The 57,671-nt window shown below is 48.9% G+C and carries 59 protein-coding genes (1 of these 59 running past the window's edge); 12 read left to right on the forward strand and 47 right to left on the reverse strand.

The genetic code is table 11. The features are described 5' to 3' along the window. Window positions 1-181: 181 nt before the first annotated feature. The 5 genes from F4X88_09420 to F4X88_09440 all read left to right on the forward strand — a co-directional run bounded on the left by F4X88_09420 (window position 182) and on the right by F4X88_09440 (window position 4,283). On the forward strand, window positions 182-871 hold the full coding sequence (locus F4X88_09420) for a Uma2 family endonuclease (GenBank protein MYA56501.1): 690 nt from the start codon (window positions 182-184) through the stop codon (window positions 869-871). A gap of 39 nt (window positions 872-910) precedes the next feature. Further along, window positions 911-1,879, forward strand: a complete 969-nt coding sequence (locus tag F4X88_09425) for an amidohydrolase family protein (protein ID MYA56502.1) — start codon at window positions 911-913, stop codon at window positions 1,877-1,879. A gap of 71 nt (window positions 1,880-1,950) precedes the next feature. Continuing rightward, on the forward strand, window positions 1,951-2,754 hold the full coding sequence (locus F4X88_09430) for a phytanoyl-CoA dioxygenase family protein (protein ID MYA56503.1): 804 nt from the start codon (window positions 1,951-1,953) through the stop codon (window positions 2,752-2,754). Window positions 2,755-2,843: 89 nt separating this feature from the next. Next, window positions 2,844-3,722: a phytanoyl-CoA dioxygenase family protein gene (locus F4X88_09435; GenBank protein MYA56504.1), complete on the forward strand. Its 879-nt coding sequence runs from the start codon at window positions 2,844-2,846 to the stop codon at window positions 3,720-3,722. A gap of 147 nt (window positions 3,723-3,869) precedes the next feature. Then, window positions 3,870-4,283 carry a DUF420 domain-containing protein gene (locus F4X88_09440; GenBank protein ID MYA56505.1) on the forward strand — a complete coding sequence of 138 codons (414 nt, stop codon included), beginning with the start codon at window positions 3,870-3,872 and terminating at the stop codon, window positions 4,281-4,283. 110 nt (window positions 4,284-4,393) lie between these two features. On the opposite strand, the gene F4X88_09445 is transcribed toward F4X88_09440, so the two are convergent. From F4X88_09445 to F4X88_09490, 10 genes are all read right to left on the reverse strand, one after another. Further along, a complete protein-coding gene (locus F4X88_09445; protein ID MYA56506.1) occupies window positions 4,394-5,290 on the reverse strand; it encodes a phytanoyl-CoA dioxygenase family protein in 897 nt (298 codons plus the stop codon). A gap of 11 nt (window positions 5,291-5,301) precedes the next feature. Then, window positions 5,302-5,751 (reverse strand): PIN domain-containing protein, encoded by a 450-nt coding sequence (locus F4X88_09450; protein ID MYA56507.1) that lies wholly within the window; start codon window positions 5,749-5,751, stop codon window positions 5,302-5,304. Window positions 5,752-5,753: 2 nt separating this feature from the next. Then, window positions 5,754-5,981 (reverse strand): hypothetical protein, encoded by a 228-nt coding sequence (locus tag F4X88_09455; GenBank protein MYA56508.1) that lies wholly within the window; start codon window positions 5,979-5,981, stop codon window positions 5,754-5,756. A gap of 15 nt (window positions 5,982-5,996) precedes the next feature. Further along, complete coding sequence (locus F4X88_09460) at window positions 5,997-6,758, reverse strand: hypothetical protein (GenBank protein MYA56509.1); 762 nt, start codon at window positions 6,756-6,758, stop codon at window positions 5,997-5,999. Beyond that, entirely contained in the window at window positions 6,758-7,108 is a 351-nt protein-coding gene (locus F4X88_09465) for a hypothetical protein (GenBank protein MYA56510.1), read from the reverse strand. The genes F4X88_09460 and F4X88_09465 overlap by 1 nt, the downstream gene beginning before the upstream one ends. Window positions 7,109-7,113: 5 nt before the next feature. Then, window positions 7,114-8,220 (reverse strand): XdhC family protein, encoded by a 1,107-nt coding sequence (locus F4X88_09470; GenBank protein ID MYA56511.1) that lies wholly within the window; start codon window positions 8,218-8,220, stop codon window positions 7,114-7,116. Between the two features lie 128 nt (window positions 8,221-8,348). Further along, window positions 8,349-9,260, reverse strand: coding sequence for a hypothetical protein (locus F4X88_09475; protein ID MYA56512.1), 912 nt, complete (start codon window positions 9,258-9,260; stop codon window positions 8,349-8,351). Between the two features lie 24 nt (window positions 9,261-9,284). Continuing rightward, complete coding sequence (locus tag F4X88_09480; GenBank protein ID MYA56513.1) at window positions 9,285-12,092, reverse strand: hypothetical protein; 2,808 nt, start codon at window positions 12,090-12,092, stop codon at window positions 9,285-9,287. A gap of 244 nt (window positions 12,093-12,336) precedes the next feature. Continuing rightward, window positions 12,337-12,888, reverse strand: a complete 552-nt coding sequence (locus F4X88_09485) for a transcriptional regulator (GenBank protein ID MYA56514.1) — start codon at window positions 12,886-12,888, stop codon at window positions 12,337-12,339. A gap of 21 nt (window positions 12,889-12,909) precedes the next feature. After that, a complete protein-coding gene (locus F4X88_09490; protein MYA56515.1) occupies window positions 12,910-13,458 on the reverse strand; it encodes an NADH-quinone oxidoreductase subunit I in 549 nt (182 codons plus the stop codon). A 467-nt stretch (window positions 13,459-13,925) separates the two neighbouring features. Here F4X88_09490 and F4X88_09495 point away from each other — a divergent pair, with 467 nt between their 5' ends. Then, window positions 13,926-14,969 (forward strand): Gfo/Idh/MocA family oxidoreductase, encoded by a 1,044-nt coding sequence (locus tag F4X88_09495; GenBank protein MYA56516.1) that lies wholly within the window; start codon window positions 13,926-13,928, stop codon window positions 14,967-14,969. Here F4X88_09495 and F4X88_09500 read toward each other — a convergent pair whose 3' ends face one another. Both F4X88_09500 and F4X88_09505 read right to left on the reverse strand, forming a co-directional pair. Further along, window positions 14,970-15,554 (reverse strand): hypothetical protein, encoded by a 585-nt coding sequence (locus tag F4X88_09500; protein MYA56517.1) that lies wholly within the window; start codon window positions 15,552-15,554, stop codon window positions 14,970-14,972. Then, window positions 15,536-16,180: a threonylcarbamoyl-AMP synthase gene (locus F4X88_09505; protein MYA56518.1), complete on the reverse strand. Its 645-nt coding sequence runs from the start codon at window positions 16,178-16,180 to the stop codon at window positions 15,536-15,538. The genes F4X88_09500 and F4X88_09505 overlap by 19 nt, the downstream gene beginning before the upstream one ends. On the opposite strand from F4X88_09505, the gene F4X88_09510 reads away from it, so the two are divergent. After that, window positions 16,169-16,348 (forward strand): hypothetical protein, encoded by a 180-nt coding sequence (locus F4X88_09510; GenBank protein ID MYA56519.1) that lies wholly within the window; start codon window positions 16,169-16,171, stop codon window positions 16,346-16,348. The two genes, F4X88_09505 and F4X88_09510, sit on opposite strands and share 12 nt — an antisense overlap. 128 nt (window positions 16,349-16,476) lie before the next feature. Here the strand turns inward: F4X88_09510 and tsaD are convergent, their stop codons facing one another. The 20 genes from tsaD to F4X88_09610 all read right to left on the reverse strand — a co-directional run bounded on the left by tsaD (window position 16,477) and on the right by F4X88_09610 (window position 37,052). Further along, window positions 16,477-17,565: a tRNA (adenosine(37)-N6)-threonylcarbamoyltransferase complex transferase subunit TsaD gene (gene tsaD / locus F4X88_09515; protein ID MYA56520.1), complete on the reverse strand. Its 1,089-nt coding sequence runs from the start codon at window positions 17,563-17,565 to the stop codon at window positions 16,477-16,479. A gap of 153 nt (window positions 17,566-17,718) precedes the next feature. After that, window positions 17,719-18,921, reverse strand: a complete 1,203-nt coding sequence (dprA, locus tag F4X88_09520; GenBank protein ID MYA56521.1) for a DNA-protecting protein DprA — start codon at window positions 18,919-18,921, stop codon at window positions 17,719-17,721. Between the two features lie 103 nt (window positions 18,922-19,024). Further along, window positions 19,025-19,615 (reverse strand): hypothetical protein, encoded by a 591-nt coding sequence (locus tag F4X88_09525; protein MYA56522.1) that lies wholly within the window; start codon window positions 19,613-19,615, stop codon window positions 19,025-19,027. 104 nt (window positions 19,616-19,719) lie between these two features. Further along, entirely contained in the window at window positions 19,720-20,358 is a 639-nt protein-coding gene (locus F4X88_09530) for a hypothetical protein (protein ID MYA56523.1), read from the reverse strand. Window positions 20,359-20,369: 11 nt separating this feature from the next. Continuing rightward, entirely contained in the window at window positions 20,370-21,800 is a 1,431-nt protein-coding gene (locus F4X88_09535; GenBank protein MYA56524.1) for a cysteine--tRNA ligase, read from the reverse strand. 33 nt (window positions 21,801-21,833) lie between these two features. Beyond that, window positions 21,834-22,307 carry a 2-C-methyl-D-erythritol 2,4-cyclodiphosphate synthase gene (locus F4X88_09540; GenBank protein ID MYA56525.1) on the reverse strand — a complete coding sequence of 158 codons (474 nt, stop codon included), beginning with the start codon at window positions 22,305-22,307 and terminating at the stop codon, window positions 21,834-21,836. A 133-nt stretch (window positions 22,308-22,440) separates the two neighbouring features. Beyond that, window positions 22,441-23,142, reverse strand: a complete 702-nt coding sequence (gene ispD, locus F4X88_09545) for a 2-C-methyl-D-erythritol 4-phosphate cytidylyltransferase (protein ID MYA56526.1) — start codon at window positions 23,140-23,142, stop codon at window positions 22,441-22,443. Further along, entirely contained in the window at window positions 23,102-24,130 is a 1,029-nt protein-coding gene (locus F4X88_09550; GenBank protein ID MYA56527.1) for a TRAM domain-containing protein, read from the reverse strand. Before F4X88_09550 ends, ispD begins: the two co-directional genes overlap by 41 nt. A 199-nt stretch (window positions 24,131-24,329) precedes the next feature. Beyond that, window positions 24,330-25,691, reverse strand: a complete 1,362-nt coding sequence (radA, locus tag F4X88_09555; GenBank protein MYA56528.1) for a DNA repair protein RadA — start codon at window positions 25,689-25,691, stop codon at window positions 24,330-24,332. Window positions 25,692-25,768: 77 nt separating this feature from the next. Next, a complete protein-coding gene (locus F4X88_09560) occupies window positions 25,769-27,325 on the reverse strand; it encodes an MCE family protein (protein ID MYA56529.1) in 1,557 nt (518 codons plus the stop codon). Window position 27,326: 1 nt separating this feature from the next. Further along, on the reverse strand, window positions 27,327-28,106 hold the full coding sequence (locus F4X88_09565) for an ABC transporter ATP-binding protein (GenBank protein MYA56530.1): 780 nt from the start codon (window positions 28,104-28,106) through the stop codon (window positions 27,327-27,329). A gap of 150 nt (window positions 28,107-28,256) precedes the next feature. Next, the gene (locus F4X88_09570) at window positions 28,257-29,081 is read right to left on the reverse strand and encodes an ABC transporter permease (protein MYA56531.1); all 825 of its coding nucleotides are present in this window, start codon (window positions 29,079-29,081) and stop codon (window positions 28,257-28,259) included. A gap of 7 nt (window positions 29,082-29,088) precedes the next feature. Then, window positions 29,089-30,420 carry a replicative DNA helicase gene (dnaB, locus tag F4X88_09575; protein ID MYA56532.1) on the reverse strand — a complete coding sequence of 444 codons (1,332 nt, stop codon included), beginning with the start codon at window positions 30,418-30,420 and terminating at the stop codon, window positions 29,089-29,091. Window positions 30,421-30,422: 2 nt separating this feature from the next. Continuing rightward, complete coding sequence (locus F4X88_09580) at window positions 30,423-30,869, reverse strand: 50S ribosomal protein L9 (GenBank protein ID MYA56533.1); 447 nt, start codon at window positions 30,867-30,869, stop codon at window positions 30,423-30,425. Between the two features lie 25 nt (window positions 30,870-30,894). Next, a complete protein-coding gene (gene rpsR, locus F4X88_09585; protein MYA56534.1) occupies window positions 30,895-31,095 on the reverse strand; it encodes a 30S ribosomal protein S18 in 201 nt (66 codons plus the stop codon). A 96-nt stretch (window positions 31,096-31,191) separates the two neighbouring features. After that, a complete protein-coding gene (locus F4X88_09590) occupies window positions 31,192-31,665 on the reverse strand; it encodes a single-stranded DNA-binding protein (protein MYA56535.1) in 474 nt (157 codons plus the stop codon). A gap of 84 nt (window positions 31,666-31,749) precedes the next feature. After that, window positions 31,750-32,247 (reverse strand): 30S ribosomal protein S6, encoded by a 498-nt coding sequence (gene rpsF, locus F4X88_09595; GenBank protein ID MYA56536.1) that lies wholly within the window; start codon window positions 32,245-32,247, stop codon window positions 31,750-31,752. Window positions 32,248-32,398: 151 nt separating this feature from the next. Beyond that, complete coding sequence (locus F4X88_09600) at window positions 32,399-33,259, reverse strand: methyltransferase domain-containing protein (protein MYA56537.1); 861 nt, start codon at window positions 33,257-33,259, stop codon at window positions 32,399-32,401. A gap of 12 nt (window positions 33,260-33,271) precedes the next feature. Then, on the reverse strand, window positions 33,272-34,108 hold the full coding sequence (locus F4X88_09605; protein MYA56538.1) for a class I SAM-dependent methyltransferase: 837 nt from the start codon (window positions 34,106-34,108) through the stop codon (window positions 33,272-33,274). Between the two features lie 241 nt (window positions 34,109-34,349). Further along, a complete protein-coding gene (locus tag F4X88_09610; GenBank protein ID MYA56539.1) occupies window positions 34,350-37,052 on the reverse strand; it encodes a TonB-dependent receptor in 2,703 nt (900 codons plus the stop codon). A gap of 445 nt (window positions 37,053-37,497) precedes the next feature. Here F4X88_09610 and F4X88_09615 point away from each other — a divergent pair, with 445 nt between their 5' ends. Then, complete coding sequence (locus tag F4X88_09615) at window positions 37,498-38,736, forward strand: hypothetical protein (protein ID MYA56540.1); 1,239 nt, start codon at window positions 37,498-37,500, stop codon at window positions 38,734-38,736. Window positions 38,737-38,898: 162 nt separating this feature from the next. Here the strand turns inward: F4X88_09615 and F4X88_09620 are convergent, their stop codons facing one another. Then, window positions 38,899-39,669, reverse strand: a complete 771-nt coding sequence (locus F4X88_09620) for a nitroreductase family protein (protein ID MYA56541.1) — start codon at window positions 39,667-39,669, stop codon at window positions 38,899-38,901. Further along, window positions 39,666-40,721, reverse strand: coding sequence for a carbohydrate kinase (locus F4X88_09625; protein ID MYA56542.1), 1,056 nt, complete (start codon window positions 40,719-40,721; stop codon window positions 39,666-39,668). The genes F4X88_09620 and F4X88_09625 overlap by 4 nt, the downstream gene beginning before the upstream one ends. Window positions 40,722-40,991: 270 nt before the next feature. Here F4X88_09625 and F4X88_09630 point away from each other — a divergent pair, with 270 nt between their 5' ends. Together F4X88_09630 and F4X88_09635 are read left to right on the forward strand one after the other, a co-directional pair. Further along, on the forward strand, window positions 40,992-42,137 hold the full coding sequence (locus F4X88_09630; protein MYA56543.1) for an ABC transporter substrate-binding protein: 1,146 nt from the start codon (window positions 40,992-40,994) through the stop codon (window positions 42,135-42,137). A gap of 189 nt (window positions 42,138-42,326) precedes the next feature. Further along, entirely contained in the window at window positions 42,327-43,379 is a 1,053-nt protein-coding gene (locus tag F4X88_09635) for a 3-isopropylmalate dehydrogenase (protein ID MYA56544.1), read from the forward strand. 134 nt (window positions 43,380-43,513) lie between these two features. Here F4X88_09635 and F4X88_09640 read toward each other — a convergent pair whose 3' ends face one another. Continuing rightward, window positions 43,514-44,272 carry a class I SAM-dependent methyltransferase gene (locus tag F4X88_09640; protein ID MYA56545.1) on the reverse strand — a complete coding sequence of 253 codons (759 nt, stop codon included), beginning with the start codon at window positions 44,270-44,272 and terminating at the stop codon, window positions 43,514-43,516. A gap of 34 nt (window positions 44,273-44,306) precedes the next feature. Beyond that, window positions 44,307-44,696, reverse strand: a complete 390-nt coding sequence (locus tag F4X88_09645) for a hypothetical protein (protein ID MYA56546.1) — start codon at window positions 44,694-44,696, stop codon at window positions 44,307-44,309. A 367-nt stretch (window positions 44,697-45,063) separates the two neighbouring features. On the opposite strand from F4X88_09645, the gene ychF reads away from it, so the two are divergent. Further along, window positions 45,064-46,158: a redox-regulated ATPase YchF gene (gene ychF, locus F4X88_09650; GenBank protein MYA56547.1), complete on the forward strand. Its 1,095-nt coding sequence runs from the start codon at window positions 45,064-45,066 to the stop codon at window positions 46,156-46,158. Here the strand turns inward: ychF and F4X88_09655 are convergent. From F4X88_09655 to F4X88_09670, 4 genes are all read right to left on the reverse strand, one after another. Next, a complete protein-coding gene (locus F4X88_09655; protein MYA56548.1) occupies window positions 46,129-46,800 on the reverse strand; it encodes a 1-acyl-sn-glycerol-3-phosphate acyltransferase in 672 nt (223 codons plus the stop codon). The genes ychF and F4X88_09655 overlap by 30 nt on opposite strands. A gap of 27 nt (window positions 46,801-46,827) precedes the next feature. After that, complete coding sequence (locus F4X88_09660; GenBank protein ID MYA56549.1) at window positions 46,828-47,487, reverse strand: (d)CMP kinase; 660 nt, start codon at window positions 47,485-47,487, stop codon at window positions 46,828-46,830. Between the two features lie 17 nt (window positions 47,488-47,504). Then, window positions 47,505-48,410 (reverse strand): prephenate dehydrogenase/arogenate dehydrogenase family protein, encoded by a 906-nt coding sequence (locus tag F4X88_09665; protein ID MYA56550.1) that lies wholly within the window; start codon window positions 48,408-48,410, stop codon window positions 47,505-47,507. A gap of 123 nt (window positions 48,411-48,533) precedes the next feature. Then, window positions 48,534-50,441 (reverse strand): hypothetical protein, encoded by a 1,908-nt coding sequence (locus tag F4X88_09670; protein ID MYA56551.1) that lies wholly within the window; start codon window positions 50,439-50,441, stop codon window positions 48,534-48,536. 169 nt (window positions 50,442-50,610) lie between these two features. Here F4X88_09670 and F4X88_09675 point away from each other — a divergent pair, with 169 nt between their 5' ends. Beyond that, window positions 50,611-51,345, forward strand: a complete 735-nt coding sequence (locus F4X88_09675; protein ID MYA56552.1) for a tetratricopeptide repeat protein — start codon at window positions 50,611-50,613, stop codon at window positions 51,343-51,345. 114 nt (window positions 51,346-51,459) lie between these two features. On the opposite strand, the gene F4X88_09680 is transcribed toward F4X88_09675, so the two are convergent. The 7 genes from F4X88_09680 to F4X88_09710 form a co-directional block, all read right to left on the reverse strand. After that, window positions 51,460-51,873 carry a type II toxin-antitoxin system VapC family toxin gene (locus F4X88_09680; protein ID MYA56553.1) on the reverse strand — a complete coding sequence of 138 codons (414 nt, stop codon included), beginning with the start codon at window positions 51,871-51,873 and terminating at the stop codon, window positions 51,460-51,462. Continuing rightward, complete coding sequence (locus F4X88_09685) at window positions 51,866-52,144, reverse strand: hypothetical protein (GenBank protein MYA56554.1); 279 nt, start codon at window positions 52,142-52,144, stop codon at window positions 51,866-51,868. The genes F4X88_09680 and F4X88_09685 overlap by 8 nt, the downstream gene beginning before the upstream one ends. A gap of 113 nt (window positions 52,145-52,257) precedes the next feature. Further along, window positions 52,258-53,034 carry a ferredoxin--NADP reductase gene (locus F4X88_09690; GenBank protein ID MYA56555.1) on the reverse strand — a complete coding sequence of 259 codons (777 nt, stop codon included), beginning with the start codon at window positions 53,032-53,034 and terminating at the stop codon, window positions 52,258-52,260. A gap of 199 nt (window positions 53,035-53,233) precedes the next feature. Beyond that, a complete protein-coding gene (locus F4X88_09695; GenBank protein ID MYA56556.1) occupies window positions 53,234-54,670 on the reverse strand; it encodes a sulfatase-like hydrolase/transferase in 1,437 nt (478 codons plus the stop codon). Window positions 54,671-54,674: 4 nt separating this feature from the next. Continuing rightward, complete coding sequence (gene pyrF / locus F4X88_09700) at window positions 54,675-55,397, reverse strand: orotidine-5'-phosphate decarboxylase (protein ID MYA56557.1); 723 nt, start codon at window positions 55,395-55,397, stop codon at window positions 54,675-54,677. A 68-nt stretch (window positions 55,398-55,465) separates the two neighbouring features. Beyond that, a complete protein-coding gene (gene argH, locus F4X88_09705; protein MYA56558.1) occupies window positions 55,466-56,992 on the reverse strand; it encodes an argininosuccinate lyase in 1,527 nt (508 codons plus the stop codon). Then, on the reverse strand, window positions 56,962-57,671 hold the 3' portion of the coding sequence (locus F4X88_09710) for a phytanoyl-CoA dioxygenase family protein (protein MYA56559.1). It continues 145 nt past the right edge of the window; 710 of the gene's 855 nt are visible here — the last part of the coding sequence; its start codon lies off the right edge, out of view; its stop codon occupies window positions 56,962-56,964. The genes argH and F4X88_09710 overlap by 31 nt, the downstream gene beginning before the upstream one ends.

Below are 57,671 nucleotides of genomic sequence, written 5' to 3' on the forward strand. Positions count from 1 at the left end.
AACATATTACCCCTTCTATGAGGTTATGTCAAACATTATTGCGTAAGTCCTAATGTTTAAAGATAGCACAAGGTATCGTGAATTGCCACGATTTAAATATCTTGGCTTGACCGCTGGTAGAAAATCGGTTATACTATAAACATCTGTTTTTCATGCATCTCATGGAAAAGGAGGAACATCGATGGTAACCTATACGAAAGGTGCAACCATCCCCCATGCACCGACAGATGATACAGACCTATATCCTGATACGGATGGTAAACCTATGGCAGTAAGCGATCACCACAGATATTGGCTTACGCGGATATTACAAACACTTGAAATTCATTTTGCGTCGGAGCCAGGGGTGTATGTCTCTGGCGATATAATGATGTATTACGAGGAGGGGGTCCCGCAGAAATCGGTTTCACCGGATGTCCTCGTCACCTTCGGAATCGGTCAGAAGTTTCGGCGGACGTATCAGGTATGGAATGAGGGGAAAGTGCCTGAGTTTGTTATGGAGTTTTCGAGTAAAGGCACTTATCGAAATGACTTAGGTCGGAAGCGAGCACTTTATGCAGAATTAGGGATGCAGAACTACTTTTTATGTGATATCGAGGGTCTGTATCTTCCTACCCCATTGATGGGTTTTGAATTAGTGGCGGGTGAATATGTTGCGATTCGACCAAATGCCGACGGAGGTGTGATGTCGCCGGTTTTAGGGCTAACGTTTCAGATGATGGATGAAGGTTTAGGTATCTATGACTCAGTAGGCGAGACGTGGCTTCAAACACCCGCGGAACAGGAAGCCGCACGCGCGGAACAAGCAGAAGCAGAAGTCGCCCAGCTCCGAGAACAACTTGCACGTTTACAATCACGCGACTCACGTTGACAAGACGGACGCAAAATCAGAGAATACTGACTGAAAAAAATGCGTATCGACTGCCAGAGCCATATATTTCCAGACACCTATATTGAAATCCTTGCCCAGAACCCACACCCGCCGCAAGTCATCCGCCGCGGGAACGAGGCTGTCGTTACATACGGCGATGTCCAAACATTTCGCCTCCAAGATGAAGCCTACGATTCGAAGCGAAAACTCAAGGATATGGATGCGGCAGGGGTCGATATGGCACTGCTCAGTACCAATATACCCCCACCCTGTATGCTCGCACCTGAATTAGGAAACAAGGGCGCGCAAGCGATCAACGATGCCATCGCTGAACTCGTGGATGCCCATCCAAACCGATTCGCAGGACTGGCATGCCTGCCGTGGCAAAATCCAGATGAAGCCATCATAGAAATGGACAGAGTGAAGGGACTCGGTTTTCGCGGGATCATGCTCTATTCACATATCGGAGGGAAACCGGTTGACGCGCCGCAATTTGAACAGGTTTATACGCATGCCGAAACACTTCGGATGCCCATTGTGATGCATCCGACGGTCCCAACGTGGGGTGAAGCCATCAAGGACCACTGGATGATCGGTATGATGGGGTTACAGGTGGACAACAGTTTCGCCTTGTTGCGACTGATTCTAAGCGGGATTCTCGAACGACACCCACACCTCCAAATCGTGATGCCCCACGTTGGGGGTATCCTGCCCTATATGAGCGGTAGGATTGACCATCAGACGGAAGTATTAGGGAGAGCCAGAGAGCACATAACACAATCGCCGAGTGTGTATCTGCAACGTATCTATTTGGACACTGTGTCGCCATCGGTACAAGCACTACAATATGCTTACGAGTATTCCGGTGCAGATCGTCTACTGTTCGGAACAGACCATCCATGGGTGGATATGCCTCGATTTGTCCGTTTAATTGAGGAGATGCCGATCCCTGAAACAGATAAAGCGCGAATTTTCAGTGAAAACGCCATAAAATTGTTCGATTTGTAGTAAAATACGAGAAACTGAAAAGCGAACTTTTGAAAATAGCGAAAGAGACGAAAGAGAAGAGGGTTTACGACATGTCATACGAACTGACTGATGCTGAAAAGTTTTTCTTTGAAAATAACGGTTATCTCGTCTTGGACAACTTCCTGGCACCCTTCCACGTTGAAACACTCAGGAGTGCCCTCGCTGAAGTCATTGAAAAGCGACGGGAATGCGAGGAGAAAGGGTTAACCGAAACCGGAATGACACACATCCATGGCGAGAAAAGTACCCGCATCTTCTACATCCTCGGAGACCATCCGGCGTTTTTGGAACTCCTGGATTGGCAACCGATTCTGCCGTATGTCATAGGGTTGCTGAATAAAATGCCGCACCATCACGCTTCGGATGCCATTGTTGAGCACGCTTCCGATTTAATGGAACGTTCGATGGGGTGGCATATCGATGGACACGATGAAGGCTACCGTAACTTACGTCCAATTCCGTTTTTGCAACTCAAAATCGGCTATTATCTGACCGATATGACAGAAGGCGGTCAAGGCAATCTGTGGCTCATACCGGGGAGCCACACGGCACTGTATGATCCAAGCCATGAAGACCTGCGGCATCCTTATGAATATCCGGGTGCTTTGGAGGTATGCGCCCCACCGGGGAGTGCGATTCTCTTCCATAACGCCATCTGGCATTCCGCCGGTATCTTCACAAAATCGGAGGGTTCTCGTGAAATGCTCTATTACGCCTATGAGCACCCGTGGATGATTGCCTCTGAGGAACATTGGGGGTATCCCAAAGACTTTTACAACACGCAACTCTCACCCGAACAGCGGAAATTCTTTCATGGATTTGTCTTCGATCCACCCGAACAGCGATGGGGATAGTGCAATAGGGGTTTGCAAGCCACACCCTACAACACAATTCGGAGGTCACGCGATGACTATGCGTGCCTCCGTGCAAGGAGGACGCACTCATGCGTTTGACTGAATCTCAAGTTTCCTTCTTTCACGACAACGGATATCTACTGCTTGAAGACGCACTTGATGAAAACGACCTGGGTCCTGTGATTGACGAATATAAGGGAATTATCGCGGAACGTGCCGAGAAATTGCACTCGGAAGGGAAGGTTACAGAGACGCACGCCGATAAACCTTTCACAGAACGGTTGCTCCATCTCTCACAGGAGGCACCCGAGATAACGGCGAATCTGGACATCATGCAAGCGCGCGGTGAAGCGACGTTCAACTTCCTCAAGAACCCGAAAATCCTCGACATCGCCGAGTCTTTCGTGGGTTCCGAAATCATTTGCAATCCGATCCAACATATCCGTGCCGTCCTGCCGAAAAAGAGCTCACAACGGGCACCTACGCCTTGGCATCAGGACGCAGGGGTGTGCTGGCCCGACACTGATCCCTACTTCATGCTAACTGTTTGGATTCCGATTGTGGATGCGACGTTGGAAAACGGGTGCTTACAGGTTATGCCGGGTAGCCATAAGAGAGGACTTTACAAGCACGATTGGTCGTCGGCTGGACTGGCGGTTCCACCGGAATATCAACCCGATAACCTCACACCACAACCGTTGCCGATCCCGGCTGGCGGTGTCATTCTGTTCCATAACTATACGCTTCATAGTGCGAAACCGAACGAATCGGAGAGCATCCGATGGAGTTTCGATCTGCGGTATCACGATGTCTACCAACCGACAGGAAGACCCTTCTATCCGGCATTCCTGATGCGGAGCCGTTTGCGACCAGAAGCGGGTAATACGCAATACGAAACGTGGTGTCAACGGTGGGAATTTGCGTTAGAGAATTCTAAGGGAGCGCAAGCCTATCGGTGGCCCCGGTAGAAGGTAAAAAAGAGTTTTCAGTTTTCAGTTAAGAGGTTTTTGCTAACTCCAAACCCGTAGCCTGCAACAACGGCGCAGGCGAGTATACGGAAAGGAACGTTATTTATCCAACCTCTCTGACCGAACCGCAAGGAATAATTAAAAATGATTGAGATCTCAGATTTGCCGACGGTCAATGCCACACTGAACACAATCAGTGGCATTCTGCTGACGATTGGGTATGTGCAAATCCGACAACGAAAAATTACGGCACATAAGAACTGCATGCTCGCAGCTTTTGGTGTGTCTGTGCTTTTTCTGGTTTGCTACGTTATCTACCACTACCACGCCGGGTCAAAGCCGTTTACAAAGCAGGGGTGGATTCGTCCGGTCTACTTCACTATCCTCATTTCGCACATTATCTTGGCGTTCGTGATAGTGCCGTTGGCGTTGCGGACCCTTTACTTGGCGTGGCGTGAGCAGTTTGAGAAGCACCGTCGTATCGCAAAGATTACTTTTCCGATCTGGTTATACGTCTCAGTAACAGGCGTGATTATCTATCTCATGCTGTATCAGTTATAGAGACAGATGGTATGATCCTTATTCCACTACAAGCACTCAGGTTCGTCGTAAAGTAATTTATCGCCTGTCACGCGCCATAAATTGCGTTCCTACACACTTACAGATTGTCTCTATGAATCAAAAGGACGGAACCCGCGCAACATTAGACCTCGATCACTATTAGATTTCTTCGCTTCCTCAGCGGCGGCGGCTCGTTTCTCTGCCTCTGCCCGGTTTGCTGTCGTTGTGCCACCAATGATGACATAATCATCTGTTCGGCGGTAGCGGTTGATGAAAATCGGACGCGGCTTATCCGACATATTCTGTTTGGAGCCGTGCACTGTCTTGACATTGAAGAAGATTGAATCCCCGGCTTTGCCAGAGACTGGAAGTGCGCTCTCCCAGGGCCACTCATCCTCTGCGAGACCGAGGTGTGAGAACGTATCAATATGCTTGAGTTGTCCGAGTTTATGTGAACCCGGCACGACGTGTAACGCCCCATTTACCAAGTCCGTATCCACGACGTAATTCAGAATTCCGACGGGTCCCTGATAGCGGTGTTCAAAATAGGCAGAATCTTGATGTAGATGTTTCGGGTGTCCGCCAACCGGCTCCTTATAGAGGCACTGTCCGTTCCCAAAGATCTCCACATTCGGTCCCAAGATCGCCTCCACAAGATTGACTGTCGTTTCATCGAGCGCGGATTGGAAGAACGCAGCACTCGTCTGATAACCTATCGCCAAAACCATAATCTGTTTATCGCGTTCGTAGCCTTCTGGTGCTGGTAGGAAGAGCGTGCCGTTGGGGGTGCGCCATCCTTCGACAATCTGTTCTGCTTTGTCAAGCAAAGATATGGATTCCACCGCGGCGGCTTCAATGTCCGCATGGATCGCCTGAATATAAGGTGCCATCAACCCGCGCACGACGAGACACCCGTGTTCCTCAAAGATGTCTGCGGCTTTCTGGACATCTAACGCCTCCACAGACATCTCAATATCTTCAACTGTTACTTTAGGTTCCTGGTTCATGAAACACCTCTTTAATTTATTTCTTCAGATGGATCAATAGCGATAATTCCTTCAGGCGCGTAGCGAATAAAGTCTTGTGTGTTGAAAGTCAGGATGTGTGTTACGTCATGGACAAGCATTGTGGCAACCAAACGTGCATCATGAACCTGAACACCTGACACATCATACTTCACGACAAGCTGCCTCCATATAGAATATGCATCAGGGAAATCCAACAGCAAAGGGAAAGTCTCTTCTAAGTCTTGTAAGAGCCCGTTTGTTTCATAAGGCGTGAGTCCAAATCCGTTTCGACTGGTGGGTCGGGTTGATACGTTCCAAAATTCCGCGACATTTTGCGACGTGGTCTGTAACTGGTGTCCATTTGCTTGCAATTTACGCACAGCCATTTGAATAATTGGATAACTTGCGTCGGTATGACGCGCAAACCTCAACAAAACATTGGTATCCGTTAAATAAATCATGACTATGGATGATCTTCGTATATGCCCTCTCGACTCACTGCATAGTCCGATAACGGTGGCACATCAGGACCGACAAGCTCCGTAAATTTGGCTGTGAACGCATCCAGTCTCGCAGCAAACTCTTTAGGTGATAACTGTTGATTGCTATCCATTACTGGCTCCGTCCCATCATCAGGAATCTCCAAGAGCCTCCCCTTATTATTAGGGTATGTATAAATTGTAATCGTCATCTGTTTCATCCCCTTTCATGAGGAATTTTGGTCAGTTGGTTGCTCCTCATCTTGCTCTTTTTCATGAATTTCCTGTTCTCGCTTGCTAATCACAGTTTCGATTTCCTTTAAAATTTCTTGTTGAATTTCGTTAGGAAATCTAACCATTCGCCTCATCAGAGGTGTAGCATATCCCACCAGACGATGATCAGATAAAGGCTTCGTGAGAATTATGGGTTTATGCATACCAGTGGTTAGATAGTGTAAATCTTTCTGAATGTCTTTGGTAGCCTCGGCTATTTCAAAGAGGGGTGATTTGCCGATTCGTGAGTAGCCCTCGTACTCGCCAAAATCAAGATGAAAGGCGCATTGATATGCACTTTTCACCGAATCCGTGTAGGTAACGCCGATCTCAAGCGGTGTTTTTTTTAGCTCATCCAATTTGCCTAGTACACTTACCAGAAAATGTTCAATTTTTTGCCCTGGGCCAAGGTAATCGATTCCATCTCTAAGGAATCCAACTTCCTCAAGGGCTATTTCACCATCCGCTGAAAAAGAAAGGTCTGTTTGGAATTCGAGTTTACGAGCTGCGCCTGTTCCTATATTTTCTATGCACAGCATAACACAAGGGAGGTATGCTTCGTGAGGACGGAGTGAAATAGCAATTTCAGGTGTATTATTCGTTTTTAGCATCCGCCACGTCAGATAGGCGTAATAACCGGTTATACCCACAAGCACAACAGTGGCAATTCCTATTATAGCACCATCATTTGCATTTAGCCAACTTATGATTTCCATTACTCTTTTTCACCCCATGATGGCTTCCTGCCGGTCAATTCTTCAAGATACTTTGCCGTTCGGTTTACCTCTGACTTGAGTTTCCTATCCGATTTCTGCTTCCCAACATCTTCAGTCGCATAAGTTACTCGGTAAGTGTCTTTTTCGGTCTGGAGGAGGATAAATTCACCGGGGACATTCCTGTTCACATACTGGAGCATATCAAAAAGTAACCAATAGACATCGATGGACGAAAATCGCAGTGGGTCCCGAGTAGACTTTTCACCAACGCGGTCTAACGTCTGTTTTACAAAGTCTATCACTTCGGGAAGCGTATAGACTTTGCCCTCTGTTATCTGAATCTTCTTCATTTTTTTCACCCCGCTATTTTAACGGTCGGCATTCGCGCGGGTTGTGCGTCAAAAGTGCCAACAGTGTCAGCGGCGTTGCGGATCTGAATGAGCTGCGATGCGATGCTGACTGCGATCTCCGGCACTGTTTTCGAGTTAATATCCAACCCGATGGGTGCGTATACCCGTTGAAGTCTTTCCTTGGAAATCCCTGCCTCCAGCAAATCGTCAAATATCAGTTTAATTTTGCGACGGCTGCCAATTAAACCGATGTACCCGGCATCCGATTCAACAACACTGTGGAGTGCGGATTCATCGTGTTGATGACCACGGGTGACAATCACGACATACGTCAGTGGCGTGATCGGATATTTTTGGAGTTCTGTTGCGATATCTCCGATGATAACTTCGTCCGCCTCCGGCAAGCGTTCAGCAGAGGCAAAGTCGGCGCGATCGTCAACAATCGCAATATCGAAATCCAACCAGTTCCCAAGATGACAGAGTGCCTGCCCGACATGTCCTGCCCCTGCAATGAGCAAGGTCGGTCTCGGTTGTAGCGGCTCCAAGAAGACCGAAGCCGTCTCATTCTCCTGAAACAAGCCTGCACTGTTCCGTGCAAGTACCTTCGCTGTCTCTGCCTCCACTGCCGCTTCCAAAGCCGGATCGCCTAACGTGCCGATATGCTCTCCCGTGTCCGCAAAGATCATCTTCATGCCAACATCAATGCCCTGCTTTTCACTCGCCACGATCGTTGCACAGACGAGTGGAATTTTTTCGGCATTCAACGTTTGAAGTCTCTCAAACATGTCGGCTTCGGCGGATGTCTTCGGCAAATCGATAAAGATTTTCATATTTCCGCCGCAGATAAGCCCATCATCCCAACCGTAATCGCTATCCAATTGAAACTCAAGGAGCCGCGGCACACCGTCTTGCATGAGTCCGATCGCCTGTCGCCGCGCTTCGGCTTCAACACAGCCGCCGCCGAGCGTCCCAATATTCCGCAGATCTGGGAGAATCAAAAGCTTCGAGCCGGGCTTTTGCGGGGTTGACCCTTTCGTCTCTACAACAGTGCAATACGCTCCGACTTGGGAGGTCTCTATTAGTTCTGGAATTTTTTGGTATATTTCTCTCATCGTTTCGTAGTTATCAGTTATTAGTTGTCAGAAGAAGAGCCGTTAGCAGCCAGCACACCGAATTTAAATACTTAAACTTCACACAACTCGCACAACAAACGGGGAACACACCTTATACCATGACCCTTTTATAGAATTTGGTCTTCCGCACTCTGCCCGACTAATTTTTTAAACTGTTCGCGTTGCTGATCGGTCAACTCAAGTGGGACAATAGTGGCAACACCGTCGTATCCGACCTGTGCGGGAACATTCAGGTAAACAGATGTTGTCCCCGCTGAGACACGTGTTCCGACACTCATGACGCGTCTTTTATCAAGCGCAATCGCCGAAACAATTTGCAAAATATGACTTACCAATGTCCATTCGCCGCTCACGGCATACGGGGAACGCTGCGCAACGACTGCACAGAGACTTTCAATGTCAGTTTCCGAGATGAGTTGTGCGAGCGGAATGCCGTTCACCCGACAGTATTGTGGGAGTGGGTACGTCTCTTGATCACTCCCAATCACCAGAGCCATCACGTCTTTCACGGACACATCAACACGTTTCGCAATTTCAGAGGCTAAGTGCGCTGTAGCAGCCCCATTTCCGAGTCCAATAATCTGCCCGTCGCCGAGTGTCTGATGTATCCACGCAGCGATGTAATTCGTAGGTGATATTGCTACCAGAATTTTGGCATCCGCGGCATACTGCTGGATTCCGGTTACAAGCCGCCGAACGAGGGCGATACCTGTCGTCTTTGAGGCTTGGGGAGACCGAAAACCCGATTGACCGACTGGTGGCAACAGCACAACTACCTCTGCATTCGCCATCCCCTCTAATGAATTGAAAACGGAAATCGCGGTGTCACTTGCACTCAAAGCATTCGCTTCCACAAGATCCTGGAGGTATGCCGGTGTGCCCTCTTTTGGATGAACAAATCTATTCTTGCTCGACGTTGCATCCGACACAAAGGCGACTTCACGTGCCGTCTCTGATTGACACAAGCCCCAGGCAGTCGAGACGGCTAACTGACTGTTGCCCAATAAAGCGACTTTCATCTATCACCTTACAATAGTTATAAATTACACTAAAAGGGTTTCAACGATTGCTTGAAATTGTTCCTCAATATATTGACGATGGTTGTCCATTTCTGAACCTGCTGATAGTTTTGTAGATACCAGTTCATCGTAACGCTCAACGTATTCGAGTAAACTATCGACCTCTTTTTCATAACAGATCGCCGATGCGATCACCTTTTCTTTCAGCAAAAGTGGAAGTTCGGCTTCCGTAATCTGTGTCAACTCCCATCGCCACACCTTCTCGGAAATATAGGCGACAAACTGATTGAGCAGATCGCCCTTAAAATCATTGCCTTGGAGTGCCTTTACCTCTTGGATGAGCCCTAAGACATGATTGAAAAGTTCATCCGGAAATTGCTGTCGCAATTCCATAAGCAACCTGCCAGTTGTCGATATCGGGAGTTGATTTTGCAGGAGGAACACTCGCAAATTTGGATAATCTCCGACGCTCTTGCTATCACCGAGCCATGTTTCACCTATAGCGGGTAAATCACTGACATCGAAACTGAGGACCTGCTGCTTCCGAATCTCCTCAAGGTTAATGGCGCGGGGATCAATACCGGCTGTCGCTAAAGTGATGATAACTTCTTCTTGGCGGTAGGGTCTGAGGAAAGCCATGAGTTCCTCAACTTTTTGCTGTTCCGCCTCAATCGCCTCAGCATTCGCGGCACCGTTCTCTCGCGATTGCCCACGCTTCCGTTTCTTCCCTTTTTGAGGGGGATGCGTGAGTCTATCTGCCCGCTTTGCCAAAGTGTCATGATACCCCAGCAATTCCTCGTAAAGTATTGCAAGCAGGGCATCTCCATGTATAGCCAGCATTGCCGCTGTTGTGACATTCGCCAATTCGTGTCCAGTCTTTGAGATAACCGCCCGGTTCAGGTTACGCTCTATTGACTTGCGGTCTTTCTCGGCTTGAATAATAAGCGCGCTGCCGAGCATAAGATTGATTAACCTTTTGGTCTGGTCGGGTACACTCAGATTAATATCACAGGTCGGTTGAATATTCGCCAAAAGCTGCTCACGGAGCCGTCCATCAAGCACCAACGCCCACAAAGTCGCGTAATGCTGTTGCTCATCAACGGCTGAAGGCATATTCTGCAACCACTGTTTTATCGTTGGTAAATGCAGTTTAACATGATCAAGGATTTGCTCGACAATTTTATCAGGAATCTCAAAACCAGCAAAATTGGTAGCCCTCCCTCGCTGCTGTGCCTGCTGACTTCGGCGCTGCGTTGATTTCTCTGCTTTCGTGGCTAATAGGAGATTGACTAACGGTTGAATAACGACTTCAAAATCCTGCCTGTTCTGACTTGCGAAGTTCGCGAGTTCCAGCAATTCCAACCAGATGTTCGTCAACCGTTCAACCTGCGTTGCATGTAAAGTTGAGCGAAGCGTAATACCTGCCATCTTCTCACGGACGGTTCCACGCGTCCATTGTGGCAAGTAAATTTCGTTTAAGAGCTCGTTATTCTCGAAAACTGAGAGATCCACCTGCCTGACAAGCCCGGTTTCAATGAAGTCCTCTTCAAACACCAGATCATGAAACAATCCAGCAGCTCGATCGAGTACCTGATTCGCCAGTTTGTAGGAGGATTGAATAAGGTGATTCAGGGTTAACTGCTGATTATCCTGTAACTGCCAAAATTCTATCATGGGATCAATATTCTCTTTGAGCTCTTCGATTTTCGGCGCTGCGATTGATGCCTCAAAATGCTCGGTGAGATATTCCTCATAGAATTCGACGAAAGTGAGCATAGTGTTCCGTAATTCACGGATCACCAGATCGTCCCATACCTTATTATGGACGCGTTGCCCAGGGCCAAGGACAAGCGCTCTCAAACGGGTTTCCACACCCTGTTGGAATTGCGCCATGAGTTGATAGGCATTCTGGTTGGCTTTCACCGTGTAGGTTTCGATTTTCTTTGAACTGTCGCGAATTTCGGTTTCAATTTCGTCAGCAGGTGCGCTGAACGCAACAGGCACTAATCGCAACGTCTCGGGTTCAAGAGGATCGTAAACCGCCCCTGTGGCAAGCACTTGAATGGGATCCGTCGCTTCCTTAGTTGCCTCCGAGGTCTCTGCGTCTGGCTCCTCGAATACATTAGACAGTCGCGTATGAAGTGTTAAACTGTATCCCAAATCAATGAGATCGGGATACTGCTTAATATGAGTTCTAATGACCACAAGAAGCAGCCTGTAGTCCTGGGCGAGTATTTGGTCAAAAAGCGCGTCTTCATTGAGATGAACGCGATGAATGTGGGTTTGCTCTGGAACGATAACAGTCGCCGGGGGCAGGATCTCAGTATCAGCCTCCCCTATATTTGCGAGTACATAGCCCCCCGTTTTGACGGTACTGGGTATCGTCAAACGTGTTTTTAAAACATCCTGAGCGAGTTCGGAAAGCGTTAGGGATTTTCCCAAGTTTTGAATCGTAATATCTGAGACACTGCCATCGGCGAAATCTGTGATTTGGCGCGCGTTCCGCTCCAATTCTTGTATACTTCTATGGACCCGGTCATAGTCGTCCTGTGTCTCGGCTGTGATCTTCGCCTCGTCAATCCAGGAAACCCATGCGCCTGGACGCGGCCGCATCTTTACTGTAAGCTTACTATCTTCTGAGTCAAAACCGGGTAGAATGTCGCCCTCTGAGCTCTCTTTTGGTGTCCAAACGATCAGATGCTTATCTGACTTCACACCAAGCCCTAAACCAAAGGTATCTCCCCAACTCATCCGCCCCTCAATACTGGATTTGATTTTATCAGTTAGCGCTAAAAGCGTTTCCGAACGAAAATTAAGTGATAATCCTTGCATTGGGTCGATTCGATTGTACGCCTTTCAAATAAATGATTGGTTGTCAGTGCGGGTTGCTACGCAACCCTTTCAGTTGTCAGCGAAGAGGTTTTCGTTTAACAGGGAACCCCCTAAGCAAAAACACTCTCTTGTAACTGATAACTATTTGTGCTTATGTCAACCGAAGTAATAAAAAAATAAATATTTCTGCTCCCGCTTTATCAGCTTAGCTAATGTGCGAAAGGGACAACAGGCTTTGACAAGATTAGTGAATTTCGAGTCCCCATGCATCCCAGCCTTGATACTGTTTTCGTGCGAATAGTTCAATCTTACACTGGTGGGGAAACATTTTCTCAATCCGTTTACGCACTGCCTCAGGTTTTTCAGAGTGGCGTGTTCGTTTAGCCTGCACGAGTTGCCTCATATTCCTCGCGCCTCGCGGTTGTGGAATGTTCCCACGTCTGAAAACAAGGCATAACTCACATTGACTCATCGTGTAGAAACCAGGGTTCAAGCGTTGCTTATCCCAGACAAAAGCGACTGTTGCCCACTGAAATCCCCACGCCGTGCCGAGCTGAATCGCCTGGTCGAGATGCGGAGAAGAGCTCCACATAAAAAGCAGACAATTCTCTTCGCTAATTGAGGCAATATCCCATGTCTTCATTTCTGACACGGGAATAGTGGGATAGTGTCGAATCGCACCGCCACTCTCCCTACCTCCACTTCCTGTGTGCTGGAGTTGTCCTTTGTAATCCCACGGCGGATCGGCGTATATGATGCTGTACTTCTTATGGGGGAAGGGAGCGTATGATGCCATCGATTGTCTGGATCGGTTCACCTACTTCGCCTCAACACTCAGCCCTTGCTGCGGGATGTCGTTGTTCGCGACGAGCATGTCCCGATCAAAGATGAAGTCACTGCGGGCACTTCCAAGACTCTCCCCCTCTTTTTGACGCTCACGGAAGTATTGAGGGAGCGTTAATCCTGTCATCCGGATAGCATCTTCAGGGCAAGCCTCAATGCAATACCCACAAAATATGCAACGGAGCATATTGATTTCAAAGACATCCGGGTATTTCTCGCGCGGATAGCCTTCCTTGGTTTGCCAACCTTCCGGGGCTGGTGCCGCCTGAATTGTGATGCAATCCGCAGGACAGGCAGTTGCGCACAAGAAACACGCTACGCATTTGATTTCGTCTTTTTCTGTCACCGTCAGTTTGTGAATACCGCGGTACCTATCGTTGCGTTCATCCACACTCCGAGGATCTTCTGGATACTGATAGGTCAACTTTTTCTTCGGGATATGTTTCAGGGTCGTAAACATCCCCTTAATCAACGCAGGGATATAGAGTCTATCCCAAAAAGACATTTCTTCGTTAACTTTCATTCTGCTACTGATTCCCTCCTATGATTATCGGTTTCAGACCTTATACTTGACTCTAACATTTATTTTTATACCTGTCGCACCGCTGGGGCTGTGCTTTGATACATCAACGTTTGTTTTTCTGTGAGTTGGGTTTGCATGAGTAACCTTTAGAAAAATCAGAAATGTTTTGAAAACGGATCATAAACCCCGTAGAAATTATCCAAACTACAGTAATTATATAAGAAACCCAAAATTATATCAACTCATTTTTTTCATCCATTTAGCCTCAGTTTCTGTTACTTGTATTGAAGGGTCCGCGATATGGAGATTGTCCGTATAGAAGAACTGAATGAATCTGCAATTTTTCACTTTAAAAATCTCCATTCGTGATATAATATTCTCAATTACCCGTGAGCGTTTGGATTCTATCCATATATGCTTGAGAAGTTACACTCGACATCGCCTGCGGGACGCAAAGGAGCCGTAAAATGGATAATTTAAACGTTGGAATTGTTGGGCTCGGTTGGGTAGCCGGTGCCCATATCGAAGCCTTCAAAGCCGTTACAGGTTCGGATGTTACCGCCATCTGTTCACGTCGAGAACACGATGAATCTGCATTGGCAGAAACTTATGGAACACCTCTTAAAGCCTATACCGATTTTGAAAAAATGCTCGCGGATCCGGATGTCCACATCATCGATATTTGCACGCCACATCCGTTTCATGCCGAACAAGCCATCGCTGCTGCCGAAGCGGGAAAACATCTCATCATAGAAAAACCGATCTGCCTTACACACGCAGATGCGAAAGCTATCCGTGATGCTGTTAAAAGCACAGGCGTCAACGTCTGTGTCTGCTTCGAGTGTCGATACAGTGCACATTTTACAATGATTCGCTCCGTCATCGACAACGGATTGCTCGGGGAACTCCACTATGCCGAAGTCGATTATTACCACGGCATTGGACCCTGGTACGGACAATACGAATGGAACATCAAAAAAGACTTTGGCGGTAGCACCCTGCTCACCGCTGGATGTCATGCGCTTGATGCTCTTCTCTTTTTCATGGATGGAAACGTCGAAGAAGTAACGAGCTACCACACGCAATCCACCGGCGCGGATTTTCAACCCTACGAATATAAAACGACGAGCGTCAGCCTCCTTAAGTTTGAAGGTGGCGGAAAAATCGGGAAAGTCACCTCCTGTGTTGATTGCTTACAACCTTACTACTTCCATATCCACCTCGTTGGAAGTGAGGGGAGTCTTCTCGACAACCGTATCTATTCCGCGAAACTTCACGGTATGGATAAGAGTAGATGGAGTACGCTTCAGACCTCGCTCATTGATTCTGGCGATGTCAGCGATCATCCATACGAACCGCAATTCCAAGCGTTCATAGATAGCATCAGACGCAATGAACCGATGCCATTGACCGATTTTGACACGGCTTATGAAACACACCGCGTTGTCTTCGCCTCCGACATGTCGGCAGAAGCAGGCGGCAGAACCGTTAAACTGTCCGAACTCGATTAATTACCATCGCATTGCTGCCTCGCGATAGAGTTGAATCTGCTCCATATTGCGAGGCACAGCTATTTGGATAGACTTGCGTTTCCGATTTACGTCTCTGAGTACAATCGGGGCGCGAAGCATATTTGTCATTGTAACAATACCGGAGTGATAAAAAACCCACATACGTTGCTCGGTGTAAGGGTTCAGAACGTACTCTGAAGTATGTTCGGATGGATGCCCCCCAACATCAACAAAGAGGTCGTGCTTTGGGTACGCCAACGCAACACTCGTATCATGCCCCTGTAAGAACAACTTTTCAGGCGGAGGTTTCGGTGAATATCCACTCAGTTTACATCCCCGAATCCGGATAGGCGCGCTTGATTTGTTAATCAGGTGCAAAGAAACAACGATGGCGAGGCGATGATTGTCGTCACGGTTGATAAACCACGTATCCTCCGGGATCACCGCTACCGTCAACCCCGGAATCTGTTTTTTTCTGTTATAGACGATTGCTAACGCTATAAAACTGACGCAGCCGAGGAGCACCCACTGTCCTGTGGGGGTGGCTAAGAATTGCAGCAGTTGCTTTAACGCTTGTTGTAGCACGCGAACTCCTTGGCGAGTGTTTCCTCTGAAATTACGCCGGGTCGTCGAACGAGTGGCGGCGAGACGGAAATGTCGTAAACTGTAGAAGGGATGGGACCCGGGGTCTTCCCGCCATCGACAATCATATCAATTCGTGAGCCGAGTTCTTTACCAATTTCTTCGACAGCGGTGGCTGGCGGTTCTCCAGAGAGATTCGCGCTCGTTATTGCCATCGGTCCGCCAAACGCTTGGAGGATTTCCAAAAGCAGCGGATTGTTCGGGATTCGGACCCCAACAGTATTCCCGCCAGCCGTTAACACGGGCAGCAGCCCTTTGCTTTCAATCACGATCGTCAAACCACCGGGCCAAAACCGATCTGTGAGGTGGAAGAAGAAATCCGGTAGGTTTCGAGAGAAGCGATGGATATCCGAAACGGAACTGAGAACAAGCGGAATCGGATTCCCATCCGGTCGCCCTTTGACTGTATAGAGTTTCTGGACGGCACTCGGATTAAATGGGTCGGTACCTAACCCATAGACGGTGTCGGTCGGGATAGCGACAATACCCCCTGCCTTTAGGCATTGGACAGCTATTTTAATTTTTCCTTGCGGTTCGGTCAGGTGATTCGTAAGTTGATGGCTTTTCACGTAGAACCGCCCTCCATTACATTACGGGCTACGGTTTTGGCTGATGTGCTAAAGAAACAGATTCTTAATTTTTCCTTGCGGTTCGGTCAGGTGATTCGTAAGTTGATGGCTTTTCATGTAGAACTGAAGAAACACCCCGCTGAATGCCATACGCGCATTCAGCGTTGATTCGTAAAAACCCCTCCAAATGTAAATGCAGAAAACTGAAGCCATCCCATAGCGAATAGCGTATGGGGGACAAATTATGCCATTTAAGGAGAACCTAATTTCATTACGGATTTACGTCTTGTGGCGGATCAGACAAGAGATCCGTTCGGAGTCGCATTCAGAGAGAGCTCATCTCGGAGTCCCTGCTGATATTTCTGGTAAGCGATTCCCGCGATCATTGCGCCGTTATCCGTACACAGACGCATCGGCGGATAGTAGACCTCTGCCCCAATCTCCGTAGCGGCGACCTTGAGTGAAGCACGCAGCTGGCTATTTGCGGCAACGCCACCTGTCAAGGTTATCGCCTTGGCACCAGTGGCTTTCGCGGCGCGAATCGACTTGTAAACAAGCACATCCACGACAGCGGCTTGAAAACTGGCAGCAATATCTTCAATAGTTATCATATCACGGTTCATCGGTGTTACATCCGCTCGTCCATTCTCCACAAGTAGACCTGCGCGTCGTGCCTTCTCCACAAAATAGCGCACCGAGGTCTTGATACCGCTAAAACTGAATTGATAATCGTCCGTATTCCGCATTGGTCTCGGAAATTTTATCGCTGCAGGGTCCCCTTTCTGTGCGAGGTCATCAATTACTTTTCCGCCGGGGAAACCCAGCCCGAGATACTTCGCGACTTTATCGTAGACTTCACCGGCGGCATCGTCTTGCGTCCCCCCCAACACCTTATACTGCCACCCTTCGTGAACCTCAACGAGCAATGTGTGCCCACCAGAAACCGTGAGGCAGATATGCGGGAATGTCAGGGCGTCATGTACCATACTTTTCGATAGCAAGTTTTGGCTTGCAAGCTGCGCCAAAAAGGGCGCATAGATATGCCCTTCAATGTGGTTAATGCCGAGGAGTGGCAGATTGTGGCAATAGGCAAGACTTTTTGCCGCGGCAACTCCAACGAGCAATGCTCCGATTAAGCCGGGACGATTCGTTACGGCTATCGCTTCCAAGTCCTTGAATGTGACATCCGCCTCTGCCAACGACCGACTCACGATGTAGTTTATCGCCTCAATATGTTTACGCGATGCGAGTTCCGGGACAACGCCCCCGTATTCTTGGTGGACTTCAATCTGTGAAGCAACGACGTTGGAAAGTACATCTCTACCATCAGCAACAACTGCAGCGGCGGTTTCATCACATGAGGTATCTATACCGAGTATCTTCATCTTTTTAATTATGGGCCCCTGGACCGTTCTCCATTCCCTTACGAACGGGTTTTTGGTTAATTCCAACTGCCCATGGTTATGAAAGGTGTTTTTCTTTAAGATTCCTGGTTTAACTGCAAACGGGCAGAAAGTTGATTTCCATCGTGAAATAAGTTATTGATTAGTCTTAGTGAATTGCTTCCCTGGCAACTGTTGGACAATACCTTTAAGCTCCAACATTAGAAGCACACTTGACACCTGACTAATCGGGAGTTGTGTCGTCCGAACAAGGGTATCAATATGTGATGACGGCACTCCAATCGCCTCAAAAATCGTTTTCTCATCAGGTGTTAAATCGGGTGGAGGTGGCGGTGCTTCAGGAATAGATTCCGGGGGGGCTGGGCCCGTATTATGCTGCGCAGTAGGGGATGGTTGTGTAGGCACTGCCTCCATATTTGGCACCGGCGATGGTGATGCCTGGGGCTGAATTTGGCTTAATACATAAGGGGGCAACTCGTTGAGCAGATCGTCTACAGTGTTAATGAGTTTCGCACCCTCATTAATTAACTTGTGGGTACCCGCTGAGAGTTGAGAAAAAATCTCACCCGGGACGGCGAACACCTCTCTGTTTTGCTCAGCGGCGAGACGGGCGGTAATCAACGCGCCACTACGGTTTGATGCCTCTACCACAACAGTTCCAAGCGTCAATCCACTAATGATACGGTTCCGACGCGGGAAGTTTCTCGGCTTCGGTCTGGCTGCCATCGGGAATTCTGAAACTAACGCCCCAGATGTTTCAATTTTCTCAGCGAGGTCCCTGTTCGCTGCAGGATAGATAAGACTTAATCCATTTCCCATCACCGCGATTGTCCTACCGCCAGTTTCAAGTGCGCCGCGATGGGCTGCGGTATCAATACCCTTCGCGAAACCGCTCACCACCGTTAAACCGCGCTGCGCGATCTGGTAACTCAAGCGGTAACTCACCTTTCGCCCGTAATCCTTCGCGTTTCGGGAACCGACGACAGAGACGCTTATGGCGTCTGCTGGGACCAGTTCCCCCCTTATATACAACACAAATGGGGGTGTGTCAATCTCTTTTAAGTGGGGTGGATATGCGGGATCATAGAGTGTTACAACCTGACAACCGTATGTCTGTATCAATTCAAGCTCACGTTCTATTGGATACAAAACAGGCTTGTGAATTAAGAGGTCACGGACTGCTGGCGAAAGCTGATCTATTTTTCTGATTTCGCCCGGTGCTGCCCGAAGGGCTCGCTCTGTGCTACCAAAAACGTCACGTAAGCGTTGAACGGTTTTGAGACCTACACCTTGAATTAGATTTAAATGAATTAGACTGATTGTCTCGTTAGACAGCATTTTTAATAGTTGTCAGTCCTCAGTTGTCAGCTATCAGTTAAGAGAGGGGCGGATTGAACCCAACCCACTTTAACTGATAACCGATAACCTCTGAAAAGGGGTATTACTGTTCTGCTGTGCCAGCTTCCATCGGATCCGGTGGGAGCACGTAATAGATTTCAATTTCCTGAATCTTTTTATATTCTTGCGCAGTGGGGGCTCCAGTTTCGCCACGGGTTGAGCGTTTCGCCCCACCGACGCGACGCGAGTCCCAACGGCGCGGCACTTTGAGACGAAACTTCGTCGTCACAATCGGATCCTTCAAAGTGAATCTATACACCGGACGCATGTTGTCGCGAACCTCTTTCATCGTAATCCATTCTTCCTCATCATTCATGTACTGAACGGCGAAGAATTCCAGTTGCCCCGGCTCGGCTTTCACCACGACCTGTTGAATCGTCTGGGGTTGCCGCCATCTCAAAACAGCCTCCGTGTATTTATCCGACTCCATTTGGGATGCCTCATCCTTGCCATCTTCGAGAATAGGACCCGTCTCTCCTATCGAATAGATATTGTCGTCATGGTACTTTACATCCTCGCTTGTCGCATCAAGTGCGATGTTCTTGCTCAAGTTAAGAGCTGGATTCGATGCGAGGATACAGCCCGACATCCCAATTACTACGCAGAGGGTCAGTATCAATAATCCGAAACGCATGTATTGCCTCCTTGTTGCAGAGAACGGCACAGATGCCGTTTCCTATAGTATGAAATTGAGGCGGTATTGTAGAAACAACCACCTTGATGTTCTATCTTATGTTACTACAAATCGAGCAATTCATCAAGTTCTTTTTCACGCTTATCGGTAGCCTGTTCCTCTTCGACCTGTTCAGCGGTTTTATAACCGTAAAGTTCAATTTCTCGAATTTTTCCGACGGCGCGCCGACTCCCGATATTCCAGCCTCTGCCCCCAGAGCGTGCCCGTTCCTGTCGGCTCAAGAGCGCGTCATCTTTCGTGCCTAAAACGCGTAACCGAATACGATCTGTCGGGAACGGAATCAGCAGCGCAATCTTAATCGGATTCTGTTTGACGCTCCGGACATCCTTAATTAACTGCCAATCCGCATCAACGGCGATGCTGCCTTTATCGGCGTAAATATCAAACTCACTTAAATTGTCCGAATGCACGACAATCCGACGGATAGTCTTTTTTTCCGGCAAGGTAATTATGACCTGTGAAGCAGGATTTGCACCAATGAATCCCTGCGATCCTGCGGGGAAGGTGGTTTCCCCAATCGTGTTCAATTTGCCATCAATCATCTGTGGACTTGTCGCCGATACCCCTTCCATGAGGGCATAATTTTCGCTCCACTCCTGTTCTGAGAAGAGCGCGGCGCACCCTATGAAAATAACGGAAACCAAGCAGAACACTGAAAATAACGCAATGGGTCGATAAATCATCTTCTTACTCCTTATGATACAATTTTCCAAGTAGCCCCCTCACGGGTGTCCTGGATTTCAATGTTGAGTTCTTTAAGCCTGTCCCGAATTTTATCGGATGTATCCCAATCTTTGCGGCTTCGAGCCTCCTGTCGGACGTCCAATAGTAGGGCAATGAGTTCGTCGCGTTGTTCCACGTTGTTGTCATCTTCGGCATCCATATCGTAAATTCCGAGCACCCCACAGATTTCAGTCAACGCCTGATAGGCTTGCGCGAAAACAGGGGCAGCTGCGCCATCAGAAGTGGCAAGCGATCTGTTGACTTCGCCAACAAGCGTGAAAATAGCCCCAAGTGCTTGTGCGGTGTTGAAGTCTGTATCCATCGCCTCAACAAACCGCGATTTCATCGTTTGGACTGCCTCCTGTAGGGGCAGGGTTTCCCTGTCCAGATTGGAAGAGGGGACCTCGTCCTTACTCCCTTCATATTTTTTCAACGTGTCCAAACAGTTGTTCAAACGCCTGAGCGCCCCTTCCGATTTCGCCAAACTCTCCGGATTGTAGTCAAGTGGGTGCCGGTAATGTGCGGAAAGCAGGAAATGACGAATCACTTCGGTGGGATAATGGTCGAGAGCGTCTCGTAGCAGGATAAAATTGTGTTCCGATTTGCCCATTCGCCTGCCATCAATCTTCAAAAAAGCGATGTGCATCCAGTATCGTGCGAAGGTGCGCCCCGTCGCCAATTCGCTCTGTGCTATCTCATTTTCGTGGTGTGGAAACAGTAAATCTTCGCCCCCTGCGTGAATATCAATTGTCTCACCGAGATGTTTCATCGCCATGGCAGAACATTCTATATGCCATCCCGGTCTGCCTTTACCCCACGGGCTCTCCCAAGCAGGTTCACCCGGTTTCGCGGCTTTCCACATATCAAAATCCCGCGGGTCCTCCTTCCGTTCATCAACTTCAACCCGCGCACCAGCGAGGAGATCCTCTGGCTTTCGACCAGAAAGTTTCCCATATTCAGCAAATTGATTCACGCGGTAATAAACACTCCCATCAATAACATAAGCCGCCCCTTTATCAATCAGGGTCTGAATTAAACTTATCATTTCCGGGATGTGTTCGGTTGCTTTCGGGTGGACATCCGCACAATGGATACCGAGGCGTTGGGAATCCTCAAAGAAGGCTTCCCCGTTCTGATGCGCGAGATGCTTTGCAGACACACCCAATTCCGCCGCACGATTGATAATCTTATCATCAATATCCGTCAAATTTTGAACCAGTTTAACTTTGTACCCTCTATACACCAAATAACGCCGAACAATATCTGTTACTAAAGCAGTGCGTGCGTTGCCCATGTGAATGTAATCGTAAACAGTTGGACCACAACTGTAGATAGATACCTGTTCAGGATTTAGCGGGACAAAATCCTCCAATTGTCGACTCAGTGAGTTATAGATCTTCATATTTTAAATTATGAGCTCCTGTAAAAAAAACATCTATATCCGAGAAAGACAGGCGGTAGCGTGTGCGACAATCGCTTTCCCTTCGCCGACAACACCCAATTCTTCCGCTGTGGTAGCCTTCACGTTCACCTGTGCGACAGCAATATCAAGCGTTTTGGCAAGTCTTGCACACATCTCCGAAATGTAGGGAGCCAATTTCGGACGCTGTGCGATAACTGTGCTATCCACATTTTCAATCTGGTAGCCACATTGTCTCACCTTTGCTGCAGCCGCTGCCAGAAAAATAAGACTGTCCATCCCTTGATAACGCTCATCCGTATCGGGAAAATGTGTGCCAATATCACCGAGTGCCGCTGCTCCTAAAATTGCATCTACGATTGCGTGGGTCAGGACATCCGCATCCGAATGCCCTAACAATCCCAAATGATAGGAGATCTCAACGCCACCAAGAACCAATTTTCTATCAGAGACCAACCGATGAACGTCGTAACCAATACCTATTCGCATTTCTTCTCATACAGAGTTGTCAGTTATCAGTTAAAAGATGAAAACGTTTTACTGAAAACCGAAAGGATTTTCGCAGACGGGGAAGCCCATAAGGGAGACCTCATACCGTTGATTCATCCGAACCGAAAACCATTTACCAAAGGGTAGCATCTGAGATCAACACTTCAGCGACTTTCAAATCAATGGGTGTCGTTATCTTTAGATTCGCGTAACTCCCTTTCACGAGCTTAACGGGAAAACCGAGTTGTTCAACAAGCGAGGCATCGTCAGTCGCTGTGAGTTGACGTGCTTGCGCGGCTTGATGTGCCTCTTCCAAAAGAGATTTCCGAAAGACCTGTGGGGTTTGCACCGCCCACAGCCGATCACGTCCGGGTGTTTCCACAATGAAACTTTCTGCGTTGGCGACTTTAATTGTATCCTTGACGGGCACGGCTGCAACAGCCGCGCCATACTCGTCTGCCGCGGCGAGGCACTCAAAGATGATCTCATCCGTCACAAAAGGACGCACCCCATCATGGACAATCACGAAATCAACATCTGCGGACAAGGCACGGATACCGTTATAGACAGACATCTGACGAGTTTCTCCCCCCTCAACAAGTGTCTGGACCTTTGTAAATCGGTCAGGATGTAACACAGCAGCGTGACACGCACTAAAATCATCTCGGTCAACAATGACGAAAATCGCATCCACGGCACTATTCTGCTCAAACCGCTGAATCGTATGTGCCAAAATCGGCTTCTGTGCCAATTTTAAGTAAGGTTTTTTCACCGAATGCGCCATCCGGCTCCCCTTACCAGCTGCGGGGATAAGAGCGCACACCTTGCTGTTCATCAATGTCCATTTCATGTTCTTTTATTCGCGTGAAAATCATCTGCCCTGCACTCGTCCGTAACATCTGTGTAACTTCAACGTTAAGCGTGCTTCCGATGTAAGGCTTGCCATCTTCAACAATCACCATCGTTCCATCATCAAGGTAGCCAACGCCCTGATTCGGTTCCTTGCCCTCCTTAAGGAGGAGGACTTGAATGACCTCACCGGCAATGACAACGGGACGGACAGCGTTTGACAATTCGTTGATATTGAGGACCTTCACACTCTGCAATTCAGCGACTTTGTTGAGGTTTAAATCATTTGTGATAATCGTTGCGCCTCGCTTTTGTGCGAGATGAACTAACTTCGCATCGACTTCGGGCAAATGCGGGACTTCCTCCTCTGAGATCTCAACATCAATCGCTGGGTTGTTCTGAAGTGCTCGGAGAATATCGAAACCGCGGCGTCCTTTATTTCTACGGAGAGGTTCGGTTGAATCCGCAATATGTTGTAACTCATTGAGAACAAACCGCGGAATGACAAGCGTTCCCTCGATAAATCTGGTTTGACAGATCTCAAGAATTCTCCCATCAATAATAACACTTGTGTCTAAAATTTTGAAATTACTTGCAGCTTGAGCCGAACGGGACTCGCCAGGGCGGGCAGGTGTATTTGATCTCGACAGTTGACTTAAATCCAATGTCGTAGAGAGATGATAACCGACCATCATGCCAACGTAACCCAGACTGAGAACCATTACTATCTTTAGATTACCATCGAGTTGCGAAAGCAGAGGTAGTATAGCGATAGAAATTAATAGACCTACAGCAAGCCCTATCAGACTTGCAATGATGCTACGCATGCTCGGTGTACGCAAACACATTTCTGCCCCAATCAGGAGAAGGGCAACGACACATCCGACAATCGCTGTAATTGGGTCCCTGTAAATGATATAGCAGCTGACTGCACTGGCAAGTATAAAAAAGAGACGGATACCCCAAACTTTCATTTTTTGTGCTCCATTGTACGCAACGTGTAACTCGAAAAACAGTGCTGCCTCTCACGGGCGCGGATTCTATTTATGCTCACAAAATACTTCTGTCTACCCGTATCTGCGCCCAAATAAATTAACGATTTATTCTGTAAACAAACCGACTTAACAACGCTCACATTCAGGCTTTATTACCATCAACACATAGCGAATCGTATTACAGCAAAGCCCCCAGACTGTCATATACGTCGCTAACCCCTACAAGTTCAATATCTTCGTCAATTTCCAAGCCTTTCCGATTATATTCAGGGAAAATCACTCGTCTAAAACCTAACTTCGCGGCTTCCCGGATCCGTCTCTCCACGTGCGTTACGGGACGAATTTCACCCCCAAGCCCAACCTCACCGATCACAACAGTCTTCCGATCCACAGGGAGATCGCGATGACTTGAGGATATTGCCATCATAACGCCGAGGTCTATCCCGGGTTCAGCAATGCGCAACCCACCGGTAACATTAACAAAAACATCAGAATCCCCGACGTTAATCCCTACCCTTTTATTTAGGACTGCAATAAGTAAAGCAATCCGATGTCTGTCCACCCCAGCTGCTGTATTGCGTGGGTTTCCGTAATGTGTAGGCACGACGAGTGCCTGTACCTCCATGAGTAGGGGGCGGGTCCCCTCTATACTTGAAACCACGACGGATCCTGAAACTTCTGCCTCCCTGTTGCTTAAAAAGAGTTCTGATGGGTTCATCACATCCACGAGTCCTGCGCTTTGCATTTCAAAGATCCCGATCTCATTCGTGGAACCGAACCGATTTTTGATTGCTCGAAGGATACGGTAAATTTGGTGTTGTTCACCTTCAAAATAGAGGACAGTATCGACCATGTGCTCTAAAACGCGAGGTCCTGCGAGTGCCCCTTCCTTTGTCACATGTCCAACGAGAAACACAGGGATATTCCGATTCTTTGCACAAATTAGGAGATGCCCTGCACACTCACGAATCTGGGTGACACTCCCAGGGGCAGATGGGATGCTCGATAAATAAACCGTCTGTATAGAATCGACAATGACGACCTTCGGGGCTCGCGCCTCAATATATTTTTCAATCTGCTCCAAATTGTTTTCACACAGCACATAAAGCGTATCAGAGGCAACGCCGAGTCGAGTCGCTCGGAGTTTCGTCTGGCTCACAGATTCTTCACCGGAAACGTAAAGCACATCCCCATAGTTCCGACTCAATGCATCACCGGCTTGTAGCAACAACGTAGATTTGCCTATCCCAGGATCGCCGCCGATAAGGACCACAGAGCCTGGCACAATCCCGCCCCCCAGCACTCTGTCAAACTCCAACATCCCCGTTAGATGTCGCTCTACTTCGTTGGCTGTAACCTGCGAAATGGGTTCGGGCTCCCGCGACACTTGTCCGATATCCCGATGTTTCGAGAGTGTGGTGAGGGTTTCTACTTCCTCGGCGAAACTCTGCCAACTCCGACAACTCGGACACCGTCCCAGCGTCTTTGGGGTTGTATATCCACATTCTTGACAGACAAATTTGCGTCTCTCTCGTGCCATTCTTTAATTTTACCCTGCGGTTCGGTGAAGTGAGTTTGCGTCTTTAACATTCTTTTCCGTAAATCCGTCTGCGCACATTAAAAACCAAAAAAGCGGAATCCTGTTGTCCAACGCCGCTCACGGGTCACATTCTCTACGCCAAGTAGGAATTGTCCATATCGGAAGAACCGAAATCCCATTTCCGCGTTTAACTCGGGCTCCCTGCTTGTCAACCCCACACCTTCAACGCTGATGCCGAAACGTCGGGACCATAACCACAAATCGAGCCCCGCGCCGACTCTGGAATGCATAAACCCAGCACGTGCCTGAAGAAAATCTGTCACATTATACCCATACTGAAATTCAAACCGAATCTTCTCATCCCGAACCCCGATCCCGAGTCTGTAGTGCGCCTCAGGTCCTTGAGAGAGTAAAAATGCCAACTCGTTGTGGAGTCGTTCTTCAAGACTCAGATAACGGAGTTCATAGTCCCAGCCAAACTGAGGCAACTCAAATTGCTCTAACTGTTTCTCAGTTCTTTGAGAGAGTTTCGTTACCGCATTCATCGTTTCGTCGACATTTTGCAAGGTTTGGCGGACATCTTCAAGCGGTTCCGGTGTGTTCAGCAATTGGGCGACGGTCCCTTCCCCCTCGTTAAGCGTGGTAAGAAACCGATTGACACTCGCTTCCAACATAGCGACCGAAGCCGTCGTTGCCTTCAGATTTTCTAATATGGGTGCGATATTGACCTCTCCCGTTTCAATAGCACGACTACTTTGCGAAACGAGGTCAGAAACCTGTGTCGCTAACGCCTCGAAATCCGATCGAAAATCCTGTGTTATCTGCCGAAATTCTGATGTTGTTGCGCGAATATCGGTAAAAATAGTGTTCAACTTCGGTGAATTCTGATTCAGAAGTCTCAAGAGTTCACGCGTGATGTCACTAATTTGACTGCTCACCATCACGGAATCGCCTTCTAACTGTGTTACAAGGTTATTCACCTTTACGAGGGTATCCTGAAACCGCCTATCATTTTCTAAGGCGAGTTGTGTTAGCGTTTTTACCGTCTCCTCAGAGTCAAGACTTAACTTCTCAATCGTCTTTCCAGTGAGTGCGACAACCTCGCGAATCTCTTTAATGGCGAGTTGAATCGCTTCTTGGTTCGCCTGTAGCACTTCATTCGCAGCCGTTGTCAGTTCAATAGCCTGTGTCATACCAGCACTTGTCTGCTCAAGGAGTTCCAAAGCATTGACAGGATCTTTTCCAACAATCGGTAAACTCGCTGGCTTTAATGCGGGGTTCCCAACCGGTCCATTGTCAAGTGCAATATAAATTTCACCCACAAACCCGTTCATAGAAATCCTGGCACTACAGTCCTCACGCAACCACTCAAACGCGTTCTTGACTTTCGCTTTGATGTGCACATTATCCGTATCAGGACGGAGTTCAATAGCCGTTACTTTGCCGATTGGAACCCCATATAAGTAAACACCTGCACCGACATAAAGCCCATTGACAGAACGAAAGTGAAAGGTCAGTTCATCCCCAGCAGTTGCCCACGGCCAATTCTCAGCATTCGTCAGAAGAATTGTCAGCAAAACGATTGCGAGAAGAACCATTACACCGACTTTTACAGAAGCCGTCCAAAAGTTCATACTACCTCCCCAAATACCTTTTCAAAATGGGATTTTCCATGTTGAGAATCTGATCTGGTGCTCCAAATAGAATGAACTGTTGCAAAATGGGATCGTCGATGTTGATAATTTCATCAGGGCTGCCATAAGCGACCTGCTTGCCTTCATGAATCATCGCCATTCGGGTTGCGACACTGAAGGCACTGTGCATATCATGTGTAACCACAACAGAGGTGACTTGTAACCGCTCATGGAGATCTTTAATAAGTTGATTGATTTCGGTACAGGTAACCGGGTCAAGCCCTGTCGTGGGTTCATCGTAGAGAATAACCTCTGGATCAAATGCGAGGGCGCGTGCGAGTCCAACCCGTTTTCGCATACCGCCACTCAATTCAGCGGGTCGCAAGTCTTGGACACCCTCTAAATCAACAAGGCTGAGCTTCTCGTCAACCACCTTACGCATCTCTCGCTTGCCAAGACCTGTATGCTGATCGAGCATAAAAGCGACGTTCTCCGCCACAGTCATCGAATCAAAGAGCGCAGCGGACTGAAATAACATTCCAATTTTTCGACGGAGGATATTTATCTCTTTGCCATTTAGGCTTGATATTTCGGTTCCATCAAACCAAATTTCACCGGAATCCGCAGACATCAATCCAGTAATAATTTTGAGGAGTACACTCTTACCACACCCACTTTGTCCCATAATCACGAGCGTCTCACCGCGTGGAATTTCGAGGCTTAATCCATTTAAAACGTTTTTGCCTCCAAAATTTTTTGTAACATTCCGAATCGAAATCATATTTTTAACTATGGGCTCCGGGCTGCCCTGCACTCCGTTACGGGCAGGTTTTCGGTTAATTTCATGCAGGGTTTGTTATCGGTTCGGTTTTAGATGTCCCCTTTGTAGCAGAATCTGTTAACCGCACTGGGTGTTAATCGTTCAAATAAACTATATCAACCCCAAAATGTTAAAGAGTACATGATTCAAGACAAAATCTAAAACGAGAATCGCAATAAGAGAGATTACAGCAGAGCCAGTTGTCGAAATTCCGACCCCCTCTGCGCCCCCTGCTGTCGAGATACTAAAACCCTTGTAGCACCCCACGGCAGCAATCGCCATCCCGAAAGAGGTCGCTTTAATCAAACTAATGAGAACGCTTCCAACAAATAGATTCTTCTGTACCTCCAAAAGAAAAAAGGAGCCATTTACATCGAAGAGTGTAACAACAGCAACAAACCCCCCACCGATGCCCGCAAATGTCGAATAGATCGTAAGTGTCGGTAACATTATAGAACAGGCAAGAAAACGCGGCACGACCAGATACTTAACAGGATTTGTGCCCATCACTTCAAGGGCATCAATTTGCTCGGTAACCTTCATCGTTGAAAGTTCAGCGGTAATTGATGCGCCGATACGTCCCGCAAGCACAAAGGCAGTAATCATCGGACCGAGTTCCTTCACGACTGAAACACAGACGAATCTCGCGACCGAGCCTTCCACTGCATAAGGTTTGAGCTGAATGTATCCTTGGACCCCCAATACCATTCCCGTGAAAAACCCGGAGACAATAACGACCGCTAAAGAATTGAAACCGATTAACAACAACTGCTTAACTAACAGATCGAACTGAAAGGGAGGACGAAAAATTTGGATCAGGGTTTGAAAAAAGAGCGTAAAGGCGTGTCCTATCTCGGCAAGCACGTTGTGCAACCGAATCTTAACCAAATTAGGGAAACCACCATTGGCTTCGTGTAAAGTGGACTGCTGCTCCATTTTTTATTTAACTGGGATTCTCAAAGCGCATTTCGTTTTTGGTAAAATAAAGAATAACCGTGCCGGTTGGTCCGTTACGCTGTTTTTTTATCATGATATAGGCTTCAACCCTGTCCCCGACATTTTCATCTTCGTAATAATCATCGCGGTGTAAAAAGGCAACGAGGTCGGCATCTTGCTCGATTGCCCCGGACTCCCGTAAATCTGAAAGTTGCGGACGTTTATCAGGGCGCCGTTCAATCTCACGACTTAATTGCGAACACGCGATAATTGGCACATTCAGTTCCCACGCAAGGATTTTCAAGGCGCGTGAAATTTCAGAGATCTCCTGTTCACGGGCGTGATATCTGCCCGTCCCTCTCAAGAGTTGCAAGTAATCAACGATAATGAGTGCGAGATCGCTATGTTCACCTTTTAAACGGCGTCCCTCGGCGCGAAGACTTTGAACGGTAAGCCCCCGATTATCGTTAATGAGGATCGGTGCTTTCGCCAATCGACTTGCGCCATCAGTCAAGGGTCTCCACTGATCTTCGCTGAAGTTACCGGTTCGGAGCCGCCCAAAATCAATTCGGGATTCGGTGGCTAACATTCGCATCGCGATATCTTGGGAAGGCATCTCAAGACTAAAAACGGCGACTGGACGCTTCTGTTCAAGGGCGACGTTTTGTGCGATGTTCAGCACCAAAGTTGTTTTTCCCATGCTCGGTCGCGCGGCAATGATAATAAGATTACCGGGTTGCAGCCCTGACGTCAGATGATCAAAATCCATAAAACCGGTCGGCACGCCTAAAAATCTACTCTTTTTGTGATACAAACGTTCAACGGCGTTAAGACTCTCTGTGAGTAATGAATGAATAGCGACAAACCCCCGTTGGGTATCTGATTGACTCAGATCAAAGACGGCTTCCTGTGATTGATTCAATACTTCCGTAATCCCTACACCTTCGTCGTATGCCATCTCGCGAATCTGAGCAGTCGCTCGAATGAGCCGACGGCGCGTTGCTTTTTCATACAGGATATCGGCGTAGAACTCCGTACTCTCGGTCTCCACGATAGGCGCCTGTAGTTCGTATAGGTACTCCGTTCCGCCCGCCCGGTTCAACTGGTCTCCTCTCTTCAGTTCATCAGCAACAAGCAGGGGATCTGCCTTGCTAACTCGGTCATACACCGCAAGGATCGCTGAATAGATAAGCTGATGATCTACAGTGAGAAACACATCAGCAGTCTGACCGAGTTTGGTTATTACTGGAGGAATCACCGAATTTTCGGTCATCATTGCGCCCAGCACCGCTTGTTCAGCTTCCTTGTCAGAGAGAGAATCAACCAGTTGTGCCTGCATAATTAATCTTCGCGTTCAACCACAACGCGGAGTTCAACGACGACTTCTGTATACAATTTGACCGGTACCATGAACACGCCGAGTTCACGAATAGGCTCAGCGAGTTCAAAAAACCGCCGTTCCAAATCGAACCCCTGCGTTCGCAAATTTTCTGCGATATCCATAGAGGTCACTGATCCGAAGAGACGATCGTTTTCACCAGCACGTCTACTCAGTGTGCATGTAACACCCGCCATCTGTGCGGCGATTTCACGTGCCCGTTCCTTATTTTTTGTCTCTTGATGATCAATGACCCGTTTCTCATGCTCTAAGTGTCTACGGTTTCGCTCGGTTGCATGCACGGCTAACTGCATCGGAAGCAGGTAGTTACGTGCGTAGCCATCTGCGACGTTCAATACATCACCCGGTAGACCGAGACCTTCAACACTTTCCTTTAGAATGACTTCCATTTTTTAATTTTCCTTAGCCCTACTTCTATCGCGTAAACGGCAATAGTGCCATATTCCGGGCGCGCTTGACTGCCCGTGTTACCATTCGTTGTTGCTTCGCCGATAGTCCGGTGACCCGGCGACTCACAATCTTACCACGTTCATTAATAAATTGTCGCAGCGTATCCACATCTTTGTAATCGAAAGATTCTATCTTATGATAACGCTGCCTCCGACGGAATGCCATATTGATTCTATTCCTTTATGGTTGTCAGTCATCAGTTATCAGTTAAAAAGGGAGAACCTCTGGACGACAGCGATTCTCCCCCGAACATCACTCTTGCTAAAACGGAATGTCGTCCTCTGTTCCAGAAGATGCGCCGCTCGCAGTGGGTGCGGGTGCGTCCTGATACGCTGCCGTCTGCCCTGATGCAGCTGCGGGTTGGGCATCGGCGTAACCGCCGCCCATCTCATCACCGTCGCGTCGTCCGCCGATTAGCTGAATTCGAAACGCTGTAACAGAAAGCCTGTTCCGCTTGGTGCCGTCATCAGCCTCCCAAGAGTCAAATTTAAGACTCCCTTCAAGGAAAACCGGACTGCCCTTACTCAGGTATTCGTTGGCAATTTCTGCTTGTCGTCCCCAAGTCGTTATTTCAACAAAACAGGGAGATTCCTTTTGTTCACCTGTCTGCCGATCGGTATATCGCTCATTCATAGCGAGTCCAAAATTTGTAACGGCAGACCCGCTTGGGACATATCTCATCTCGGGGTCACGGGTAAGATTCCCCATCAGAATGACCTTGTTGTAACTTGCCATGGTCTCTCCTTTTTTATCTGTAGGCTAAGACCTTTGCGGTAGCCCACAAGCCAAAAACTCGTTTAAATTTGGATGATGCTTCTTTCAGGCAGACGCTGTTGTATCTTCAGCCGCCGCGGCATCATCTGTTTTATCTTTAGCCGCTGCATTATCACTTGAGGTTGATTTTCTATCTGATGTTGCGGCGCCAGCCGCCTTAGGACTGAGTTCTGCTTTCAATTTATCAATATCATCTTCGTACTGGACGATCATATACCGCAAAATCGATTCAATAACATGTAGGGATTGATTCAATTCGGCAACAAAACTCGGTGCACACTCAAAAATGTAAAGCACATAATAGCCTTCACTCCGTTTCCGGATAGGATAGGCGAGTCGTTTTTTTCCCCAGGGATCAACCTTCAGGAGTGTCCCGCCACCTTCGATGATGCTCTTGACTTGATTCGTAAGAGCCTCTGCTTCGTTTTCATCGTGGTCGGGCGTAATGATAAGCAGGAGTTCGTAAGGATTCAAATTTTCATGCCTCTCTTCGGACTGATGGTTCCACTGCTTTTGAAACAAAAGCGGGGAACAGAGATTAATTAAGTGAACCCCACCTGATGCCTGTGAATCACCTTTAAATGAACAAGGCGATTACAGATGAGATGGAATTCTATTCTTTAATTTTAGTTAATATAATTATACCACATTCCAATATGTATATCAACCTAAAAATCACATTTTTTTACGAAATTTAGGTTGGAAGCGTTGCATGTGCGGTTATATGCAACGGCAAGAAAAATGGACGTTTCGATGCGAGCACCTCTTCTCGAAGCCGTGCGGCTAATGTATCCACATCGACCTGTGCTGCCGTCGCCAGCCCATATTTCTCTAAAAGGGGCAGGAGACTTTGGAAGATCGTTGCCATGTATCGGTATCCCGCCCAAGTTTTGGCGGCACCGATAGGCGATTCCAGATGCATCGTTGGTGGCGGTAAACCCGCGTCAACAAAAGCACGATAAAGCCCAATCCCCATGTCAAGATGTGCAGCGGAATGTTCAAACACGTCCAAAATCCATCGAATCAGTTGGTTCACGAGCGGCGTATCGGGATGTAAAAGCGCGGGATAGAGCGTATATTCTGGTTCTTGAAAGGCGGCAATGCCGCCCGGCTTCAAATGGGTCATCAACTTCGCGAATGCGTTTCGTGGATCCGCCATATACATCAAGACAAACCGTCCAACAATCGCATCAAATTGTTCCGCGAAGGTAAGCCTTCGCGCATCACCCGCAATAAATTCCACGTTCCGCACGCCGGCATGGGTGGCTCGCTGGCGCGCGGTGTCAAGAATTGTAGCGTTGATGTCTACGCCCGTAACCTGTCCTGTCGGTCCGACGAGTTCAGCGAGGGTGAGGGAGACATCACCCGCACCACTCCCGATTTCGAGGACCCGCATCCCCTGCGTTATACCGGCACGCTCACAGAGCCGTCGCGTCGATTCCCCATAGATTCTTGATTGCTCAATGAGGCGCGTTGTTTCGTGTGAGGTGCGTCCTAACGTATAGGTGGCATCGCGATGTGGCGTGTGTAAACTACCTGCGTTATTTTTCGCCATACGTAGCACCCTCTATGCTGGTAGAGACGTATGCGCCGTGATATGCGGTGGCAACAAGAGGGGACGTTTCGATGTAGCGACTTCCACCTGTATGCGCTCGGCGAGTGTGTCAATATCTACATCTTCAGCCGTGGCAATACCATAAGCCTCCATCAGCGGAACGAGACTTCGGAAACTGTTCGCGAGATACTCAAACCCGGGCCAGTCCTCAGTACCGCCCATCGGTGCCTCAAAATGTAAGGTAGGTTCCGGCAAACCGGCATCAACGAACACGCGGTAAAGTTCCATCCCCATGTTGAGATGTGCGCCAGAACGCTCAAACACGGCGAGTCCCCATTCAACCAACTGGTTAATCAGCGGTGTGTCCGGATGTGTTACAGTCCGATAGAGGGCGAGTTCAGTATCCTGAAAGGCGACAATGCCGCCGCTGCGGAGATGGGTAGCTAACTTCTTAAGGGCTTCCGCTGGGTCTGCCATATACAGCAGGACAAGTCTGCCCACGATGGCATCAAAATCGTTTGGAAGTTCAAGGGTGCGGACATCACCGGCGATGAATTCAACATTTGCAAACCCCACGGCATCCGCTCGGTCTTGTGCTGTTTTGAGAATATCAGGGTTCACATCTACCCCAATAACTGTGCCGTCGGGACCGACAAATTCGGCGAGTGTGAGTGCCACATCCCCGGCACCACTGCCAACATCAAGGACTTTCATCCCTTTCGCTATGCCGCTTCTGAGAAAGAAACGCCGTGTCACATCGTCATAGAGTTGTGATTGCTCGATTAAACGTTCTGTTTCCGCTGTGCTGCGGCCCATTGTATATTCTGCGTCTCGGTTCTGATTGCTCATTTTTATTTCCTCTCTATAGACATACCGCTCCAGCGGAGCAGGAGGCAGCATGCGTAATATCTATAATTGTAAGTATTATGGAAAAATAAATTGATGGAACTGGGTCTTTCCATCTTTGACAGTGTGAATAAAAACTGTGTGATTCCTAAAGCGGAACATAAATTTAAATGGAATAGGCGCGGTTTTATTGCAAACCGCGCCATCTGCGAAAAGTATATCTATTACTCTTCACGAGATAGGTTTAGAAATCGTATCCGACTTTGGCATACCAGTATGCCCCATCAAAACCGAACGGACTGAACTGCCCATATTTGTTGCCGACAGAATCAGCACCATTCGGATTTTCATCGGGATAGGTATTCAGGATATTTCTTCCACCGAGCGTGAGAGTCAATCCGGCACCCACGGTGTAAGAGGTTTCCAAGTCGAAAATAACCTTTCCAGAGTATTCTCCAGTGCCTGGCACATCTGGATTCTGTAAATAATCTTCAGAATCAAACCAACCGCTGAAATAACTGGCACGCCCGAGCACTCCCCACGCATCCGTTATGGATTGAAAGACAGTCAGGCTGCCTCGGTGTGCGGGTAAATTCTCTTGCAGTTCCCTGATTCGATGATCGTCCAGCGTGTCCGGATTGTGATCGGTAACTGTGGTGTTCGTGAAGTTATACACAGCGATGAGGCTTCCATTGGGTATTGGTGCTGTAACGACGGTATCAATACCATTGGTTGTCGTAGAGAAGTCATTGATAAAGAACTGGAATGTTTCCAGATTCGCCGCGCTGGTTACACCTGCGGCGATGAGCTGCGCCTTCTGTGCGTCAGTCAATTTAAAGTGTTGTGACACAGATAACCGATTTTTCAGCCGAATATCAAAAAAGTCCATCGTGAAATTTACGCCCAAAATATCGACGGTAAATCCACCTGTGAAGTTATTTGACGTTTCCGGGTCAAGCGAGTTATCTTCCTTGCCTGTCACAACATCAACAGCGGGGTTGGTGGAAGGAATTGTTCCTTTATTAACGAGATCACCCTTCGCAAAATCGTATTCAGTGGTAATGTTGAACGTATTTTGCTGTCCCGGTGTCGGTGCGCGGAACCCGGTACTATAACTTCCCCGCAACCGCATCGTTTCCGTAATCTTGTAGTTTGCAGCGGCTTTGTAGTTCAGGGTGCTACCGAAAATCTCAAATTGTTCAGCGCGCACAGCGAGCGCGATCAGGAGCGGATCAATCGGTCTGATTTCACTTTCCAGATACATCGCAACGTTGGAACGGTACCACTTACCTGCTGCAACCGGGCTGAACCCTGAAAATCCATTGGATGCGGCAGTGAAGCCTTGCGCCGCGAGGGGCCCAATCTGATGCGACTCGCGTTCCCCCTCTATGATTTCAAAGCCTTCGTCCCGATATTCCAAACCCGAAGCGAGGAACACCATGTCACTGAGCGGATAGGCTACATCAAAGTTGAGGTTATAATCCGTCTGGATATAGTCGCCCGGATCAAAATATGTCGGTGTATCTGGACCGAGCGAAGCATTAACGGTATTGAAGATAAAGAAATCAGCATGGTTGCGTCCAAAAGAGCCACTCAGATCCCACATTAAGTCCTTACCCAACGTATCTTTGAGTGCGGTGCCTTTAACACCAACGACGACAGAAGTATCCCACATGAATGCACCAAATCTGGGTGTGAACCCGCCTGGGAACATCTCCTGAAATGTGAATAGATTCGGATCGTTCTTGACGGCTTGCAACCGTTCGGGATCCGGAACGTGGTTGGTTATCGGGATATCGTCAGCATCGTGAGGTGAGAGTTCGGTGAACTCCTGTCCTGCAGTTTCCGCTGCCGCCTTTCGGGTTTCCCAAGCCGCCATTTCGTTTGTCAAACCCCGCATATCCCCGACGAGCAACGTATCGCCCCCCGTCGTACTAAACACACCGCCGCGGGTATTTGGGTTCCGGAAATAGAACCCACCTTCAACGCGCTTGCGGGCGTAGTTGGCATGTCCATAGAAGTCGATGGTATCCGTGAGAGTGGCACCGTAGTTGGCAAACAATTTGACATCATTCTCTATAATCGGCTGTCCCCAGATTTGCGCAGGGTCTTTCACACTGAAATTGCCTGCGTTAATCAAGGCTATGGCATCATTACGTTGAACGGATCGGATGGTCGGATCTGCGCCACCGTATTCAAAGCTGAGGCTACTCCAGGCATCTGGATTCCCTAAACCGATGTTGCCAGCGACCGCAAATTGCCTACCGTCACCGTATTGGTAGATACCGGGTTTGAATTCAAACGAACCGCCTTCGTGGTTGTTTTTCAATTGGAAGTTCATCACACCCGCAATGGCATCAGAACCGTATTGTGCGGAGGCACCATCACGGAGGACCTCTACCTGTTGCAGGGCAATTGCGGGAATAGGTGCCAAGTCAGGTCCCTGTGAACCGTCAGACAAACCGTTCCCGAGCCAGTGAATCACCGCGGCACGGTGTCGCCGTTTACCGTTAACCAGCACCAGCGTATGGTCTGGGGCAAGTCCCCGTAAATTCGCCGGACGGACCACCGTTGACGCATCACTAATCGGTTGCGTATTGACGTTATAAGAGGGCACCAAAGCTCTCAGCAGATCGGGTAGATCGGCGCCACCCTGCTTTTCAAAGGATTCGTTTGACACAATATCGATCGGGACTGCCGAATCCAAGACGGAACGCGGTTGCGCACGGGTACCCACAACAACGAGGTTTTCAAGCCGCACAGGTGCCTCTGTTTGCGATGTTTCTTCAGACGCTTCAGTCTCGTCCGTGGTCTCCGCTGCTTCCTCCGTTTCTTCCGCCGTTTCGGAATGTTCGTCCGCTATAACGGTCGTAAACGCACCCATTGCAATGACTATAAAGATACTGAGTGCGAAGACGATGGGTTTGATATATTTACTGTAATACATAGATAGAATTTCTCCTCTTGGTTCTCATATAAACGTTAAACCTTGAAAACCACCCTATATAATTAAACACAAAAACGAGGGATGGGTAGCACACCTACACTCCCTTTAGAAACTATAACCTTACAATTAACAACCGAGGCTGCCCTTTCCTAAAATTTGGTAGGTAAGCGGCAGTTTGCATTAATATATAATACCACAAAATTTCTATTGCGTCAAGTTTTAGGCGAGAGACGCTAAAAAAATTTAAACTTGACAATAAACTCGGTAATAATATATACTTAATTCTTAACGCCCCGGCGTCAAACCTCCGTGCCTTAACTTGCGGACTGTAGATGCCCTTTATTGGAAAGGGCAGAGGTATTATTTCTGAAAATCGCGCAGTTGCTCAGAAACCGACACTTCACGCTTTCGCGTGTGGGTGGTATCACTAACAAAAAAGACTATCATGGCAAAGAAAAAAGGTCGTCGCTCCGTAAATGTCGCACGGAAGCGCGAAAAGCGAAACCGCGAGCGGAAATATAGACAAAAACAACTTGCTCTTGAGAAACAACGTAGACTTCCCTACGAAAAGTCGGAGGAAGCCCATTTACAAGCTTGTATCTCACAGAGCCGAAAGCTGCTCAATGAACCTGAACTTGAAGGTGTCCTTTTCGATTTTGAGCTGATGTATACACGCGTGACGGAAGTCCTCGATAATTACGAAACACCCAAAACAGACCTAGACCCCTTTGAAGAAAATTTTACTGAGCTAACGCTTGCAACGGATGAAGCAGCTGCGAGTGAAACGGCACTAACGCCTTTACCGGAAGCGGAACAGGCATGCGAACATTTTCGGGTAGAAGTGCTCCCACATCTTGTTACACCCGACTTCATGCAACGATTAACACAAGCACTCACGGCGTGTGAAAAACGCCTCAAATTAACAGGGAACCGAGAACTCGCAGAGGTCGCTTTTGTTACCCGCTCGCTCTTTGAAGCCGCCCCACCGGAAATACTAACGTTCCATCCGCTGATCCAAACTATCGGTATTGAAACGCTACGGATCCTCGTGGAAGAACCGGAGATGATTGTTGACAGACATGAAGAGGTCAAAGAAATTCTCTCTAACGTTCTGGAATACGAAGACGCCGAAGCCTATGAATCTCAACCGATGTCTGTCTTTTCAGAGACCGGGCAAAATCGAGAACACCCTAACGTAGAGACCTCCGAACTCGCCTTAACAAAACCCGCTGCGCCGAATTTTGACGCGATAAATGCTAAAATAACCGATCCGGGAAATGTTGAGTCCTCTCTTGAGGGGACTTCCTCCCTGCTTTCAAAGCCGGCCAATCTCCCCGACCCACTTGCCACAGCAAGCGTAGAGCCGACAGTGTCACCCGACGAACTTCCTGTTCGGGCACTTTACAAAAACTTCAACGGTTTGGGAATAAAAAAGAGTTTCGAGGCGCGGACAGACGATACATCTCTACAAGATGGACTTACCAATTACGCTTTGGTGAATGAAAACGAAGAACAGGTTGAATTTGTTGATGTGAAAAACGAACGCTATATCAAGGTTACCGAAGAACGGTTGCAGTTACACGCACGTTCAGACGCGGAACTCACGCTTGCAATGGCAGAGGTGGAAGCAGCGTGCAGCTCGGCAGTCCTATATCTCGCCAAAACAATCGAAGAAAGGGGGTAATGTTATGCCACGAAGTAAAAGCGGGCAGGTCCGACGTCGGACACAAATCCGCCAACGCCAACAACGACGGCTGAAAAAAAAGAAAGTAGCATTGAAAGAAATCTTACAGAACAGCGGTAGTTAATAGACAGCATTGCGATAGCGGCGGGTCGCTATGCCCGCCTACTTAATCTTTTCAAAGTGAACAAACGCTGATGACTGCAACCGGACGGAGTCCCCGCGACGCTCTTCAATATATCCCATCCTGAGCAGCGTAACCACTTCATGAGAAGTCGGAATATTGAAAAGTTGACGCACGTGTTCACGGTCGGCGGGACGTTCCAGAGGCGCGCTGACAAACTGCACACCGATGTCTAAAGCCGTTGCAGCGAGCAACACATTCTGAATCAACATCCCCATGCTCAACCACATCCACCGCGTCCCCCCGTCACCCGGTGGGTATCTCTTGCAATTCATCGTAACCAGCATGAGCAGCGGTGCCTCACGGACCTGTGCCGCGATCTCTTTCGCGGGTATCTTTCCTGCCCCCAGATGCCCCAAAAGTGTGAACGCCTTCGCGTTTTTCAACATCCCTTCCAATATTCCATCCGGCGCGTCCTGCAGCAATTTCGGCAGCGTAACGTGGTCGGTCAGCAGCACGCCATCACCGAACGCCTTCAAATCCGACGCTGTGAGACGCATCCACCGGCTATTGTCATCAAGAAATTTGGCATCTTTGAATTGTTCAACGATAGCGTGTTCCGTCACCTCGGCGAGTGCCCCCTTGCCCGCTGCTTCCTGAACGATCACAAGTTCCCACGGTTGAACATTGAAGGGTGAGGGGGTCCACCGTGCAGCCTCAATGAGTTTTTCAAGGTCTTTGGCATCAATGGCGCGGTCCTGAAACGTCCCGCGATGGCTGCGTCGCTGTGTTATTGCGTCAAAAACATTCATAGATTCTCATAGTCCCGATGGCGTTGTAGGATCTCTGCTGGGGATGCCGTCCCCGTCGTGCCGATTTTGGTGACGGTAATTGATGCCACCAGATTGCCAACATACGCGGCTTCAACATAAGCCTCCGCTTGTGAAGTGTGTAGGAGACCACAGAGCGTTGCGACAAGTCCCGCTGAGACGCTATCCCCCGCCCCAACAGGATCAATCTCATCGTTAATGGGCATACCGGGGATGTGCGTAAACCCATCCGCACTATAGACGAGAATACCGTTCTCCCCAAGGGTGACGTAGACGGTTCGTTGTGTTTGTTCTGCGAGGGCAACGGCGCACTGCCTCGCCGCTTCGATGTCAACGTCCTGTCCATCCCACTCCGGCTGAAGTGCACGCTTCGCCTCAAACCGATTCGGTTTAATGGTAACGTTTCGGTACTTACCAATTCGTGTGCGAGAATCAGCGAAAAAGACTTTATCAGGAAACGCCGCTCCCAACTCACATAATTCTTCTCTCACCCGATTGGTGACAACGCCTAAGTTCTCAATCGGCATCTGATCCCCGACAATTACGCCATCCACCAGCGGGATACAATTTTGAAGTGCATCAATCACAGCAGTTTCCACCCCCGCCTTCATCCTGGATGGGTTCTCAATATCGAATCTCGGTCCCTCCATCTCCACGCCTTCATAGCCACGATGCATGGGTTTAAGATAGGTAGGCGTTACCCAATCGGGTGTCTGTATCATAAAATCCGTCAAGCATCCGTTTGTTTGTAGACACTCCAAGAGCGTCCCCCCGAACCCGTCTTCACCGATAACTCCCAACGTGTAGACCGTCCCTACGCCTAACGCTTTCAGGTTATTTGTGACAGTTCCCGCCGCGCCCGGACTATAGCGTTGTGCAACAACAGGATTCGTATGCCACGGGGTCTCTAAGGAGAGAGTCGAACGGGTCTTGTCTATGGACCAATAGGCATCAAGATAAAAATCGCCAACGACAAGAATCCGTTGGTCGCGAAATTGATTGAGAATCGTGTTCAGGCGCGCTTCGCTAATCAATGTGCTTCTCCGGTGGCTCAGAATGTCCTGCAATGTGGATAACCATTATACCACATCCCTACTTTTTGCGGAAACACCAAATCCGCAAACCCTCTAATTTTTTCTTGACTATTTTCTTACACTTGTTATACTTTTTTCAAGATTGAACAATGATGGGACAGCAGCATTCGGATGGATTGCAAGCCCATCATTATCTAACTGAAAACCCTCAAACAGAATATTAGACTATCCTGCACTGAGTGCGTTGGTCTAAAAACATAGGAGCCGTTTATGAATCCGAAAATTTTTAGGTTAACAGTATGCATATTGCTCGGACTCTCAGTCGCTTACTTTTCTGCGGGGGAGAGAACGGAAGATGTCGAAATAGCTGGAGAGCCAATGCCTGCCCTTAAAGTGGGTTTGATTCATCCGTTGCTAAATTACGCCACTTTTGGCGACGGTGCGAGACTCGCGGTAGCCGAAATTAACAAGGCAGGCGGGGTTCTTGGAAGGCAGGTAGAGCTTCTCTATAAAGTGGAATTAGGCTCCATTGCTGATTCTGCAACAGAATTAGCTGAAATGGAAAATGTTGTTGCTATATTAGGTCCGATGTTTTCAAGTAGTGCCGTTAAAGTTGGACCGATCATCAATATCCCTGTCATCGTCGGGGCAACAGGTGCTGATGTGACGAACACTGGGAATGATCCCAGAGATTTTCTTTTTCTCGTGGCGAATTCAAATGCCTTGCAAGCAAAAGTCATGGCAGGTTTTGTAGTGAACGACCTCGGCAAGAAAACTGCAGCGATGCTTTGGCAGAACGGGGATGTCTACTCTAAAGGTTTCGTTAACGCATTTGATGCGAATTTCAAGAAACTTGGCGGGCGCATTGTTGCCAGTCAAACGTATGAACAAGGCGATACAACGTTTCATACCCAACTTGCGATCATCAAAGAGTCAAGCCCTGATGTGCTGCTGCTCGCGAGTTTTCCGCCAGAGAACCCGCGCATCGTGAAACAGGCGCGGGAGATGCGCCTTAAGACCACCTTTATCGGCAGCGATGGTTGGGATGATCCGTTGATGTTGGAGATTTTAGAGGATAATAGGCCTCTCGAAAATTCTTATTATTGTAGTATCTCGGATGAACTTGCCGCAGATTTTACTGACGCTTATGAAACAATGTTTAAAGCTCAGCCTATCGGTATCGCGCCATTAGGTTACGATGCCATGAAGTTATTGGCAATAGCGATTGAAAACGCGCAATCCACAGACCCTGTTATGATTCGGGATGCAGTTGCGGCTATCACTGATTACCAAGGGGCGACAACTATTTCCAGCTTTGATGGGAACCGTCATCCTATCAAACCTGCTGCGGGTATCCGTGTGTTGAAAATTGTTGAAGGTCAACCACAGCAATACACTGTTTTGAAAGCGAGATGAGTAAACCCTACCCAATTTGCAATATCATCTCAGATGTGGTAGAATATACGGAGCAGGACTTATACAAAATCACAGAATTACCGACATTTACCACGCGGTAGATGCGGTTTGGTGAAAGCCCTACCCAGGGAATTGCGCGTAAGTCCTAAGGCATTCAAAATTCATCACACTCACATTTGGAGAATATCTATGTATAAAATCGGTCTCATCCCTGGCGATGGAATCGGCCCCGAAGTGACGCGCGAAGCAATGAAAGTCTTCGGGGCAGCAGCCGAACACGCAGGAATTCAATACGAGACAGTCGAATACGATGTCGGCGGCGACCGGTATCTTGCGACCGGTGAAGTGTTGCCGGATTCAGTTTTAGAGGAACTCCGGGGATTAGACGCTATCTATCTCGGCGCGATTGGACACCCCGATGTCAAACCCGGTATTTTAGAGAAAGGTATCCTGCTCAAGGTCCGGTTTGAACTCGATCTCTACATCAACCTCCGTCCCGTCAAACTCTACCCGGGTGTCCCGACCCCCGTGAAAGATAAGGGACCTGAAGAAATCGATTTCATCATTGTTCGCGAGAATACCGAAGGCTTATACGCCGGTATCGGGGGTTTTCTGAAACGTGGCACGCGTGATGAAGTGGCGATTCAGGAAATGATTAATACCTACAAGGGTGTGGAACGTTGCGTGCGCTATGCGTTTGAGCTCACCAAAAAGCGTAACAAGGAAAATACGTTGACGCTCTGCGACAAAGCAAACGTCCTCACTTACGCACACGATCTGTGGCGACGGGTGTTTGACGAGGTAGGTGAAGATTATCCCGACATCAAGAAGGAATACGCCTTTGTTGATGCCACAACAATGTGGATGGTGAAAAACCCGGAATGGTTCGACGTCGTTGTGACGTGCAACATGTTTGGAGACATCATCACCGATCTCGGCGCGATGATTCAGGGGGGCATGGGTGTCGCTGCATCCGGTAACCTGAACCCGGAAAGCGTCGCCATGTTTGAACCGATTCACGGCTCCGCGCCGCGTTATACTGGTAAAAATCAGATTAATCCGATTGCGGCGATAGGTGCCGCCGGAATGATGCTCGATCACCTTGGACATACAACCGAGGCGGCAAAAGTGGAGAACTCTATTAGTGACCTGCTGGCAAGCGGGAAAATCAAGGATCTCGGTGCTGGACGAATGGGCTACACAACTGAAGAGGTCGGCGACCTTGTTGCTGAGGGATTGTAATCGTTCACAGGTAGGCGAGTTTAATTCGGTAATTTCCTAATGAATCCAGTGTCCCTTCCCAGTAACGGGGGGGGACCCCGGTTAGAAACCGCATCTACCGGGCCCGGGAAAAATACCAAATTATCCTCCAATTTTCAGAGCAAACGTGCTGTAAAATTAATCCGGTCCGAATAGCGGTTCCAACGGTTGAAGGTGTACATGTCGTAAGCACTCAACGGCTTGTAGCCAGCGGCTTTGAGCAAATTATTGACGGTGCTGACTTCAAAGATTCGCTGCTGGTGAACCTCTTCATAACGGCGAAACAGCTCGCCTTCACGGATGAAAAAGGTGAGGACGGTTCGGCACATTTTGGAATGGTGGAGGTAATTGTTTTTCCAAATATAGGTATAATCCTCATGGTTTGACGCGAACGTTCTGTTGTGAAAATGCTCAACGATGTTCCGCTCCGTCGTCACGTCAAAGATAAACAAGCCGTCGGGTTCGAGATGCTCGGCGACACATTCAAAGACGTTGCTTAATTCGGTTTCATCGTAAGCATAGTTAATGCTATCGTAGGTGCAGAGGATTGCGTCAAACCGTTGGTTGAGTTGGAATTCGCGCATGTCACCGGAATGGAGTTCGATATTTACATCGTGCGCTGCGGCTTTTTCCTTCGCGATGTCCAGCATACCCACGGCTCGGTCCACGCCTGTCATCTCATAGCCTCTCAATGCGAGTTCTATCGTCAACGCACACGTGCCACATGCCACATCGAGAACCGTGCGCGGTTTGTAATCATATTTGTCGAAAAGCGACTGAATATAATGTGTCCAACGCGTGTAGTTGACGTTTGCCATCATCCTGTCGTAGGCGTAGGCGAATTTCTCATAAGGGGGAGTTAGGTGTGTCCGCATCGTTTAAGTGGCACTTGCAAACCGATACTGCAAGTTACTGGGTTCCTCCTTTAACCCCGACAGAGGCATCCATCATCCGCAGGAGTGTGTTAATCTCATCGGCATCCCAAGATTCATCAGCGTTCGCTTCTATTGCATATCTACCAACGGCTCTGATTTTACGGAGACTGATTTTTCCGGTAAGGAAACTAAACGGGAGCTGCTGCCCGGCTGTTTTCACTCGATCAAACGTAGCCTCAACGTCATACCGATCTACCCCTTCAGGGGCTTGCCGAATCAGCGCATCTTTCACCATATCTGCGCCGAAACCAAATAACTCTTTGATGATAAACCATTGCAAAACGGCAAGGCATATCGTGAGGATTAAGAGAACCGTCAACACCTTGACCTTGTGTCGTCTCCACGTTCCTTTTTCAGCTGCCATTTTTTAAGTTTTCCTTGTAGGCTACGGGTCTGGTGGAAAGTCGTGAAGTGTTCTAAAATCTGTAAAGTTGCGAAGTGGCATCAGCACTTTGGAAGTTCCAATTGCCTCTTTAAACGTTACAGACTTTACAACTTTAGCACACTCGCAAACTTCCTTCAAATCCGCCTGCGTGTTTTTGCTTGGCGTTTTTGCTTGGGTGTTTCTGCGTATTTCTGCGCATTTCTGCGTATTGTTGTAGGCTACTGTTTGACTTTATTATTTAACACTTATCCACTTATCTTAATATTTAAGATGTATATTGTCAACAGATTTTTCCATAATACGGAGGCGGTTAGCCCCTTCCCCTCAAAATAAATAGGTAAAAAAAATGAAGATAGGTATCGTCGGCAGACCCCAAGTCGGCAAAACGACAGTGTTTAACACATTAGCGCAGTCCACCGCAGAAATTGGGGGCTACACCAGCCGCGGGCAAATAAATCTGAGCACTGCCAACGTCCCAGATGAACGCTTGGAACAGATAGCAAAGATATCCGAATCTGGAAAAACAACACCTGCCACAATTGACTACGTAGACGTTGCGGGTGTAACAAAATCGGAGATGGAACACGCAGAGTTAGATTCTGGAATGCTCGCAGAACTCCGGACAGTCGATGCCCTTGCCCATGTCGTCAGGCTCTTTGAAGACGAAAGGGTTCCACACGTTGATGGAAGTGTTGACGCAGAACGGGATATTGAAAGCGTCGCCCTTGAGTTCGCGTTGGCAGATTTGCAGATCGTCGAAGGGAGACTGACTCGGCTCCGTAAGCAATTTCAAAACCAGAAACTCCCCGAACAGCAAAGTGAAATTCGGCTCTTAGAGGCGTGCCAGAAAACCCTTGAGGCTGGAAAACCGCTCCGAATTCTCGACCTCTCCGCGAATGAAGAGAAGTTAATACGGGGTTACGGGTTTTTGACCCAGAAACCGTTGTTGTTAGTGTGTAACATCGGTGAAACCCAACTACAGGCGGCTGATGAAATTTTCCAACGCTTTACGAAATATAAGACGGCACCCCAAACGGAAGTCATTATTCTCGCTGCGCAACTGGAAATGGAGTTATCGCAACTCGATGAAACGGATACCGAAATTTTCATGGAGGAACTGGGATTGCGCGAATCGGCTTTAGAGCGGTTCATCCAGACTTCGTATCGGTTATTAGGGCTGCTCACGTTCTTTACAACCGGTCCCGTCGAGACACGCGCATGGACGCTGCGTGAGGGACAGACGGCTGTAGATGCAGCGGGACGTGTTCACACGGATTTCGCGACAGGTTTCATCCGTTCTGAAACAATTAACTGGGCTGACTTAGTCGCGTGCGGCAGTTACCCAGAGGCACGAAGTAAAGGGTTGCTGCGCGCCGAGGGCAAGACCTATCAGGTCCAAGAAGGTGATGTTTTACTCATTCTGGCGAACCCGACCCACTAACACACTATCCCGCAAATCAGCGATTGCCTCCATCATCTGATTACCCATTTGTTGATACATCTCGCGCTTCGTCTCAAACCCTTCGGCAGTCAGTTCAAGAGGGGCACCGAAAACGACAGTGAGTTTCGACCGACGCAGTCGCTTACTGTTGCGGGGCAACATTCGTTCCGCGCCGCTATGGAAAACAGGGATCGTTGGGACACCTGCTCGGTGTGCAATAAAACAGGCACCGTCCCGCGCTTTACCCAACGTGCCATCGACACTCCGAGTGCCTTCGGGAAATATAAGCACGGCGGACCCCCCTTTCAGGAGAGAGATTGTATTTCGTAACGCCCCTAAGTCAGGGGCACCCCTATTGACAGGATAGGCATTATAGGTTGAGATGAGCCTCCCTAACCCAGGAATTTCAAATGCATTACTCCGCGCCATATAATGGATCTCACGACTGGCGGCGGACCCCACGATCACGGGATCCAGAAAACTCACGTGATTCGAGACAAGGAGCACCCCACCTTCCCTCGGAATATGATGAATGCCTCGCGTTTCAAGACGTCCCATCGTTTTACAGAAAAGGTTTGTAAGTCGATGTGCCCACCGATAGACCGAACGAGAGGTCCAGAACTGATTATTGGTATACCACATAAAAAATATCGGGGTTCCAAACCCCGCCTACTCTTGCTGCTCGTTTGCACACACACATGTAAGAAGAAAATCAACCACTTCTTCAATCGTTTTATCAGTTGTATCAACAACAATCGCGTCAGGAGCCATCTGCAAAGGACTGTGTTCTCGCGTTGTATCTTTTTCATCTCGCTCGCGAATCTCAGCTTCAACCGCTGCTAACGTCGCATCTTCGTTTTGTGCTTGGAGTTCGGCGAGTCTACGTTTTGCGCGCTCCGTCACAGAGGCATCAAGATAGAATTTAAAATCGGCGTTCGGGAAAACGATCGTCGTTAAGTCTCTCCCCTCAGCGATAATGCGCCCTTCAGCACCGATCCGCTGTTGGTGTTTCACAATTTCACGGCGAATCTCTGGGATCTTCGCGACATCTGCGACGAATCTATTGACGGCTGGTGTCCGGATCTGGGCAGAAACATCCTCCGTATTAAGCAGAATTGTCCTACCATTATCCGTGAATTCGATATGACACGCTTCCACACGGTCAATCAATTTCGGGCTATCCGCTGCGAGTCCTTCCTGTAATGCCAACAGCGTCACCGCTCGATACATCGCGCCAGAATCGAGATACAGCAGTCGGAGTTTTTCTGCGACCCGCCGAGCCACTGTGCTTTTCCCAGACCCGGCGGGTCCATCTATCGCAATCGTCACCTGAGATCCTGTTTTTTTCATACGCCTCCTAAGGCTTTTCTGCGCTTCTCGACGATAGTTTGCGCCTCCAGAAGTACACGTTCAATCTCAGGAAGGTCATCCGTCTGAAGCAGAGTTTTGAATTCAGTTAAGTTGTTAACTATGTCATCTATGAGGGATAAAAGGACATCTCTGTTTTGGGAGAAAATACCGGTCCACAAGTCAGGTGAACCCGCTGCAATACGTGTGGAATCCCGAAAGCCGGTCGCTGTAAAGTCCAAGGCTTTTTGCTGTTCGGTTTCCACATTCGCAACGGTATTGGTGAGCAGACTCGCAATGAGATGCGGGAGATGGCTTGCGGCACCGATGAGCAGATCGTGGGTTTCTGGAGAGAGGAGATGTGGCACTGCGCCGACAAATTCCCACAGATTTTTAACCCGTTGTAAGGAATCTTGATCCGTGCTTTCTGTAGGGGTCAAAATACACGTCGCGCTTTCAAAAAGCGTTGCGTGCGCTGCGTCTACGCCGGTTTCGTGTGAGCCTGCCATCGGATGCGCGCCGACAAAAGCGAAGGTATCCGAACCCTGTTTTTGTAACTGCGCCTCAATCGTCCGCACCAACACCGATTTCGTACTCCCGACATCCGTCAACACCACAGATTGTTGGCTATCCACAACCTCAACAATACGTTGGACCAACACTGGCACCAGTTCAACAGGGGTGCACAGGACGACAAGGTCGCTTTCATAGAGTCCTTCTTCAACTTCTGTTGTAACTACATCAACGGCATCGCATTGAAGTGCCTTTTCGAGTCTACCGATATTCCGCCCCAACCCGACGCGTTGCCCTTGAAATCCATTCTTTTTCAGAGCGAGTCCAAGCGATCCCCCAATTAAACCGACACCCCATATTGTAATTCGACGAAGTTGTTGTATGTGTCCCATAGCTAAGTCTTGGAAACCTTCAATCTGCGAATATATCGCGGTATACCGAATAGGTAGAAATCTTACTATATTCTATGGGAATCCACGCCGCTTTGTCAAGCGAAAATTGGTGGACGTGCGCCGTCACCAAATAAATCGGTACATTGGCTTTTCGAGGAAGATGCCGAGAAGTCCCCAGACACTTCCGACCAAGAATTCCCCCAAAATCAATCCCAGAAAGAACGGGGCAACCCGCCGAAACGTCCGCACGCCGCCGAAACGCAGAATCGCTAACTTGATGAAATAACTGATGAACACCGAAAACCAGAAAAAGTTCACTGCCCACGTTCCAGAGATGGCGTATCCGATCGGATACAGGGGCCACCAGAAAAAACGGAGCCGAACCAAGGTCAGACCGAATGCGAACAGAAGTCCGCAGACCATCGCAACCAACGCTGGAATGTCCACAGGCATCGGGTTGGTGAGCCAATTCTGTGTGCGGTTAAACACGGAGCCAGACCACACCTCAATCGCTCCACTCTCATAACCGAGATGCAGTGCCCCCCAAAACGCCGCAAAAGGACTTAGGACCATCGCGAGGAGCATCGCGACGGCAAGCCGCCGTGAAGAACTACGTGATCGCTCCGCCAATTTCAAGCCTTCTAACTGGTGCGGCATTGTATTGCCGCGATACGCACGGTTGAAACAGAATATCAATGAAAAGAGTGCCAAATTTTGTCCACCGAGTCGTCGCATTCCGAACATCTTGGGGAGTAAGACATCGGGTCCCATAGAGCGTAAGTCATGAATCGGTGGACCGAGTTCAGCACGAACCCGCGTAATCACCGTCACCGTCGTCAGATGGATAGCAAAAACGAGGATCGCTACCCAGAACGACATCCCCGCCACCCACCAAAAACCGGCGAGGAGCAGAAAGCCACAGATTAACCCTAACACCGCAACGCGATAGGACATCGGCTCGTTGGATTCCGTTCTTCTGCTGCCGTGCCACGCCTGCCTCAGGACATTCTGTAAATGGGCCCGCGCACTCCATACTGCCATACACAGGACCCCGACGCAAACCCCAAACGATTGGTCGAAGATGAACGGGAACCCCGGAATCCGCTGCAAGCCAGCGATACTGCCAAAGATCATCTCAAACTTCCAGAAGATATAGAAAAACCAGAAGGTAAACGAAAGGTCAAGCGGAATAAAATACGCCATCCCGATAACAAAGGGAAAGAAAACAACTGGTGTCCAACCGATCGCATTCCACGGTTTCGTCGTAAACAGCGGACGCAGATCGTAGAACTCGCCGCCGAGTCCCGGAAAGTTTGGAAACAGGAAATGCAGCCCGTTAACGACATCTATCCCACCTGCGAGGATGATGCCAATCCACAACGGTTTTGAGCGGAAAAAACGTGCCGTTGTCATCTGATACGGCAACTCAATGATCGGGTAGCTGAGCCGTTCTATTTCAATCCACTGTCTGCGTAGCATCACGTTAATACAAAACGTCGTGAACAACAGGACGATGATAAAACCACTCCACGCCAGCGTAGGTTTCCACCACATCTCAAGGTGTGGACGCAGATAGAGGCTGGATTCTCCGGTAAAATAGACAGTCAACCGATTCTTGTCCGTCAATGCGAGCCAATCTGGGAGATAACGGTGGAAGAGCGTGCTCCACTCATTCTCCTCCGTCGCCAACCAGCCGACTGTGGCAATATTGGTAATGATTACCTCAAACAGGTCATGTCCACAGATAGCCGAGGCTACGGATAGCATTGCATAGAGCGTCAGCAGTTCACCTTGAGTGAGTGCAGCGCGCGGCGCGAATCGACGCAGGATGGTATTGATGGCAATCAGGAGGGCGAGTACGAAGATGGTATTGAAAAAGAGGGACATCGTCGTTGGGAACCCTTGATCCCAACGCAGCGATGCGAAGACCCAATAGTTATTGAAGGGAATCAGCGCGAGTCCAAGCCAAATAATCCGCCACCGGATCTTCTGACGAGAAGACGTAGAGAGGGCAGGCGAGTGTTGCAGCATAGATAGCCCCAGTCGAGGTGCGTGTCGTTTACCCGTAGAACCACAACGCCATTATACCGCAGAATTGAACTGCGCTCAAGATTTTTGTTTGCAACATTAAAGCCTGATCTGTTAGAATAAGCGTATAAAAATTATCTCAAGCGTAACCTTCTCCTTCCAAAGACATAAAATGAATACCGTAAAAGAAGCACACTATAATCGCGGCATTGCTTATTTGGAAACGAAACAATATAACAGAGCCGTCACTGAGTTTGAGGCAGCCATAAAGTTGGATGCGGATTTCATTGGTGCTCACTGCGCGCTCTGTCGAGCGTATCTTGAACAGGACGAATTAGAGAAAGCCAGCACTTTGGTCATCACGACACTAAAACTGGATGCCGCCTACCAACCCGCGATACTACTCCGTGAAACGATAACACAAGCATACTATGACAGCGGCAAAGCGTATCTCAATGCCGAACGCTATACAGAAGCCGTTTCAACGTTCCAGAAAGCCCTAACCCTTAATGCCGATTTAGCGCGCAACTCACAGGTCGCTGCTATCGATAATAAGCATATCTATGCACATCTCGGTGCGACTTACATTAGACTACACGCGTATCAGGAGGCAATCGAGGCGTTACAAAACGCGATCGCCTTAGATGCCGATCTTGTCGATGCCCATTACTACCTCGGCTATGCTTACGTGGAACAGGGATCCTACGACAAAGCAATCCCGCACCTTGAACAGGTCATAGCCATTGCTCCCCACCTTAAACGGGCACATTATAACCTCGCACGTGCCTACCGAGAATCAGGCAATTTGGAAGCGGCGACAGACGCCGTTACAGCGACCTTAAAACTTGATCCCAATTATCAGCCTGCTCAGGAACTCGCAGACCTACTGAAGCAGGGACACAAATAACGGCATTACTCACCGCGTCCTATATAAAAAATAGCACCTCACCACGCGAAACAACGGTATCGCACGAATTTTGTTATATCCGCACAATACCGCTGTTTAATTAAAACCCTCAAATCACGAAAGAAACCGGACAAAGCCAGCTTGTTCAAAATGATGATCCGTCGTTAGCGCATCTGTCAAGCCTCGCTGTTCCATGACAACAAAACTTGCACAGTCAACCAAGCTCCACGTCTTATCCAATCTGTTTTCCAGTAACTCCCACGCTCGTGCGTCAAGTCGCTCGTCGATATGTACGATTTCGATCCACGTCTCGGCGCGGATGCTCTGGATATAAGAAATACTTCTCGAACGCGGCACTCGCAAACGCACGCAGAGGGCGATGAGCTCACCCAGCACATAGTTTGTCGTGACAATGTGCCGATTTTCTGCTGCCCACCGCGTCATTAAGGTAACAGCCCTCACATGATGGCGTTCCTGCTCCCGAAAGAAAGAGGCCCATCCGGAGGTATCCGCGAAGACCTCATTCATGCCCACGCCCCGATAATTCTGCCAGTAACCCGTCCCCGATCAACTCATCGTGGCGATCACTGATGTTTTCTTCGTCACATTCCAACGTCCCTGCCAATGCCAGGAGTGGCTCCACCTCATCAGCACTTTTTAGGGCTTCCGACTCCGCTGGAGTCGCCCAAAGATCAGAATCCTCAAGAGCAAGGAGGTAGTCAAGAACAACTTCAAGCTTTTCAGCCGAAAGTCGCTCGATATAAGCAATCGCCTGTTGTTTAAGTTCAACGTTCTTCATGATGTCCCCAAAGTGATATACTCATGACAGCTACGGTTTCCATTGCCACATTTTTCGTGGGTTTCTATTTGATCTGCTGTCGCTATTAGACGCAGATTTGTGTAGATTCCTACCTACTCCTCTTTAATCACGAAGAATTTTTCCTCTTTAATCCGTTCTTCAGGGAAACGCGCACGCGCCCAGATCGCTTTCGCATTCTCGATCATCTGTGGGTGTCCACACGCATAAACGACCGCATTTGTGTGATCGTAACCGAGTTGATCCCCGTATTTCCGAATCACATCTTCGGCACGTCCGCTCTCACCTTGCCATTCCGGGTCCTCCCACGGACGACTCACCGTCTGGACAAACGTGAACCACTCTTCTTGTGCGGCGAGTTCGTTGAGTTCATCCGCGTAATATCCAAGTTCCCATGAAAGGCTCGCACCGACGATCGCTAAAATCTGATGTGGACTCGCTTTGCCCTGTTCCTGCTCAATCTTTTGCGTCCGCGCGATACTAATATATGGGGCAGCACCCGTGACAGTTCCCGCCATCACGTGGCGTGTCATACCACTTTCCGTGTCCAAGACGAACCTGCCAACGAGACGGTCCCGAATAAACACGCTGTCCCCCAATTTCAGTTCCCAAAACAGGGGAGTCGTCGCACCCTCCGGCACCAATTCCACGAAGACCTCCATAAACGGCTCGTGCGGTGAGGAAACGATCGAATACGGACGTTGGACGATCTTTTCGTCAACTTGAAAACCGATCGTAGCGTATTGCCCGGGTATGAACGGCACCTGTTTATCAACACGGAATTTGAACGCGGCTAAATCTTCAGAAAAGTCTTCACGTTCAATCAATTCACCCTTTAAATATTGCGCTCTGGAGCGTCTTCTTCTTCCCATAATATTTCCCTTCAAATTTTCTATGATAGGTTTCGACTTGCAAATTACGTCAAAAAGAAAATAATAGATTTTTGATGACCTTTTCAACACATTTTACTGAAAAAGAAAATTGAAATCAAGTCTTTTTTCCACGAGTGGCTATCAACTATCGGCAGCCGATAGCCATCTACGATAAGGCAAACAAAGGCGTTTTGTTTTCTTACATCTTCGCCAATTTCTTCTCAAGCCATTGGGTCATCGGTGCCTGCCCGGGATCGCAAACCTCAATGAAATGTCCGGGTAAGGGTTGTCCGATCAACGCCTCGACATCCCGTCTCCGTTCGGCAACAATCGCTGGATGGTCACTCGCGACGTTGACCTTCTCCTCCGGATCATTCCGCACATCAAAGAGTTCATCGCCGTTCTCATCGGTATAACCGACTGAAGTGCAAAAGTTCCAGTGGTTATCGCGCACGCTGACGCGTCCGCGCGCATTGCCGGTGATGAATCCTGCCCAACCGGTGATAATCCGTTCACGGAGGAACGCCTTTTCCTGCGTAACGAGTTGCCACATATCCTCACCATCCGTCCAACCGCACGGAATGTCAAGCAGATTTAAAAGCGTCGGCATCAGATCGTGGTTCTGCACGAACGCGAAAACTTCCTTGTCATGCGGTCCCTCTGGATGCCGAATCATCAAATTTAACTGCGTATTGAAGGGGTGTAACTTGTTCGGTCCCTTTCCGAAACTCCCGTGATCTCGGAGTTGCGTGCCGTGGTCAGACATGAGCACAATCAGCGTCTCGTCTCGGATACCCAACTGCTCTATCTTGTCAAGCAGCACGCCGATCCATTTATCAACAAACGTCACTTCGCCGAGGTAAAGTGCCTCAATTCGGCGGCGTTCAGCTTCCGTAGGCCCATCGCCTTCGTTCGCACTGCCGGGTGTGATGAAATCCTTGCCCGAATAGTCGGAAAAATAGAGGTCTGCATAGGACTTCGGTGGATCCCAGGGTTCATGCGGGTCGAAACTATCCACCCATAAGAAGAACGGACCGACGGTATGATTGTCCTGAAGCCAGTCAGCTGCGGCCCCGAAGACGCGCGCACAACTATAGTCATCTTCGGATTGCCGATGCCGTTGCGACAAGAGGTAGTTGACGAGCCCAGCGTGCCGTTGCCAATTGAGGGGTTCACGGACGTGTTTTCGGAGTTGCGCCTCAATCAACTTCGGATCGCCGCTGTGCCAGTTATCCGATTCCTGCCCGCGAATGAAGTCGAAATGCGCGAACCCACGCGAGAAATTCATTGTCGGTTTGAACATGTGATACGTATCCGCAATCAACGCTGTGAGATAACCGCGTTCAAGTAAGACTTCAGCGATCGTATCCTGTTCGGGTGGAATCTTATGCCACCCCGGGGCATGGTGCCAATGTCCACGCCGGTCGAAGTTATACCGCCACGGAAAACTCCGCATCCCTGTAAAGTTGCCGCGACGGATCTGGAGTGTGGGTTGTCCTTCACCAAACGCCCGTGTGAAACGGACGCTCTCCGATGCTAAGGCATCGAGGTTCGGGGTTTGCACGTGGCTATATTTCTTACCTTCACCGATAATGTCCGCACGAAACGTGTCCAAACAGATACACACAATGTTCATAGTCTTATGCCCCTTTCATCTCCTCAAGGATCATTTCGGTGGCTTCCACCGGATTCTCCGCCTCAATAATAGGTCGTCCGACGACAATATAATCCGCGCCGCGTTGAATCGCCGCCGCTGGTGTGGTAATGCGCCGCTGATCACCACTCTTCGACCACTTCGGACGGATACCCGGCGTGACGATTACAAAATCGTCGCCACACGCTTTCCGTATCGACTCGATTTCTAACGGTGACGCCACGACACCACGCAATCCTGCTTCCTGCGCTAACTGTGCGAGATAGACGACCTGTTTCGTCAGTCCCCGTTCTGAGCCGAAACTTCGCTGAAAGCCTGTTTCGTCAATACTCGTCAGAACCGTTACACCGAGCAGAATTGGCATTGGGATCCCGTTCTCAGCAGTTGCATCCTCCGCGCTTTTCCGTGCTGCCTGCATCATTTCAAACCCACCGGAGGCGTGCATGTTAATCATCTGCGCACCGTGCTTTGTCATCATACCGACATCACGTGCCACTGTGTTCGGAATGTCGTGGAACTTTAGGTCAACAAAGACGTTATGCCCGTTTTGTTCAAACCGTTGAAAAGCTTCCATTCCGAGAGCACTCAACGCCTGAAAGCCCATCTTAAACCAACCGACTGTATCTCTAAGCCTGCTGGATAACCAGCCAATCCTCCCATCATCGTCCGTATCCAATGCGACGATCAATCTGTTTTTCAATTTTTTAATCTCCTATGTAAGGGTGACGCGCTGTGTTACGCATTAATTCCTTGTATTCCTTCTCTTATAATATTATCTCAACCGGCACCGCAAACTTCATCAACGATTCGCAGCGTCTCTCGGTGCGCGTCCTCAATTTGCGTCTGACAGGTATGGATATGCGATTCAATATCATTCAGTTGTTCTGTAAACTTGTTTACCATCCGATGCACCTCTGCAGGCGATGTGCCACCGAGGCTCTGGTTATTCTGAATCGCCAATTCCGCATCCAGTATCTGCTTGAGCTGCGAAATCGGTATGTCAATCTCTCTCTGTTTCAAAAGTTTTTGCGTGAGTTCCCAATCTGAGAACGTTTTTTCCAGCTGCACGAGTTCCCCGACGAGCCAGCCGACAATCTCATGGCACTCCCGAAAACTAATCCGATGTTCTTTAACGAGATAGTTTGCCAATTCCGTCGCCGTTGCGAAGTTTGCATTCGCCAATTCCGCCATCCGTTCGGTTCTGAAATCCGTGGTTCTGAGGAGTTCCGGTAGCAGACCGAGGCACGCCTTCACAACATCAAACGCCTCCCAAAGCGGGGGTTTATCCTCCTGAAAATCGCGGTTATAGCCCATCGGTAACCCCTTGAGATTCGTCAACAGATCCAGCAACGCGCCGTAGACGCGCCCTGTGCGCCCGCGCGTGAGTTCGGCAATATCGGGATTCTTTTTCTGCGGCATGATGGAACTCCCGAAACTATAGGCATCATCAAGCACCGCCATCCCAAACTCATAAGTCGTCCAATAGATAATTTCTTCGCTAATCCGTGAGAGGTTCGCCATCACAAGCGACAGCGCGAAAAGCACCTCTGCGATAAAATCTCGGCTGCTGATGACATCAAGTGCGTGTTCGTGTGGTGCGTCGAAACCGAGCAGTTCCGTCGTCAGGTGTCGATCAATCGGGAAGGTTGTCCCCGCCAAGGCACACGCGCCGAGGGGATTTATATTGGCAAGGGCATAAGCAGATTGTAGTCGTTTCTGGTCCCGTAGGAACATACTTACGTAAGCCGTCGCCCAGAAACCGAGACTGATCGGCTGTGCGTGTTGGGTATGCGTATAGCCGGGCATGACGGTGTCGGCGTGTGCTTTCGCAATCTGGAGGAAGGCGTCGCAGAGTTCGGAGAGACCGCGTTGGACGTTGAGAATTTCATCCCGAATGTAGAGATGCGCGTCCACGAGTACCTGATCGTTGCGTGAACGAGCGGTGTGGAGTTTACCGCCGAACTCGCGCCCGGCGTTCTCAATCAGATACGACTCGACGTTCATGTGCACGTCCTCTTTATTCGGATCGAGCGTGAAATTGCCGTTCTGAAAATCCGTTTCTGCTTTCTGGAGCCAGCGTAAAATCTCGCGCAGGTCGGCATCGGAGATAATCCCCTGGCGAGCGAGCATGATCGCATGCGCTTGGCTTCCCCAGATATCGTATCCGATGAGTCGGGTGTCGGCTTCAATAGAGTGCGTGAAGGCTATCGTCTCTGTGGTGAGGCTCGTGCTGAAACGTCCACCCCAGAGGGTCTTTCTCGGTTTTCCCACACTTATACCACCTGTGGCGGGCGACGGACTGATGTCGGTTGGATAATTTTGCGTTGATCGGGTGTCAAACGTGCCAACAACTCTTTGGAATGTGGATAGTCAAAACGCTCACGGACATATCTCGGAGAATAGCGATAGACGATCGATCGGCGATATCCCTCACTCGTCCGCTCTGCCGATCCGTGTGTAATCGCATCCGTGAACATGACGACATCACCTGCCTTGAGATAAATCTCCTTCGTGCCAAAGGCTGTCCCTGCGGGTTTACCGCTCACGCCGTCATAGACCAGCCCTTTCCCATCGACCTTCAAGCGCGGGTGAATCTCTGTGCATTTATGGCTCCCAGGCACCAATACGGGTGCGCCATCCCCCGGTCCAATATCGTTGAGCGCCATCAGGACGTTAATCTGTCCGACCATCCATTCGCCGGTGTTCTCCTGTCGGAACGTCAGGTAACTCAGCGGCACATGTCCACCACAGTGGATATGAATGAAACCGCCGGGACCGCGGACGTTGAGGAAATTCTCGTGGATAGAAAGCCCGTTGACCTCGTGGACGTATCTCCGCATCAACCCTATCCATGAAGGATGGTCGATCAACTTCTGAAAAACGTCCCCACCCTCAATAATATTCTGGAAATTCACACCGTTCTCGATGTTGTAGGTATGCGTTTCGATGTTCCCGATCCAACGCGGAATCCGTCTGTCTTCGG

This window comes from Candidatus Poribacteria bacterium, assembly GCA_009839745.1.
Lineage (GTDB): Bacteria > Poribacteria > WGA-4E > WGA-4E > WGA-3G > WGA-3G.

Excerpts from the sequence above, each read along its gene's own strand:
- rpsR (MYA56534.1), bottom strand. The coding sequence starts at position 31,095 with ATGGCATTCCGTCGGAGGCAGCGTTATCATAAGATAGAATCTTTCGAT.
- dnaB (MYA56532.1), bottom strand. The coding sequence starts at position 30,420 with ATGCAGGCACAACTGGTTGATTCTCTCTCTGACAAGGAAGCTGAACAA.
- F4X88_09430 (MYA56503.1), top strand. The coding sequence starts at position 1,951 with ATGTCATACGAACTGACTGATGCTGAAAAGTTTTTCTTTGAAAATAAC.
- F4X88_09525 (MYA56522.1), bottom strand. The coding sequence starts at position 19,615 with ATGCGTTTCGGATTATTGATACTGACCCTCTGCGTAGTAATTGGGATG.
- F4X88_09610 (MYA56539.1), bottom strand. The coding sequence starts at position 37,052 with ATGTATTACAGTAAATATATCAAACCCATCGTCTTCGCACTCAGTATC.
- F4X88_09535 (MYA56524.1), bottom strand. The coding sequence starts at position 21,800 with ATGAAGATCTATAACTCACTGAGTCGACAATTGGAGGATTTTGTCCCG.
- F4X88_09420 (MYA56501.1), top strand. The coding sequence starts at position 182 with ATGGTAACCTATACGAAAGGTGCAACCATCCCCCATGCACCGACAGAT.
- F4X88_09465 (MYA56510.1), bottom strand. The coding sequence starts at position 7,108 with ATGAAGAAGATTCAGATAACAGAGGGCAAAGTCTATACGCTTCCCGAA.
- F4X88_09435 (MYA56504.1), top strand. The coding sequence starts at position 2,844 with ATGCGTTTGACTGAATCTCAAGTTTCCTTCTTTCACGACAACGGATAT.
- F4X88_09445 (MYA56506.1), bottom strand. The coding sequence starts at position 5,290 with ATGAACCAGGAACCTAAAGTAACAGTTGAAGATATTGAGATGTCTGTG.
- F4X88_09685 (MYA56554.1), bottom strand. The coding sequence starts at position 52,144 with ATGAAGAACGTTGAACTTAAACAACAGGCGATTGCTTATATCGAGCGA.
- F4X88_09665 (MYA56550.1), bottom strand. The coding sequence starts at position 48,410 with ATGGGACACATACAACAACTTCGTCGAATTACAATATGGGGTGTCGGT.
- F4X88_09470 (MYA56511.1), bottom strand. The coding sequence starts at position 8,220 with ATGAGAGAAATATACCAAAAAATTCCAGAACTAATAGAGACCTCCCAA.
- F4X88_09615 (MYA56540.1), top strand. The coding sequence starts at position 37,498 with ATGGCAAAGAAAAAAGGTCGTCGCTCCGTAAATGTCGCACGGAAGCGC.
- F4X88_09605 (MYA56538.1), bottom strand. The coding sequence starts at position 34,108 with ATGAGCAATCAGAACCGAGACGCAGAATATACAATGGGCCGCAGCACA.
- radA (MYA56528.1), bottom strand. The coding sequence starts at position 25,691 with ATGGCACGAGAGAGACGCAAATTTGTCTGTCAAGAATGTGGATATACA.
- F4X88_09530 (MYA56523.1), bottom strand. The coding sequence starts at position 20,358 with ATGATTTATCGACCCATTGCGTTATTTTCAGTGTTCTGCTTGGTTTCC.
- F4X88_09550 (MYA56527.1), bottom strand. The coding sequence starts at position 24,130 with ATGAAAGTTTGGGGTATCCGTCTCTTTTTTATACTTGCCAGTGCAGTC.
- F4X88_09480 (MYA56513.1), bottom strand. The coding sequence starts at position 12,092 with ATGCAAGGATTATCACTTAATTTTCGTTCGGAAACGCTTTTAGCGCTA.
- ispD (MYA56526.1), bottom strand. The coding sequence starts at position 23,142 with ATGAACAGCAAGGTGTGCGCTCTTATCCCCGCAGCTGGTAAGGGGAGC.
- F4X88_09630 (MYA56543.1), top strand. The coding sequence starts at position 40,992 with ATGAATCCGAAAATTTTTAGGTTAACAGTATGCATATTGCTCGGACTC.
- tsaD (MYA56520.1), bottom strand. The coding sequence starts at position 17,565 with ATGAAGATACTCGGTATAGATACCTCATGTGATGAAACCGCCGCTGCA.
- F4X88_09495 (MYA56516.1), top strand. The coding sequence starts at position 13,926 with ATGGATAATTTAAACGTTGGAATTGTTGGGCTCGGTTGGGTAGCCGGT.
- F4X88_09640 (MYA56545.1), bottom strand. The coding sequence starts at position 44,272 with ATGCGGACACACCTAACTCCCCCTTATGAGAAATTCGCCTACGCCTAC.
- F4X88_09680 (MYA56553.1), bottom strand. The coding sequence starts at position 51,873 with ATGAATGAGGTCTTCGCGGATACCTCCGGATGGGCCTCTTTCTTTCGG.
- F4X88_09460 (MYA56509.1), bottom strand. The coding sequence starts at position 6,758 with ATGGAAATCATAAGTTGGCTAAATGCAAATGATGGTGCTATAATAGGA.
- F4X88_09510 (MYA56519.1), top strand. The coding sequence starts at position 16,169 with ATGGCTTTTCACGTAGAACCGCCCTCCATTACATTACGGGCTACGGTT.
- F4X88_09635 (MYA56544.1), top strand. The coding sequence starts at position 42,327 with ATGTATAAAATCGGTCTCATCCCTGGCGATGGAATCGGCCCCGAAGTG.
- F4X88_09695 (MYA56556.1), bottom strand. The coding sequence starts at position 54,670 with ATGAACATTGTGTGTATCTGTTTGGACACGTTTCGTGCGGACATTATC.
- F4X88_09425 (MYA56502.1), top strand. The coding sequence starts at position 911 with ATGCGTATCGACTGCCAGAGCCATATATTTCCAGACACCTATATTGAA.
- F4X88_09620 (MYA56541.1), bottom strand. The coding sequence starts at position 39,669 with ATGAATGTTTTTGACGCAATAACACAGCGACGCAGCCATCGCGGGACG.
- F4X88_09645 (MYA56546.1), bottom strand. The coding sequence starts at position 44,696 with ATGGCAGCTGAAAAAGGAACGTGGAGACGACACAAGGTCAAGGTGTTG.
- F4X88_09450 (MYA56507.1), bottom strand. The coding sequence starts at position 5,751 with ATGATTTATTTAACGGATACCAATGTTTTGTTGAGGTTTGCGCGTCAT.
- F4X88_09455 (MYA56508.1), bottom strand. The coding sequence starts at position 5,981 with ATGACGATTACAATTTATACATACCCTAATAATAAGGGGAGGCTCTTG.
- dprA (MYA56521.1), bottom strand. The coding sequence starts at position 18,921 with ATGCTGTCTAACGAGACAATCAGTCTAATTCATTTAAATCTAATTCAA.
- F4X88_09485 (MYA56514.1), bottom strand. The coding sequence starts at position 12,888 with ATGGCATCATACGCTCCCTTCCCCCATAAGAAGTACAGCATCATATAC.
- F4X88_09560 (MYA56529.1), bottom strand. The coding sequence starts at position 27,325 with ATGAACTTTTGGACGGCTTCTGTAAAAGTCGGTGTAATGGTTCTTCTC.
- F4X88_09490 (MYA56515.1), bottom strand. The coding sequence starts at position 13,458 with ATGAAAGTTAACGAAGAAATGTCTTTTTGGGATAGACTCTATATCCCT.
- F4X88_09565 (MYA56530.1), bottom strand. The coding sequence starts at position 28,106 with ATGATTTCGATTCGGAATGTTACAAAAAATTTTGGAGGCAAAAACGTT.
- F4X88_09540 (MYA56525.1), bottom strand. The coding sequence starts at position 22,307 with ATGCGAATAGGTATTGGTTACGACGTTCATCGGTTGGTCTCTGATAGA.
- ychF (MYA56547.1), top strand. The coding sequence starts at position 45,064 with ATGAAGATAGGTATCGTCGGCAGACCCCAAGTCGGCAAAACGACAGTG.
- F4X88_09475 (MYA56512.1), bottom strand. The coding sequence starts at position 9,260 with ATGAAAGTCGCTTTATTGGGCAACAGTCAGTTAGCCGTCTCGACTGCC.
- F4X88_09690 (MYA56555.1), bottom strand. The coding sequence starts at position 53,034 with ATGGGAAGAAGAAGACGCTCCAGAGCGCAATATTTAAAGGGTGAATTG.
- F4X88_09590 (MYA56535.1), bottom strand. The coding sequence starts at position 31,665 with ATGGCAAGTTACAACAAGGTCATTCTGATGGGGAATCTTACCCGTGAC.
- F4X88_09570 (MYA56531.1), bottom strand. The coding sequence starts at position 29,081 with ATGGAGCAGCAGTCCACTTTACACGAAGCCAATGGTGGTTTCCCTAAT.
- F4X88_09580 (MYA56533.1), bottom strand. The coding sequence starts at position 30,869 with ATGGAAGTCATTCTAAAGGAAAGTGTTGAAGGTCTCGGTCTACCGGGT.
- F4X88_09655 (MYA56548.1), bottom strand. The coding sequence starts at position 46,800 with ATGTGGTATACCAATAATCAGTTCTGGACCTCTCGTTCGGTCTATCGG.
- F4X88_09600 (MYA56537.1), bottom strand. The coding sequence starts at position 33,259 with ATGGCGAAAAATAACGCAGGTAGTTTACACACGCCACATCGCGATGCC.
- F4X88_09670 (MYA56551.1), bottom strand. The coding sequence starts at position 50,441 with ATGCTGCAACACTCGCCTGCCCTCTCTACGTCTTCTCGTCAGAAGATC.
- F4X88_09675 (MYA56552.1), top strand. The coding sequence starts at position 50,611 with ATGAATACCGTAAAAGAAGCACACTATAATCGCGGCATTGCTTATTTG.